General features: G+C 67.3%; 67 protein-coding genes and 4 tRNA genes (2 of these 71 only partly in view). 15 read left to right on the top strand and 56 right to left on the bottom strand.

The window, feature by feature from the left end; genetic code table 11:
• Both ACW174_RS11635 and ACW174_RS11630 read left to right on the top strand, forming a co-directional pair.
• Positions 1-585 carry the 3' portion of an ABC transporter ATP-binding protein gene (locus ACW174_RS11635; RefSeq protein ID WP_492014586.1) on the top strand. It extends 324 nt beyond the left edge of the window, so 585 of the gene's 909 nt are visible here — the last part of the coding sequence; its start codon lies off the left edge, out of view; its stop codon occupies positions 583-585.
• Positions 575-1,435, top strand: coding sequence for an ABC-2 transporter permease (locus ACW174_RS11630; protein WP_492014585.1), 861 nt, complete (start codon positions 575-577; stop codon positions 1,433-1,435). Before ACW174_RS11635 ends, ACW174_RS11630 begins: the two co-directional genes overlap by 11 nt.
• Positions 1,436-1,438: 3 nt before the next feature.
• Here ACW174_RS11630 and ACW174_RS11625 read toward each other — a convergent pair whose 3' ends face one another.
• From ACW174_RS11625 to ACW174_RS11475, 31 genes are all read right to left on the bottom strand, one after another.
• Complete coding sequence (locus ACW174_RS11625) at positions 1,439-1,915, bottom strand: GNAT family N-acetyltransferase (protein WP_492014584.1); 477 nt, start codon at positions 1,913-1,915, stop codon at positions 1,439-1,441.
• A gap of 57 nt (positions 1,916-1,972) precedes the next feature.
• Entirely contained in the window at positions 1,973-2,341 is a 369-nt protein-coding gene (locus ACW174_RS11620) for a DUF4180 domain-containing protein (protein ID WP_492014583.1), read from the bottom strand.
• A 77-nt stretch (positions 2,342-2,418) separates the two neighbouring features.
• Positions 2,419-2,838: a 50S ribosomal protein L17 gene (gene rplQ, locus ACW174_RS11615; protein WP_492014582.1), complete on the bottom strand. Its 420-nt coding sequence runs from the start codon at positions 2,836-2,838 to the stop codon at positions 2,419-2,421.
• Between the two features lie 105 nt (positions 2,839-2,943).
• Complete coding sequence (locus ACW174_RS11610; RefSeq protein WP_492014581.1) at positions 2,944-3,963, bottom strand: DNA-directed RNA polymerase subunit alpha; 1,020 nt, start codon at positions 3,961-3,963, stop codon at positions 2,944-2,946.
• Positions 3,964-4,048: 85 nt separating this feature from the next.
• On the bottom strand, positions 4,049-4,438 hold the full coding sequence (gene rpsK / locus ACW174_RS11605) for a 30S ribosomal protein S11 (protein WP_300292379.1): 390 nt from the start codon (positions 4,436-4,438) through the stop codon (positions 4,049-4,051).
• Between the two features lie 9 nt (positions 4,439-4,447).
• A complete protein-coding gene (gene rpsM / locus ACW174_RS11600) occupies positions 4,448-4,816 on the bottom strand; it encodes a 30S ribosomal protein S13 (protein WP_492014580.1) in 369 nt (122 codons plus the stop codon).
• A gap of 147 nt (positions 4,817-4,963) precedes the next feature.
• Entirely contained in the window at positions 4,964-5,701 is a 738-nt protein-coding gene (locus tag ACW174_RS11595; protein ID WP_492014579.1) for an energy transducer TonB, read from the bottom strand.
• A gap of 84 nt (positions 5,702-5,785) precedes the next feature.
• Positions 5,786-6,346, bottom strand: a complete 561-nt coding sequence (locus ACW174_RS11590) for an adenylate kinase (protein WP_492014578.1) — start codon at positions 6,344-6,346, stop codon at positions 5,786-5,788.
• 22 nt (positions 6,347-6,368) lie between these two features.
• On the bottom strand, positions 6,369-7,757 hold the full coding sequence (secY, locus tag ACW174_RS11585; protein WP_492014577.1) for a preprotein translocase subunit SecY: 1,389 nt from the start codon (positions 7,755-7,757) through the stop codon (positions 6,369-6,371).
• Between the two features lie 105 nt (positions 7,758-7,862).
• Positions 7,863-8,453 carry a 50S ribosomal protein L15 gene (gene rplO / locus ACW174_RS11580; RefSeq protein WP_492014576.1) on the bottom strand — a complete coding sequence of 197 codons (591 nt, stop codon included), beginning with the start codon at positions 8,451-8,453 and terminating at the stop codon, positions 7,863-7,865.
• Positions 8,454-8,705: 252 nt separating this feature from the next.
• Positions 8,706-8,903 (bottom strand): 50S ribosomal protein L30, encoded by a 198-nt coding sequence (gene rpmD, locus ACW174_RS11575; RefSeq protein WP_492014575.1) that lies wholly within the window; start codon positions 8,901-8,903, stop codon positions 8,706-8,708.
• Between the two features lie 3 nt (positions 8,904-8,906).
• Positions 8,907-9,515 (bottom strand): 30S ribosomal protein S5, encoded by a 609-nt coding sequence (rpsE, locus tag ACW174_RS11570; RefSeq protein WP_492014574.1) that lies wholly within the window; start codon positions 9,513-9,515, stop codon positions 8,907-8,909.
• A 12-nt stretch (positions 9,516-9,527) separates the two neighbouring features.
• Complete coding sequence (rplR, locus tag ACW174_RS11565) at positions 9,528-9,884, bottom strand: 50S ribosomal protein L18 (RefSeq protein ID WP_492014573.1); 357 nt, start codon at positions 9,882-9,884, stop codon at positions 9,528-9,530.
• A gap of 3 nt (positions 9,885-9,887) precedes the next feature.
• Positions 9,888-10,421 carry a 50S ribosomal protein L6 gene (gene rplF, locus ACW174_RS11560; RefSeq protein ID WP_492014572.1) on the bottom strand — a complete coding sequence of 178 codons (534 nt, stop codon included), beginning with the start codon at positions 10,419-10,421 and terminating at the stop codon, positions 9,888-9,890.
• Between the two features lies 1 nt (position 10,422).
• A complete protein-coding gene (gene rpsH, locus ACW174_RS11555) occupies positions 10,423-10,821 on the bottom strand; it encodes a 30S ribosomal protein S8 (protein ID WP_492014571.1) in 399 nt (132 codons plus the stop codon).
• Positions 10,822-10,835: 14 nt separating this feature from the next.
• On the bottom strand, positions 10,836-11,141 hold the full coding sequence (gene rpsN, locus ACW174_RS11550; RefSeq protein WP_492014570.1) for a 30S ribosomal protein S14: 306 nt from the start codon (positions 11,139-11,141) through the stop codon (positions 10,836-10,838).
• A 19-nt stretch (positions 11,142-11,160) separates the two neighbouring features.
• Positions 11,161-11,718, bottom strand: coding sequence for a 50S ribosomal protein L5 (rplE, locus tag ACW174_RS11545; RefSeq protein WP_492014569.1), 558 nt, complete (start codon positions 11,716-11,718; stop codon positions 11,161-11,163).
• Positions 11,718-12,026 carry a 50S ribosomal protein L24 gene (rplX, locus tag ACW174_RS11540; protein WP_492014568.1) on the bottom strand — a complete coding sequence of 103 codons (309 nt, stop codon included), beginning with the start codon at positions 12,024-12,026 and terminating at the stop codon, positions 11,718-11,720. The genes rplE and rplX overlap by 1 nt, the downstream gene beginning before the upstream one ends.
• A gap of 1 nt (position 12,027) precedes the next feature.
• Positions 12,028-12,396 carry a 50S ribosomal protein L14 gene (gene rplN, locus ACW174_RS11535; protein ID WP_055832151.1) on the bottom strand — a complete coding sequence of 123 codons (369 nt, stop codon included), beginning with the start codon at positions 12,394-12,396 and terminating at the stop codon, positions 12,028-12,030.
• Positions 12,397-12,414: 18 nt separating this feature from the next.
• Positions 12,415-12,666 (bottom strand): 30S ribosomal protein S17, encoded by a 252-nt coding sequence (rpsQ, locus tag ACW174_RS11530; RefSeq protein WP_141626261.1) that lies wholly within the window; start codon positions 12,664-12,666, stop codon positions 12,415-12,417.
• Between the two features lie 10 nt (positions 12,667-12,676).
• A complete protein-coding gene (gene rpmC, locus ACW174_RS11525; protein WP_056450349.1) occupies positions 12,677-12,874 on the bottom strand; it encodes a 50S ribosomal protein L29 in 198 nt (65 codons plus the stop codon).
• On the bottom strand, positions 12,874-13,314 hold the full coding sequence (gene rplP, locus ACW174_RS11520) for a 50S ribosomal protein L16 (RefSeq protein ID WP_141626259.1): 441 nt from the start codon (positions 13,312-13,314) through the stop codon (positions 12,874-12,876). Before rplP ends, rpmC begins: the two co-directional genes overlap by 1 nt.
• Positions 13,315-13,317: 3 nt before the next feature.
• Entirely contained in the window at positions 13,318-14,070 is a 753-nt protein-coding gene (gene rpsC / locus ACW174_RS11515; protein ID WP_492014567.1) for a 30S ribosomal protein S3, read from the bottom strand.
• Positions 14,070-14,450 (bottom strand): 50S ribosomal protein L22, encoded by a 381-nt coding sequence (gene rplV / locus ACW174_RS11510; protein ID WP_291837498.1) that lies wholly within the window; start codon positions 14,448-14,450, stop codon positions 14,070-14,072. The genes rpsC and rplV overlap by 1 nt, the downstream gene beginning before the upstream one ends.
• 3 nt (positions 14,451-14,453) lie before the next feature.
• On the bottom strand, positions 14,454-14,732 hold the full coding sequence (gene rpsS / locus ACW174_RS11505; RefSeq protein WP_492014566.1) for a 30S ribosomal protein S19: 279 nt from the start codon (positions 14,730-14,732) through the stop codon (positions 14,454-14,456).
• A 2-nt stretch (positions 14,733-14,734) separates the two neighbouring features.
• A complete protein-coding gene (gene rplB, locus ACW174_RS11500; protein WP_492014565.1) occupies positions 14,735-15,568 on the bottom strand; it encodes a 50S ribosomal protein L2 in 834 nt (277 codons plus the stop codon).
• Between the two features lie 4 nt (positions 15,569-15,572).
• Complete coding sequence (locus tag ACW174_RS11495) at positions 15,573-15,878, bottom strand: 50S ribosomal protein L23 (protein ID WP_056615230.1); 306 nt, start codon at positions 15,876-15,878, stop codon at positions 15,573-15,575.
• A complete protein-coding gene (rplD, locus tag ACW174_RS11490) occupies positions 15,878-16,552 on the bottom strand; it encodes a 50S ribosomal protein L4 (RefSeq protein ID WP_492014564.1) in 675 nt (224 codons plus the stop codon). The genes ACW174_RS11495 and rplD overlap by 1 nt, the downstream gene beginning before the upstream one ends.
• Positions 16,552-17,310, bottom strand: a complete 759-nt coding sequence (gene rplC / locus ACW174_RS11485) for a 50S ribosomal protein L3 (protein WP_492014563.1) — start codon at positions 17,308-17,310, stop codon at positions 16,552-16,554. The genes rplD and rplC overlap by 1 nt, the downstream gene beginning before the upstream one ends.
• A 20-nt stretch (positions 17,311-17,330) precedes the next feature.
• Positions 17,331-17,636, bottom strand: a complete 306-nt coding sequence (gene rpsJ, locus ACW174_RS11480; protein ID WP_003164367.1) for a 30S ribosomal protein S10 — start codon at positions 17,634-17,636, stop codon at positions 17,331-17,333.
• A gap of 295 nt (positions 17,637-17,931) precedes the next feature.
• Positions 17,932-18,891, bottom strand: a complete 960-nt coding sequence (locus tag ACW174_RS11475) for a hypothetical protein (RefSeq protein ID WP_492014562.1) — start codon at positions 18,889-18,891, stop codon at positions 17,932-17,934.
• A 275-nt stretch (positions 18,892-19,166) separates the two neighbouring features.
• Between ACW174_RS11475 and ACW174_RS11470 the strand changes: the two genes are divergently transcribed.
• Together ACW174_RS11470 and ACW174_RS11465 are read left to right on the top strand one after the other, a co-directional pair.
• Positions 19,167-19,937, top strand: coding sequence for an outer membrane protein (locus tag ACW174_RS11470; protein ID WP_492014561.1), 771 nt, complete (start codon positions 19,167-19,169; stop codon positions 19,935-19,937).
• 260 nt (positions 19,938-20,197) lie between these two features.
• A complete protein-coding gene (locus ACW174_RS11465) occupies positions 20,198-20,983 on the top strand; it encodes a porin (protein ID WP_492014560.1) in 786 nt (261 codons plus the stop codon).
• A 138-nt stretch (positions 20,984-21,121) separates the two neighbouring features.
• Here the strand turns inward: ACW174_RS11465 and ACW174_RS11460 are convergent, their stop codons facing one another.
• From ACW174_RS11460 to ACW174_RS11450, 3 genes are all read right to left on the bottom strand, one after another.
• Complete coding sequence (locus tag ACW174_RS11460) at positions 21,122-22,006, bottom strand: GIN domain-containing protein (RefSeq protein WP_492014559.1); 885 nt, start codon at positions 22,004-22,006, stop codon at positions 21,122-21,124.
• A 144-nt stretch (positions 22,007-22,150) separates the two neighbouring features.
• Complete coding sequence (locus tag ACW174_RS11455; RefSeq protein WP_492014558.1) at positions 22,151-23,071, bottom strand: transcriptional regulator; 921 nt, start codon at positions 23,069-23,071, stop codon at positions 22,151-22,153.
• 8 nt (positions 23,072-23,079) lie between these two features.
• Positions 23,080-24,231, bottom strand: coding sequence for a GNAT family N-acetyltransferase (locus tag ACW174_RS11450; RefSeq protein WP_492014557.1), 1,152 nt, complete (start codon positions 24,229-24,231; stop codon positions 23,080-23,082).
• A 162-nt stretch (positions 24,232-24,393) separates the two neighbouring features.
• Here ACW174_RS11450 and ACW174_RS11445 point away from each other — a divergent pair, with 162 nt between their 5' ends.
• The 3 genes from ACW174_RS11445 to ACW174_RS11435 all read left to right on the top strand — a co-directional run bounded on the left by ACW174_RS11445 (position 24,394) and on the right by ACW174_RS11435 (position 26,492).
• On the top strand, positions 24,394-24,561 hold the full coding sequence (locus tag ACW174_RS11445; protein ID WP_492014556.1) for a hypothetical protein: 168 nt from the start codon (positions 24,394-24,396) through the stop codon (positions 24,559-24,561).
• Positions 24,558-25,367, top strand: coding sequence for an SGNH/GDSL hydrolase family protein (locus ACW174_RS11440; RefSeq protein WP_492014555.1), 810 nt, complete (start codon positions 24,558-24,560; stop codon positions 25,365-25,367). Before ACW174_RS11445 ends, ACW174_RS11440 begins: the two co-directional genes overlap by 4 nt.
• A gap of 84 nt (positions 25,368-25,451) precedes the next feature.
• Complete coding sequence (locus ACW174_RS11435) at positions 25,452-26,492, top strand: L,D-transpeptidase family protein (RefSeq protein WP_492014554.1); 1,041 nt, start codon at positions 25,452-25,454, stop codon at positions 26,490-26,492.
• Here ACW174_RS11435 and ACW174_RS11430 read toward each other — a convergent pair.
• The 4 genes from ACW174_RS11430 to ACW174_RS11415 form a co-directional block, all read right to left on the bottom strand.
• Positions 26,489-26,818 carry a hypothetical protein gene (locus tag ACW174_RS11430; protein ID WP_492014553.1) on the bottom strand — a complete coding sequence of 110 codons (330 nt, stop codon included), beginning with the start codon at positions 26,816-26,818 and terminating at the stop codon, positions 26,489-26,491. The genes ACW174_RS11435 and ACW174_RS11430 overlap by 4 nt on opposite strands.
• Before the next feature lie 75 nt (positions 26,819-26,893).
• On the bottom strand, positions 26,894-28,084 hold the full coding sequence (tuf, locus tag ACW174_RS11425) for an elongation factor Tu (RefSeq protein WP_492014552.1): 1,191 nt from the start codon (positions 28,082-28,084) through the stop codon (positions 26,894-26,896).
• Between the two features lie 60 nt (positions 28,085-28,144).
• Positions 28,145-28,218: transfer RNA gene (locus ACW174_RS11420), tRNA-Gly, on the bottom strand.
• A gap of 76 nt (positions 28,219-28,294) precedes the next feature.
• Positions 28,295-28,378, bottom strand: a tRNA-Tyr gene (locus ACW174_RS11415).
• 148 nt (positions 28,379-28,526) lie between these two features.
• Between ACW174_RS11415 and rlmB the strand changes: the two genes are divergently transcribed.
• A complete protein-coding gene (gene rlmB / locus ACW174_RS11410) occupies positions 28,527-29,438 on the top strand; it encodes a 23S rRNA (guanosine(2251)-2'-O)-methyltransferase RlmB (protein WP_492014551.1) in 912 nt (303 codons plus the stop codon).
• A 224-nt stretch (positions 29,439-29,662) separates the two neighbouring features.
• Positions 29,663-30,511, top strand: coding sequence for a YjbE family putative metal transport protein (locus ACW174_RS11405; RefSeq protein WP_492014550.1), 849 nt, complete (start codon positions 29,663-29,665; stop codon positions 30,509-30,511).
• Between the two features lie 10 nt (positions 30,512-30,521).
• Here ACW174_RS11405 and ACW174_RS11400 read toward each other — a convergent pair whose 3' ends face one another.
• The 4 genes from ACW174_RS11400 to ACW174_RS11385 form a co-directional block, all read right to left on the bottom strand.
• The gene (locus tag ACW174_RS11400) at positions 30,522-31,175 is read right to left on the bottom strand and encodes a lysozyme inhibitor LprI family protein (protein WP_492014549.1); all 654 of its coding nucleotides are present in this window, start codon (positions 31,173-31,175) and stop codon (positions 30,522-30,524) included.
• A 78-nt stretch (positions 31,176-31,253) separates the two neighbouring features.
• Positions 31,254-32,960, bottom strand: coding sequence for a methionine--tRNA ligase (metG, locus tag ACW174_RS11395; RefSeq protein ID WP_492014548.1), 1,707 nt, complete (start codon positions 32,958-32,960; stop codon positions 31,254-31,256).
• 129 nt (positions 32,961-33,089) lie between these two features.
• Complete coding sequence (locus tag ACW174_RS11390; RefSeq protein WP_492014547.1) at positions 33,090-34,427, bottom strand: MATE family efflux transporter; 1,338 nt, start codon at positions 34,425-34,427, stop codon at positions 33,090-33,092.
• Positions 34,428-34,761: 334 nt separating this feature from the next.
• Positions 34,762-35,310 (bottom strand): NADPH-dependent FMN reductase, encoded by a 549-nt coding sequence (locus tag ACW174_RS11385; RefSeq protein WP_492014546.1) that lies wholly within the window; start codon positions 35,308-35,310, stop codon positions 34,762-34,764.
• Positions 35,311-35,405: 95 nt separating this feature from the next.
• Here ACW174_RS11385 and ACW174_RS11380 point away from each other — a divergent pair, with 95 nt between their 5' ends.
• The 4 genes from ACW174_RS11380 to ACW174_RS11365 all read left to right on the top strand — a co-directional run bounded on the left by ACW174_RS11380 (position 35,406) and on the right by ACW174_RS11365 (position 40,699).
• Complete coding sequence (locus tag ACW174_RS11380) at positions 35,406-36,998, top strand: carboxyl transferase domain-containing protein (RefSeq protein ID WP_492014545.1); 1,593 nt, start codon at positions 35,406-35,408, stop codon at positions 36,996-36,998.
• Positions 36,999-37,063: 65 nt separating this feature from the next.
• On the top strand, positions 37,064-37,378 hold the full coding sequence (locus ACW174_RS11375; protein ID WP_492014544.1) for a hypothetical protein: 315 nt from the start codon (positions 37,064-37,066) through the stop codon (positions 37,376-37,378).
• Between the two features lie 186 nt (positions 37,379-37,564).
• Positions 37,565-38,470, top strand: a complete 906-nt coding sequence (locus tag ACW174_RS11370) for an enoyl-CoA hydratase-related protein (RefSeq protein ID WP_492014543.1) — start codon at positions 37,565-37,567, stop codon at positions 38,468-38,470.
• Between the two features lie 210 nt (positions 38,471-38,680).
• The gene (locus ACW174_RS11365; protein ID WP_492014542.1) at positions 38,681-40,699 is read left to right on the top strand and encodes an acetyl/propionyl/methylcrotonyl-CoA carboxylase subunit alpha; all 2,019 of its coding nucleotides are present in this window, start codon (positions 38,681-38,683) and stop codon (positions 40,697-40,699) included.
• A gap of 68 nt (positions 40,700-40,767) precedes the next feature.
• On the opposite strand, the gene ACW174_RS11360 is transcribed toward ACW174_RS11365, so the two are convergent.
• The gene (locus ACW174_RS11360; protein ID WP_492014541.1) at positions 40,768-41,064 is read right to left on the bottom strand and encodes a putative quinol monooxygenase; all 297 of its coding nucleotides are present in this window, start codon (positions 41,062-41,064) and stop codon (positions 40,768-40,770) included.
• 325 nt (positions 41,065-41,389) lie between these two features.
• Here ACW174_RS11360 and ACW174_RS11355 point away from each other — a divergent pair, with 325 nt between their 5' ends.
• Both ACW174_RS11355 and ACW174_RS11350 read left to right on the top strand, forming a co-directional pair.
• Positions 41,390-41,788 carry a DUF1489 family protein gene (locus tag ACW174_RS11355; protein ID WP_492014540.1) on the top strand — a complete coding sequence of 133 codons (399 nt, stop codon included), beginning with the start codon at positions 41,390-41,392 and terminating at the stop codon, positions 41,786-41,788.
• A gap of 135 nt (positions 41,789-41,923) precedes the next feature.
• On the top strand, positions 41,924-43,768 hold the full coding sequence (locus ACW174_RS11350) for a patatin-like phospholipase family protein (protein WP_492014539.1): 1,845 nt from the start codon (positions 41,924-41,926) through the stop codon (positions 43,766-43,768).
• Positions 43,769-43,959: 191 nt separating this feature from the next.
• On the opposite strand, the gene ACW174_RS11345 is transcribed toward ACW174_RS11350, so the two are convergent.
• The 13 genes from ACW174_RS11345 to murA all read right to left on the bottom strand — a co-directional run.
• Positions 43,960-44,036 (bottom strand) — tRNA-His (locus ACW174_RS11345).
• A gap of 285 nt (positions 44,037-44,321) precedes the next feature.
• Entirely contained in the window at positions 44,322-45,038 is a 717-nt protein-coding gene (locus tag ACW174_RS11340; protein ID WP_492014538.1) for a TonB family protein, read from the bottom strand.
• A gap of 10 nt (positions 45,039-45,048) precedes the next feature.
• Positions 45,049-45,486 (bottom strand): biopolymer transporter ExbD, encoded by a 438-nt coding sequence (locus ACW174_RS11335; protein ID WP_492014537.1) that lies wholly within the window; start codon positions 45,484-45,486, stop codon positions 45,049-45,051.
• Positions 45,487-45,491: 5 nt separating this feature from the next.
• A complete protein-coding gene (gene exbB, locus ACW174_RS11330) occupies positions 45,492-46,388 on the bottom strand; it encodes a tonB-system energizer ExbB (RefSeq protein WP_492014536.1) in 897 nt (298 codons plus the stop codon).
• Positions 46,389-47,056: 668 nt separating this feature from the next.
• Positions 47,057-47,132: transfer RNA gene (locus ACW174_RS11325), tRNA-Phe, on the bottom strand.
• A 64-nt stretch (positions 47,133-47,196) separates the two neighbouring features.
• Positions 47,197-47,373, bottom strand: a complete 177-nt coding sequence (locus ACW174_RS11320; RefSeq protein ID WP_492014535.1) for a DNA gyrase inhibitor YacG — start codon at positions 47,371-47,373, stop codon at positions 47,197-47,199.
• 2 nt (positions 47,374-47,375) lie between these two features.
• A complete protein-coding gene (locus ACW174_RS11315) occupies positions 47,376-48,410 on the bottom strand; it encodes a ribonuclease E/G (protein WP_492014534.1) in 1,035 nt (344 codons plus the stop codon).
• The gene (locus ACW174_RS11310) at positions 48,407-48,985 is read right to left on the bottom strand and encodes a Maf family protein (RefSeq protein WP_492014533.1); all 579 of its coding nucleotides are present in this window, start codon (positions 48,983-48,985) and stop codon (positions 48,407-48,409) included. Before ACW174_RS11310 ends, ACW174_RS11315 begins: the two co-directional genes overlap by 4 nt.
• Before the next feature lie 12 nt (positions 48,986-48,997).
• The gene (gene infA / locus ACW174_RS11305; RefSeq protein ID WP_003164348.1) at positions 48,998-49,216 is read right to left on the bottom strand and encodes a translation initiation factor IF-1; all 219 of its coding nucleotides are present in this window, start codon (positions 49,214-49,216) and stop codon (positions 48,998-49,000) included.
• Positions 49,217-49,585: 369 nt separating this feature from the next.
• Positions 49,586-49,963: an endonuclease domain-containing protein gene (locus ACW174_RS11300; protein WP_492014532.1), complete on the bottom strand. Its 378-nt coding sequence runs from the start codon at positions 49,961-49,963 to the stop codon at positions 49,586-49,588.
• Positions 49,964-50,215: 252 nt separating this feature from the next.
• Positions 50,216-50,677 carry a UPF0262 family protein gene (locus ACW174_RS11295; RefSeq protein ID WP_492014531.1) on the bottom strand — a complete coding sequence of 154 codons (462 nt, stop codon included), beginning with the start codon at positions 50,675-50,677 and terminating at the stop codon, positions 50,216-50,218.
• A complete protein-coding gene (locus ACW174_RS11290; protein WP_492014530.1) occupies positions 50,674-51,174 on the bottom strand; it encodes a DUF2948 family protein in 501 nt (166 codons plus the stop codon). The genes ACW174_RS11295 and ACW174_RS11290 overlap by 4 nt, the downstream gene beginning before the upstream one ends.
• On the bottom strand, positions 51,164-52,348 hold the 3' portion of the coding sequence (murA, locus tag ACW174_RS11285) for a UDP-N-acetylglucosamine 1-carboxyvinyltransferase (RefSeq protein WP_492014529.1). The gene runs 105 nt beyond the window's last position; the window shows 1,185 of its 1,290 coding nt (coding positions 106-1,290); its start codon lies off the right edge, out of view — the gene reads right to left on this strand; it ends in the stop codon at positions 51,164-51,166. The genes ACW174_RS11290 and murA overlap by 11 nt, the downstream gene beginning before the upstream one ends.

The following is a 52,348-nucleotide window of genomic DNA, read 5'->3' as shown; positions in this document are numbered from 1 at the left end:
GCGGAGATTCCGCACTGGCTTGAGCGGGTCAGCCTGACCGCCGCCGCCGATCGCAAGGTGCGCGGCTTCTCGGTCGGCATGATGCAGCGTCTGGGCGTCGCCGCCTCGCTGATGAGCCGCCCGGACCTCGTCATTCTGGATGAGCCCACCAGCGGCATGGATCCCCCCGGCATCCAGGAGATGCGGGCCCTGATCCGCTCGCTGGCCAACGACGACGGCGTCACTGTGATTCTGGCCAGCCACCAACTGAGCGAGGTCCAGCGCATCTGCGACCGCGTGGCCATCATGAACAAGGGCAAGCTGGTGCTGGAGGGCGCGGTCAGCGACCTGACGGCCGCCGGCGGCGAGCGCCTGCGCCTGATCGGCACGCCGATCGAGAAGGTCCTGGGCGCCCTCAGCGTCAAGGCCACCCGCGACGGCGAGGCCGTGCTGGCCGAGATCAAACGCCCCGAGGCCCCGGCCCTGATCCGCGCCCTGGTCGAACAGGGCGTCGACATCCACGAAGCCAAATGGGTCGGCGCCGACCTGGAAAGCATCTTCTTCACCGAGACGGGCGCCGTGCAGGAGATCGACCATGCTGGCTGACGCCATTCGCGCGGAATCCTACCGCTTCTCCCTGAACCGGGTGCTGGTCTTCATCTCGGTGCTGCTGACGCCCATCCTGTTCGCGGTCGGCGGCGTGCTGTTCCACTGGATCACCAAGACCAAGGGGGATGAGGCGGCGAAGGCGGCCAGCCTGCCCCTGCCGGTATCGACCGAGGCGGTCAATCTGGGCGACGCCTTCGGTTTCGCCGCCACCAACTGCGCCAACGGCATTGTCCTGATCTGCGTCCTGATCGCCGCCGCCACCCTGTATGCGGGCGACTATCGCTGGGAGACCTGGCGTCTGATCAGCGCGCGCAACGACCGCATGTCCCTGATCCTCGCCAAGGTCGGCGTCGTGAAGATCGTTGCCATCGTCAGCAGCCTGTTCTTCTTGCTGGCCAGCTTCGTCTTCATGCTGGCGCAGGCCTTGGTCTATGAGCGCGGTCTCAGCTTCTCGGTCGCCGGCGGCGACGTGGGAGGCATCGCCCTGACCTGGCTGCTGTCCTATATCCGCATCGTCCAGTTCACCCTCGTCGGCCTGCTGGCGGCGGTGATGACCCGGTCCCTGCTGGCGGCCCTGATCGTGCCGTGGACGCTCGGCTTCCTGCAGAGCATCTTTGGCCAGATCGCGCCGGCCCTGCTGGGCATGGATACCGCGGGCTGGACCCTGCAACTGCTGCTGCCGGGACTGGCCTATGACACGCTGAAGGATGCGGTGGCGGGAACGCTGGCAGCCCCGATGACCGCCGCGACGGTCTGGAAGGCCGGCCTCGGCCTGGGCCTGTGGACCCTCGTCCCGCTCGCCGGAGCCCTTGCCCTGTTCAACCGGCAGGATCTGTCGAAGGAATAGCGCTCAGAACCGCTTCTCCATCCACACATTACACCGGGCATAGGGCGACGGCCGGGCCGCGAGGTCGGTGAAACCGAAACGGCGGTACAGGGCGATGGCGTGGGTCTGGGCCGCATTGGTTTCCAGATACAGGCGCGGGGCCCCGGCCGCCCGCGCCGCCGCCTCGCACGCCTCCAGCAGCCGATGGCCCAGGTTCAGCCCGCGGGCCTGCGCCAGCACCGCCATCTTGCCGACCTCATAGCCGCCGTCCTCCATCGCCATCAGGGAACAGCAGCCGACCGGGGCGCCGTCCTGCTCGGCGATGAAGATGTGGCCGCCCTTGTCGAGGATCGCGCCCTGCGGATCGCCCAGCACAAGCTGGTCCTTGGCTTCCAGCGCATAGCCGCCCGCGATCAGCCAGTCCTCGTTCAGCGACCGCCAGGCGGCGGCGTGGTCGGGGCGGTAGGGTTCGATGATGATGGCGGTTTCGACGGTCGGCATGTGAAGGCCCCCTGCCCTTTCTCTGGACCGGCGGCGCGGCCCGGGAAAGAGCCCGGCCTAACCTTTCGCCAGCCGCGCCTCCAGCGCCGCCAGATCGTTCACGAACCACACCCGGTCGCCGCTGTTGGACTCGCGCACGAAGTCGGCCAGGGCCGGGCTGGCCGCGACCTCAATCGAGATGTCGCCGAGGATCGCCAACCGCAGGCGATAGGTGACGAATTTCTGGATCACCGCCCCGGCGAGCCCGGTCCGCAGGGTCAGGAACCCGGGCGACAGCCGCGCGATCGGCAGGGCGATCCATTCGGCCTCGATCCCCCACAGCGACCCGATCAGGTCGACCGCGTCCGCTTCCGAGGCCAGCATCGGGCCGTCGGGCGCGCAGACGAAGACCGCATGCCCCGACAGCGTCTTCAGTTCATCCGCCATGACGGTCTCCGGTCAAAGGAAAGGGGCGGCCGGTTCGCACCAGCCGCCCCTTTTGTCGTGGCCCCAACGAGCGAAGCTTACGCTTCGTCGTCGCCCTCGATCTCATAGACCGGACCCGAGTCCAGGCCCTTGGCGTCGGCGTCGCGATCGACAAACTCGATCACGGCCATGGCGGCGTTGTCGCCGTGGCGATAGCCGGCCTTCATGATGCGGATGTAGCCGCCGTTACGTTCGGCGTAGCGCGGGCCGATCGTTTCAAACAGCTTGCCGACTTGCGGCACGTCGCGAACGGCGCTGATGGCCTGACGACGCGCGTGCAGATCGCCCTTCTTGGCGAGGGTGACCAGCTTCTCGACGAAGGGACGCAGTTCCTTCGCCTTGGGAAGGGTCGTGGTGATCTGCTCGTGCTTGATCAGCGACGCAGCCATGTTGGCGAACATGGCGGTCCGGTGTGCGCTCGTACGGCCGAGCTTGCGATAGGCGGCGCCGTGGCGCATCGGGGTCTCTCCTACTCAACCCTGGTATCCACAAACGCGGACCTGGGGCTCTATCATTCTAACCGCTCCGCGATCCCGTAAGGGGCCATGGGCGGAGGGTTGAAACTAGATCTGGTCGTCGAACTTCTTGGCCAGGTCTTCGATGTTTTCGGGCGGCCAGTTCGGCACATCCATGCCGAGGCTGAGGCCCATCGTCGCGAGAACTTCCTTGATCTCGTTCAGCGACTTGCGGCCGAAGTTCGGGGTGCGAAGCATCTCGCCCTCGGTCTTCTGGATCAGGTCGCCGATGTAGACGATGTTGTCGTTCTTCAGGCAGTTGGCCGAACGGACCGACAGCTCCAGCTCGTCCACCTTCTTCAGCAGGGCCGGGTTGAAGGGCAGGTCGGGCTTGCCGTCCGACTGCTCAACAGCCTTCTTCGGCTCGTCGAAGGTGATGAAGATCTGCAGCTGGTCTTGCAGGATGCGCGAGGCGTAGGCCACCGCGTCAACCGGCGAGACGGCGCCGTTGGTTTCGACTTCCAGCACCAGCTTGTCATAGTCCAGCGACTGGCCCTGACGGGTCGGCTCGACGCGATAGGCGACGCGCTTGACCGGCGAGTACAGGGCGTCGACGGCGATCAGGCCGATCGGGGCGTCTTCCGGACGGTTCAGTTCGGAAGCCACATAGCCCTTGCCGTTCTGGACGGTCAGCTCCATGCGAACCGAAGCGCCGTCATCCAGGGTGCAGATGACGTGATCCGGGTTCAGCACCTCGATGTCCGCGGGGACGTCGATCTGGCCGGCCGTGACGACACCGGGGCCCGTGGCGCGCAGGGTCATGCGCTTGGGGCCTTCGGCATGCATGCGCAGCGCCAGTTGCTTGATGTTCAGAACGATGTCGACAACGTCTTCCCGCACGCCTTCCAGCGAGGAGAATTCGTGGACGACGCCGTCGATTTGAATCGCGGTCACCGCGGCGCCTTGCAGCGACGACAGGAGAACGCGGCGCAGGGCGTTGCCGAGCGTCACGCCGAAACCGCGTTCCAGGGGCTCAGCAACCAGGCGCGCCTTGCGCTGGGGGTCGGAGCTCGCCTCGATCTGCGGCTTCTCGGGACGGATCAGCTCTTGCCAGTTTCGTTCGATCATGGATGTCCCTCGAGTCGGATTTCGCCGCCCCCCGCCTCGTCAGGCGTCTCGGGAGCGGCGGAGATATAGTGCGGTGGCGGTTCGCTTAGACGCGGCGGCGCTTCGGCGGACGGCAACCGTTGTGCGGCATCGGGGTGACGTCGCGGATGGTCGTGATGGTCATGCCGGCGGCCTGAAGGGCGCGCAGGGCGGATTCACGGCCGGAACCGGGACCCGAGACGTTCACTTCCAGCGTCTTCACGCCGTGCTCGCTGGCCTTCTTGGCCGCATCTTCAGCCGCCATCTGGGCCGCGTACGGGGTCGACTTACGCGAACCCTTGAAGCCCATGTGACCGGCCGACGACCAGGAAATCGCGTTTCCTTGCGCGTCGGTGATGGTCACCATCGTGTTGTTGAAGCTGGCGTTCACGTGAGCCACGCCCGACGTGATGTTCTTGCGCTCGCGCTTCTTTACGCGACCCGGTTCCTTGGCCATGTGTCTGTCTTACTTCTTCTTGCCGGCGATCGGCTTGGCGGGACCCTTGCGGGTGCGGGCGTTGGTGTGCGTGCGCTGACCGCGGACCGGCAGGCCCTTACGGTGACGCAGGCCGCGGTAGCAGGCCAGGTCCATCAGACGCTTGATGTTCATCGAGGTCTCACGACGCAGGTCACCCTCGACGGTGTGATCGCGGTCGATCGTCTCGCGGATTTGCAGCACTTCCGCGTCCGTCAGTTGATTGACGCGACGGGCGGCTTCGATGCCGACCTTCTCGGTGATGTCCTTGGCGGCCGCCGGGCCGATGCCATGGATGTACTGAAGCGCGATTTCAACGCGCTTGTTGGTCGGGATGTTGACGCCAGCAATACGGGCCACGAAGCTCTCCAGATACGCGTGGGCGGACGCAATAAACGCTCCGGTCAACAGACCAGGAGCGTGACGCGCCCTTCGCGGAAGCGGGCCTTATACAGGGGATTCAGTTTCCGTCAACGGGTGTGAAGAGCGCAAACGCCCCCTCCCCGTCTAATTCCGCCCGAAGCCGATCGATACCGTCACCGTGACCCGCTGGCCCGCCACCACACGGCCCGAGGCGGTGCGCGGCGGGTTGAAGCGGAAGTTGCGCTCGGCGATGGCGATGGCGGCCGGGCCGATGCCTCGTCCCTCCGGGGTCTCCGAAACGACCCGGCAACTGCTGAGTCGCTGATCCCGCCCGATCTCGCAATTAACCTGCGCCCGGGCCGGAACGCCCCGGCGCCGGATGTCAGGCGGCATGCCGTCGATAATCTCTTGCCGGGTCGCGCCGCGCACGATCATCGGGCCGATGCCGGATCCCGGGCCGTCGCCGTCCCCCACGCCCGTGCCGGTCCCCGTCCCCAGCCCGCCCAGGCCGGTCCCGGTCTCCGCCGTGGTCACCGGCGAGGCGCCCAGCACCGTCGTCGGGACGGCGGGCGGCTCCGGCGGGGCGAACACCTCGGGCGGCGTCTCGGGCGGGCGCGGCGAGCGATGGATGTTGGAGGCGGCGGCCGGGGCCCCTCCTCCCTGCGTCGGCGAAGGCTTCACCGGCGGCGGAGGCGGCGGCGGCGGCGGCGGGGTCGGATCGAACAGCAGCACCTCGAGCGGCGGCGGAGGCAGAACCACGGGCGGCGTCGGCTGCGAGCGCCCGACGACCGCGAACACGCCAAGGTGCGCCGCCACGATGGTCGCGGCGACCGCGGCGTTGCGGACCCGGCGGTCCTTCAGGATCGGATGAGCCCATGACACCCGCGCTTCATGCCACATGGGGGATGAACGCGCGCTGTCAGGAAAGGTCGATCCCGCCGGGTCGGGCGGGATCGGATCCGGCGATTACGCCAGGGCGGCGTCGATGGCTTCGGAGACGGCGGCGATGGAGCCCATGCCGTCGACCTCGGTCAACAGCCCCTTGTCCGCATAATAAGGCAGAAGCGGCGCCGTGTTGCGGTTGTAGGCGTCCAGACGGACCTTGAAGCTTTCGGGATTGTCGTCCGGGCGGCCCTGATCGGCGAACCGGGCCGAGACCCGGTCCAGCAGGGCCTCGTCGTTCACCTTCAGGCGCACGACGTGATCGATCTGCTTGCCCAGCTTGGCCAGCATCTGATCCAGCGCCTCGGCCTGGGCCAGGGTGCGCGGGAAGCCGTCGAAGATGGCGCCGCCGGCGTCTTCCGCCGCCTTCAGCTGGGCCTCGATCAGGGCGATGACGACCGCGTCCGGGACCAGATCGCCGCGCGACATGATCGCCTGACATTCCTTGCCCAGCTCCGAGCCCGAGGCGATGGCCTCGCGCAGCATGTCGCCGGTCGACAGCTGGATCATGCCGCGGGCCTCGACCAGACGCTTGGCCTGGGTGCCCTTGCCCGCCGCCGGCGGTCCGAACAGGATCAGGTTCATGGCTTCCCCCCTCGCGGTCAGATCAGCGGCGGGCGGGCGCGGTCACGCCCTTGCCCTTGGCCCCGCCCCGGCCGCGCAGCTTGGCCTTCTTGATCAGGCCTTCGTACTGGTGCGCCAGCAGTTGCGACTGGATCTGGGCCACGGTGTCCATGGTGACCGAGACCACGATCAGGACCGAGGTGCCGCCGAAATACAGGCCGTTGCCGAAATAGGCGACGACGATCTCGGGCAGCAGGCAGACGGCGGTGATGTAGGCGGCGCCGATCACGGTCAGGCGGGTCAGGACATAGTCCAGATACTCCGCCGTGCGCTTGCCCGGACGGATCCCCGGCAGGAAGCCGCCGTACTTGCGCAGGTTCTCGGCCGTGTCCTCGGGGTTGAAGGTGATCGAGGTGTAGAAGAAGCAGAAGAAGACGATCAGGATCGCATACAGCACGCTGAACAGCGGCTGGCCGTGCTGCATCTGGGCGGTGACCAGCGGCAGCCACTGCAGCCAGGCCGGCAGGGTGGCCGACTGGGTCAGCGACACGACCGTGGTCGGCAGCATCAGCAGCGACGAGGCGAAGATCGGCGGGATGACGCCCGCGGTGTTGACCTTCAGCGGCAGGAACGAACGCTCGCCCCCGGCCATCCGGTTGCCTTCCTGGCGCTTGGGATACTGGATCAGAAGCCGGCGCTGCGCCCGCTCCATGAAGACGATGAAGGCCACGACCCCCACGGCCATCGCGGCGATCACCAGCAGGGCGATCGGCGACATCTGGCCTTGCTGGGCCAGGCCGAACAGGCGGGCGATGGTGCCCGGCAGGACGGCGACGATACCGGCGAAGATGATCAGCGAGATGCCGTTGCCGACGCCGCGCGCCGTCACCTGCTCACCCAGCCACATCAGGAACATGGTGCCCGCGACCAGGCAGGTCGTGGTGGTGACGATGAAGAAGAGGCCCGGCTCGTCGATCAGGCCCGCCTGACCGTTCAGCTGGGTGGCGATGCCGAAGCCCTGCGCCAGCGCCAGGACGACCGTCAGATAGCGGGTGTACTGGTTCAGCTGCTTGCGGCCGCTCTCGCCGCCTTCCTTGCGCAGCTTCTCCCAAGGCGGATACACGGCGCCCATCAGCTGCACGATGATCGAGGCCGAGATGTACGGCATCACGTTCAGCGCGAAGACAGCCATGTTCTGCACGGCGCCGCCCGAGAACATGTTGAACATGTCCAGGATGCCGCGATTGCCGTCGGTGTCCTGGAAGAAGGCCAGGAAGGCTTCGTTGTTGATGCCGGGGATCGGCACGTAGCAGCCGATACGGAACACGACCATGGCCAGCACGGTGAAGAGCAGGCGCTTGTGCAGCTCGGTCGCCTTGGCGAACGAGCCCATGTTCATGTTTGCTGCAAGTTGTTCGGCGGCCGAAGCCATAGTGTCACCCCGACTGATCAGAACGCGGCGCATCGGACGACGAGTCCGCGCCTTCGTCCAGATAGGAGAAGGGCGCCCCCATGGCGAGGGCGCCCTGAAGTCTTTTTACTTCGCGGCGGCGCGTTTGGCGCGAGCCGAGATCTTGTTGGCGTCGCCCAGCGGCGCCTTGGCGGCCGGAGCCTTGCCCTTGGCGGCGTTGCGCTTCTCGACGCGGGCAGCGGCCTTGGCTTCGGCAGCGATACGCTCCTGGACCACGGTGCCGCCGGCGTCTTCGATCGCCTTGATCGCGCCGGCCGAGGCCGACCACACGACCAGGTTCAGCTTGGCCTTGATCTCGCCGGTGCCCAGGATGCGGACGCCGTCCTTGACGCGACGGATCACGCCGGCGGCGACCAGGGCGTCGCCCTTGATCTCACCCTTGATGTCCAGCTTGCCGTCGTCGATGGCGTCCTGCAGGCGCCACAGGTTCACTTCGGCCAGCTTCAGCGCGTTCGGATTGTTGAAGCCGCGCTTGGGCATACGCATGTACAGCGGCATCTGGCCGCCTTCGAAGCCGCCGATGGCGACGCCCGAACGCGACTTCTGACCCTTGACGCCGCGACCGGCGGTCTTGCCCTTGCCCGAGCCCGGGCCACGGCCGACGCGCATGCGCTTCTTGTGGGCGCCTTCGTTGTCGCGGATTTCGTTCAGTTTCATGTGCCTGATCCTTTCGGGTTCTAGCGCCCGGATCTGATCCGGACTCGGCGTTTTCAGAATGCCCTCCCCTTCCAGGGAGGATGGCCGCAAGCGGCTGGATGGGGACGGCTGACAGCCTTCCCCGAAACCTCAAGGTCGCGCGCTATAGCGGCTCCCCACACAGCAGTAAAGGCGGCTCTTGCCGAGCCGCCTCCCACAGGACCGCCTCGCGGCGATCCGCCCTCCCCCGAAGGGGAGGGAGATACAGGTGTCTTACTTCTCGACCACTTCAACCATGTGCGCGACCTTGGCGATCATGCCACGGACGGACGGGGTGTCTTCCAGGGTCGACTCGCGGCCCATGCGGTTCAGGCCGAGGCCCGCCAGGGTGGCGCGCTGGTCCGACTTGCGACGGATCGGCGAACCGGTCTGGCGGATGGTGACGGTGGCGTTCGATTCGGTCTTGGCCATGTCTTAGCCCTCGATGGCTTCAGGCGCCGAAGCGCCGTCGTTGCGGCGGCCCATCAGGTCAGCGACCTTCTTGCCACGCTTCGAAGCAACCTGACGCGGCGACGACTGGACCTTGAGGGCCTCGAACGTCGCGCGGATCATGTTGTAGGGGTTCGACGAACCGGTCGACTTGCCGACGACGTCCTGGACGCCGAGGGTTTCGAGCACGGCGCGCATCGGACCACCCGCGATCACGCCGGTCCCGGGAGGGGCGGCGCGCATCATGATCTTGCCGGCGCCCCAACGGCCGTTGCCGTCGTGGTGCAGGGTGCGGTTCTCGCGAAGCGGAACCTTGATCATGGTCTTCTTGGCTTCTTCGGTCGCCTTGCGGATGGCTTCCGGCACTTCACGCGCCTTGCCATGACCGAAGCCAACGCGGCCCTTGCCGTCACCGACGACCATCAGGGCGGCGAAGCTGAAGCGACGGCCGCCTTTCACGGTGGCGGCGACGCGGTTGATGTGCACCAGCTTCTCGACGATGTCCGAATCCGGACCGTCAACAGCGGGAGCGTTGCGGTTGTCACGACGGTTGCGATCATTGCCGCCGCCGCCGCGTTGGGGTTGTTGCGCCATCTGTCGCGTCCCTTAGAAGTTCAGGCCGGCTTCACGCGCGGCTTCCGCCAGCGCCTTCACCCGTCCGTGATAGATGTAGCTGCCCCGGTCGAAGATGACGTCGGTGACGCCCTTCTCGATGGCGCGTTCGGCGATCAGCTTGCCGATCGCAGCAGCGGCGGCGGTATCCGAGCCCTTGTTGCCCTTGCCGCCTTCCAGCGACGAGGCGGCGGCCACCGTGACGCCCTTGGCGTCGTCGATGATCTGGGCCGAGATGTTCTTGTCCGAACGGTTCACCGACAGACGCAGACGGCCATTGGCCACTGCCTTGAGGTGACGGCGGGTGCGCTCCGAGCGGCGCTTGGCTTTTTGTTGAAGAGAGAGAGCCATGACTTACTTCTTCTTGCCTTCCTTGCGCCGGACGGTCTCGCCCTGGTAGCGCACGCCCTTGCCCTTGTAGGGCTCCGGCGGACGAAGCTTGCGGATGACGGCGGCGATCTGGCCCACGGCCTGCTTGTCAGCGCCCGAGATCTTGATCTCGGTTTGCTTCGGAACAGCGAAGGTCACGCCTGCCGGCGGATCGATGTCGACGTCGTGCGAGAAGCCGAGCTGCAGCGACAGCTGGTTGCCCTTCATCGCCGCACGATAGCCGACGCCGACCAGTTCCAGCGTCTTGTCGAAGCCGTCGGTGACGCCGACGACCATGTTGTCGACCAGCGTCCGCGACAGGCCCCACATGGCGCGGCCACGTTGGGTGTCGGTGCGCAGGCCGAGGGTCAGGCCCTCGTCACCCTGGGTGACTTCGATTTCTTCAGCGACGGTCCAGGAGCGTTCGCCCTTGGGACCCTTCACCGACACGGTCTGACCGTCGACGCCGATGGTGACGCCTTTCGGGACCGCGATGATTTTCTTGCCGATACGGGACATCTTAGTAGACCCTGCAGAGGACTTCGCCGCCGACGTTAGCGTCGCGGGCGGCAGCGTCCGACATGACGCCCTTCGACGTCGAAAGGATCGAGATGCCGAGGCCGTTCTTGATCGGCTTCAGATCGGTGATCGCCGAGTAAACGCGGCGGCCGGGCTTCGACACGCGGGCGATCTCGGCGATCACCGGCTGGCCGTCGAAGTATTTCAGCTCGATCTCGAACTGCGGGAACTCACCCGGGTTCTGCACCAGGTTGTAGCCGCGGATGTAGCCTTCGTCCTGCAGCACGTCGAGGACGCGCTGGCGCAGGCGGGAGGCCGGGGTCAGCACCTTCGAACGCTTGCGGGTCGCAGCGTTCTTGATGCGGGCGATCATGTCGCTCAGGGGATCGTTGATCATCATGTCTGTTGCTCCCCTTACCAGCTCGACTTCGTCAGGCCGGGGATCTGACCCAGGTTGCCCAGCTCACGCAGGGCAATCCGGCTCATCTTCAGCTTGCGATAGTAGGCGCGCGGACGACCCGTCACCTCACAGCGGTTGCGGATACGGTTCGGCGCGGAGTTGCGCGGCAGTTCCGCCAGCTTCAGGCGCGCTTCAAAGCGCTCCTCAAGCGGGAGGGACTCGTTGTTTGCGGTCGCCTTGAGGGCGGCACGCTTGTCGGCGTACTTCGCGACGAGGGCCTTGACCATCTCGTTACGGTTTACAGCGGACTTCTTAGCCATTGTCTGTTTCCCTTCCCGCTCAGTTCACGAACGGGAACTTGAACTCGGTGAGGAGAGCCTTGGCTTCCTCATCGGTCCGAGCCGTGGTGCAGACGATAATGTCCATGCCCCACATCTGGTCGATCTGGTCGTAGTTGATCTCCGGGAACACGATGTGTTCCTTCAGACCGGTCGCGTAGTTGCCGCGACCGTCGAACGACGTGCCCTTCAGACCACGGAAATCCTTCACGCGCGGCAGCGCGATCGTGATGAACCGGTCCAGGAACTCGTACATCTGATCGCCACGCAGCGTCACCTTGCCGCCGATGATCATGCCTTCGCGCAGCTTGAAGCCGGCGATGGAGTTACGAGCCTTCGTCGCGACGGCCTTCTGGCCGGCGATGGCGGTCAGGTCCTTGAGGGCGGCAGTCGCCTTCTTGGAGTCCGCAACGGCTTCGCCGATACCCATGTTCAGGACGATCTTGTCCAGCTTGGGGATCTGCATTTCGTTCGTGTAGCCGAACTTGGTCTTCATCTCGGCGCGGATGCGCGAGGTGTAGTCCGACTTCAGCCGCGGGGTGTATTTGGTGTCGGCCATCAGATGACGTCTCCCGTCGTCTTGGCGAAGCGGACCTTCTTGTCCCCCTCGACCTTGAAGCCGACGCGGGTCGCCTTGCCGTTGGCGTCGGCGATCGCGACGTTCGACAGGTGAAGCGAGGCTTCCTTGTTCTTGATGCCGCCCTGCGGGTCACCCTGGGTCGGACGCGTGTGGCGCTGAACCATGTTGATGCCCTGAACCAGGACGCGGTTTTCGGTCGGAAGGACCTTCAGGACCTGGCCGGAACGACCCTTGTCCTTGCCGGTCAGGATGACGACGTTGTCGCCCTTCTTGATCTTGGCGGCCATGTTACAGGACCTCCGGAGCCAGCGAGATGATCTTCATGTGGTTCTTGGCGCGCAGTTCGCGAGGAACCGGGCCAAAGATCCGCGTGCCGACCGGCTCGTTCTGCTTGTTGACGATGACGGCGGCCGACTTGTCAAAACGAATGACCGAGCCGTCCTTGCGCATGATGTCCTTGGCGGTGCGCACGACGATGGCGCGAACGACGTCGCCCTTCTTCACGCGGCCGCGGGGAATCGCTTCCTTCACCGAGGCGACAATGGTGTCGCCCACCGAGGCGTAGCGGCGCTTGGAGCCGCCCAACACCTTGATGCACATGACCCGGCGAGCGCCCGAATTGTCGGCCACCTCCAGGTTAGTTTGCATCTGGATCATAGGATCCGATCCTTTTCTTTACGAAGCCGAGGCGGCAGAGGCGTCCGACAGGACTTCCCAGCGCTTCAGCTTGGACTTCGGGGCGCACTCGACGATGCGGGCCAGGTCACCGACCTTGAGGGCGTTCGCTTCGTCGTGAGCGTGATACTTCTTGGACAGACGGACGGTCTTTTTCAGGACCGGGTGCAGCAGGGTGCGCTCGACCTTGACGATGACAGTCTTGTCGCCCTTGTCGGAGACGACCACGCCTTCGAGAATTCGCTTCGGCATATTCGTTTCCTTAAACCGCCGCGCGCTTCTCACGCAGAAGCGTGGAGATGCGGGCGATGTCCTTGCGCACTTCCGAGACCCGGTGGGTCTTTTCCATTTGGCCGGTGGCGGCCTGGAAGCGCAGGTTGAACTGTTCCTTCTTGAGCTTGAGCAGCTCGTCGGACAGCTGGTCCGGGGTCTGGGACCGGAGATCGGCGATCTTGGTCATCAGGCAGCAGCCTCCACATGGGCGATGCCGGCGTCGAGGCGGGTGACCACCTTGGTGCGGACCGGCAGCTTGGCGGCGCCGAGGCGCAGCGCTTCACGCGCCACATCGTCCGGCACGCCGTCGATTTCAAACAGGATACGGCCGGGGTGGCAGCGCGCGGCCCAGTGGTCCACGGCGCCCTTGCCCTTGCCCATCCGGACTTCGGCCGGCTTGCCCGTGACGGGCAGGTCGGGGAAGACGCGGATCCAGACGCGGCCTTGACGCTTCATCTGGCGGGTGATCGCGCGGCGAGCCGCTTCGATCTGACGCGCGGTGATGCGTTCCGGCTCAACCGTCTTCAGGCCGTACGAACCGAAGTTCAGCGAGAAGCCGCCCTTGGCCGAACCGTGGATCCGGCCCTTGAAGGCCTTGCGGTATTTGGTCTTTTTGGGTTGCAGCATGACTTAGTTCTCACGTCCCCGGTCACGACGCGGACCGCGATCACCGCGGGGGCCACGTTCACGGCCTTCGTTCGAGGAGGGGCCCGAAGCTTCCTGAGCCCAGCGCTTGTCCTGGGCCATCGGATCGTGCTCGAGCACTTCACCCTTAAAGACCCACACCTTCACGCCGATGATGCCGTACGTCGTCTTGGCTTGAATGAAGCCGTAGTCGATGTCGGCGCGCAGGGTGTGAAGCGGCACGCGGCCTTCACGGTACCATTCCATCCGCGCGATTTCCGCGCCGCCGAGGCGGCCCGACACGTTGATGCGGACGCCCTTGGCGCCGAGGCGCATGGCGGACTGCATCGAACGCTTCATGGCGCGGCGGAACGCGATACGGCGTTCCAGCTGCTGGGCGATGTTTTCAGCGATCAGCTGCGCGTCGGTTTCCGGCTTGCGGACTTCGACGATGTTCAGGTGAACTTCGCCTTCAGTGCGGGCCGAGATGTCCTTGCGGAGCTTCTCGATGTCGGCGCCCTTCTTGCCGATCACGACACCCGGACGGGCGGCGTAGATCGTCACGCGGCACTTCTTGTGCGGACGCTCGATGATGATGCGCGAGACGCCGGCGGCTTGCAGGCGCTCCTTCAGCCACGTGCGCAGCGCCAGATCCTGGTGCAGCAGACGGGCGTAGGAGGCGCCGTCGGCGAACCAACGGCTGTCCCAGGTGCGGTTCACGCCGAGGCGGAAACCGATCGGATTGATTTTCTGACCCATCAGGCGGCCTCGCCGGCTTCACGGACCACGATGGTGATCTCGCTGAACGGTTTCAGGATGCGCGACGAACGGCCACGAGCGCGGCTCGCGAAACGCTTCATCACCAGGTTCTTGCCCACGAAGGCCTCGGCGACAACCAGGTTGTCGATGTCGAGGTTGTGGTTGTTCTCGGCGTTCGAGATCGCCGAGTACAGGACCTTGCGGACGTCGGTGGCGATGCGCTTACGGCTGAATTCCAGCTCGTTGAGCGCCTTCTGCACCGGCAGACCGCGGATCGACTGGGCGACCAGGTTCAGCTTCTGAGGGCTGATCCGGACGTTCACCAGCTTGGCGCGGGCTTCCGTGAGGGCGACCCGGCGGGGGTTCTTGGTCTGGGCCATCAGTTACTTCCTTTTGGCCTTCTTGTCCGCCGCGTGGCCCGGGAAGTTCCGGGTCGGGGCGAACTCGCCGAACTTCATGCCGACCATCTCTTCAGAGACGATCACCGGCACGTGCTTCAGGCCGTTGTGGACGCCGAACGTCAGACCGACGAACTGCGGCAGGATGGTGGAGCGGCGCGACCAGGTCTTGATCACGTCCTTGCGGCCCGACGTTTGAACGGCGTCGGCCTTCTTGAGCAGATACCCGTCGACAAACGGGCCTTTCCAGGAGGAGCGGGCCATTCTTAGCGAGCCTTCTTAACGTGGCGGGTACGGATGATGTACTTGTCCGTAGCCTTGTTCTTGCGGGTACGGGTGCCCTTGGTGTCCTTGCCCCACGGGGTAACCGGGGTACGACCACCAGAGGTCCGGCCTTCACCACCACCGTGCGGGTGGTCGATCGGGTTCATGGCGACGCCGCGGACGTGCGGGCGGAAGCCCATGTGACGCTTGCGACCGGCCTTGCCGAGGTTCTGGTTCATGTGGTCGGGGTTCGAAACCGCGCCCACCGTGGCCATGCAGCCGTCCAGGACCATACGAAGCTCGCCCGAGCCGAGACGGATCTGGGCGTAGCCCTGATCGCGACCGACCAGCTGGGCGTAGGCGCCGGCCGAACGGGCCAGCTGGGCGCCCTTGCCCGGCTTCATTTCGACGTTGTGGATGATCGTACCGACCGGGATCGAGCGCAGCGGCATCGCATTGCCCGGCTTCACGTCGACCTTTTCACCAGCCACCACCGAGTCGCCCGCCTTCAGGCGTTGCGGCGCGATGATGTAGGCCTTTTCGCCGTCCTCATAGACGATGAGGGCGATGAAGGCGGTGCGGTTCGGATCGTATTCCAGGCGTTCGACGGTCGCCGTGGCGAACTTCCGACGCTTGAAGTCGATCTTGCGGTACAGGGTCTTGGCGCCGCCGCCGCGGAAGCGGACAGCGATGCGACCGCCCTGACCACGTCCGCCCGACTTGGTCAGGCCTTCGGTCAGCGACTTCTCGGGGCGGCCTTTATGCAGTTCCGAGCGGTCGATCAGCACCAGGGCGCGACGGCCCGGCGATGTCGGATTGTAGGTCTTCAAAGCCATTTGCTCAGAGCCCCGTGGTGACGTCGATCGACTGGCCTTCAGCCAGCGTCACGATCGCTTTTTTGATGTCGACCCGACGGCCCATGATGCCGCGGAAGCGCTTGGTCTTGCCCTTTTGAACCAGGGTGTTGACCTTCAGCACGTTGACTTTGAACAGGCTTTCGACCGCAGCGGCGATCTCGTCCTTGGTCGAGGTCCCCGAAACGCGGAAGACGACCTTGTTCTGTTCCGACAGGATCGTCGCCTTTTCGGTGATGATCGGCGACAGGATGGTGTCGTAGTGCTTGGCGGTGGGTTGAGCGCCGGCCATTACGCGGCTCCCTTCACAGCTTGAGCCTGCTCGCTACGCGAGGGCTTGTAGTCAGCGTAGTTGGCCTCGATGGCCTCGACGGCCGCCTTGGTCAGAACCAGCTTGTTGGCGCGGAGGATGTCATAGACGTTCAGACCGGCGTTCGGCAGCACTTCCACCATGGGAATGTTGCGAGCGGCGAGACCGAAGTTCACGTCAACTTCCGGACCGGCGATGATCAGCGTCTTGGTCCAGCCCAGCTTGCCGAGGGTTTCGCGCAGACCGGCGGTCTTGGCGTCCTTCAGGGTCAGGGAGTCCACAACGACCAGGTCGCCGGCCTTGGCCTTCGACGAGAGCGCGTGACGCAGGGCCAGGGCGCGGACCTTCTTCGGCAGCGAATAGCCGTGGTCGCGAACGACCGGACCGAAGGCGCGCGAACCGCCGACGAACTGCGGGGCACGGCGCGAACCGTGACGAGCGCCGCCGGTGCCCTTTTGCTTGTACATTTTCTTGCCCGTACGAGAGTTCTCGTTGCGGGTTTGAACCTTGTGCGTACCGGCGCGGCGCTTGGCCAGTTGCCAGTTGACGTAGCGGGCCAGCAGGTCGCCGCGGATGTCGGTGATGCCGAAGACGACATCCGACAGTTCCACGTCGCCGGCAGCCTTACCGTCGAGTTTGATGACCGAGAGTTTCATTACGCTTCACCGCCTTCGGTGGACTCGGCGGCCGGGGCTTCCTCAGCCGGCGTTTCAGCCGGTTGAGCCGCAGCGGCGGCCTTGTTCGACTTCACGCCGCCAGGGAACGGGGCGTCGGCCGGGCGGGCCTTCTTGATCGAGTCGCGAATCTTGACCCACGTGCCTTCGTGACCGGGGACAGCGCCCTTGATCAGGATCAGGCCGCGCTCCACGTCGACGCGGAAGACGGTCAGGTTCTGGGTCGTGACGACTTCTTCACCGAGGTGACCAGCCATCTTCTTGCCCGGGAACGTGCGACCCGGATCCTGACGGTTACCCGTGGAGCCGTGCGAACGGTGAGAGACCGAGACGCCGTGGGTCGCCCGCAGGCCGCCGAAGTTCCAGCGCTTCATGGCGCCGGCGAAGCCCTTACCAATCGTCTTGGCTTGGACGTCGACCTTCTGGCCCGCGATGAAGTGATCGGCCGAGAACTCGGCGCCCACATCCATCATGGCGTCCGCATCAATGCGGAACTCGGTGACATAGGCCTTCGGTTCCACTTCCAGCTTGGCGAAAGATTCGCGCTGAGCCTTGTTGGTGTTCTTGGCCTTCTTGGTGCCAGCGCCCAGCTGGAGAGCGACGTAGCCGTCACGCTCCTGGGTACGTTGGCCGACGACTTGGCAGCCGTCGAGCTGAAGCACAGTGACCGGTACGTGCGCGCCGTCTTCGGCGAACACGCGGGTCATGCCCAGCTTCTTGGCGATCACGCCCGTGCGCATCGGATCCCGCCTCTTTCTTTTTAAATCTTGATCTCGACGTCCACACCGGCGGACAGGTCGAGCTTCATGAGCGCGTCCACGGTCTGCGGGGTGGGGTCGACGATGTCGAGCACGCGCTTGTGCGTGCGGATTTCAAACTGCTCACGCGACTTCTTATCGACGTGCGGCGAGCGGTTCACGGTGAACTTTTCGATCAGGGTCGGCAGCGGGATCGGACCACGAACAGTGGCGCCCGTGCGCTTGGCCGTGTTGACGATTTCGCGCGTCGAAAAGTCGAGGACGCGGTGATCGAAGGCCTTGAGCCTGATGCGGATGCTTTGATCCATATCGGTCGTATTTCCCAAGCAGGCGAACCTGCGTCCCTGTGAACCATTTCAAAGACCGGAGGTCTTCAGGCGAAAGCCTTCAGAGTACGCACGTCCGCAAAAACGATCGGCCCACGCAGTCCCCCGCGAAGGCCGTTGAAGTCCCAAGAAGCTGCAAAGAACAGGCACTCAGGTCGTTCCTGCGAACCGCGTCTGCACCCGGGGGTGCACAGCCGGTCCAACAAGAGTGGGCGCTTATGCCGATTGAGTCCCGATCCGTCAAGCGGCGAAACTGTGTCAGGGCGGGGTTTTCACCCTATTCGACCAGACGCCCTGTCCGGGGCTCCCGGCGCAGCGGGATTCCGGCGCAATCCGTCCCGTCCTGGCACGGCGCGACCACCCTCAGCGTCGCGGGCTGCGTGCTGACATCATACTCCGCCCAACGGTCCAGGGGCGCGGTATAGGCCAAAGAGACCGCCCCGCCCTCCCCGTGCGGCCCCGGCCCGGGCGCCGTGCTGACCCAGATCTGGAAGCCGGTCTCCGGCGGACGGTCACAGTCCGCCTCGGGCGTGAACACCCAGTCACGCAGGCCGTCGCCGTTCACATCGGGACTATCATGGACCAGAGGCTGTCTCAGGGCGTGCCCGTCCGGCGCGGTCACCGCCGGACACCAGCGGCGGCCTGCCGCGCGCATCTGCACCAGCGAGGGCGGGGTCCAGTCCGGCAGGCGCGGCGTGCCGTCCGGCTCCTCGCCCAGGTCGACGGCGGCCGTAAGGCTCATCCGGCTGATTCCATCGCTGGACGGCCGCTCCCGCAGTCGCCCCGCCGCCGGGTCCCAAGCCCAGGCGCGCAGGCAGTCCGCCTGCCCTTGAGCGCAGTTCAGATGATGCAGTCCGGCCTCGATCCGGCGCTCGCCGTCGACGGTCCTGATCTCGAAGCTCAGGGTCTGCCGGTCAAGGGCGCGAACGAAGCCCTCGCCGTCGCTTATATATAAAGAGGTCTCGCAGCCGCCCGTGCCGCAGAACTGGCCCGATTCCGGCCAACGGATCAGCCAGTCCGCCTTCCCGTCCCCGTTGATCTCCACCGCCGTCAGCACGCCGTCCGGGACCTCTGTCACCAAAGGTGGGCGGTTCGTCGGATCCTCGACGTCCAGATAGAAGGCGTTCAGCTGGTTCAGCACATACCAGACGAAGCCGGGCGGCGGCGCCGGGTCCGGGTCAGGCGCCGCCCGCCCCGCTCCCGCCAGCAAGACGCCTGCGGCCAAGGCCGTCGTCATCCGTAATGCCCAACCCCGCGTCATTTCATCCTCCTGCGGTCGGACCCTCTCGCGGACGGATAAAGGCGAAAACCACCCATATCTGACAGAATTTCAACGCCCGCCGCGTTCCGCACCTGAAAGCGACACATCGGCGCCACATTGCGTTGCCGACGCGCCACAGGCCCCGCCAGCCGGCGGTTTGTGACACGTTTGTAATAGCGACGCTCAAAGCCCGCCTGATACCCCGCCGTCCTCGCAGCGCGACTCCCCGCGGCTGCCAACGGACAAGAACAATGAAGACCCTCTTCCTCGCCACCGCCGCTGTCGCCGCCCTCGTCGCCGCCCCGGCCTTCGCCCAGGACTCGATCGGCTCGGTCGGCCTGGCCTACAACAACGTCAAGTACGACGCCGGCGGCGCGGACTTCACCGCCGAGAGCGGCAAGATCGACGCCAACTTCGCCCTGCCGGTCACCGATGCCTGGACCGTCACCGTCGATGGCGGCTTCGCCTACAGCTACAACGGCCCGGAAGGCGCGGATAACAGCAACATCGACGGCACCGTCCACGGTTCGACCCTGTTCAACGGCGTCCGCGTCGGCGGCTTCGTCGGCGGCCAGTCGATCGACAGCGAAACCGTCTGGGCCTTCGGCGCCGAAGCCCAGGCCTACCTCGACAAGATGACCCTGACGGGTTCGGTCGCCTACGAAACCCTCGACGGCCAGGACGTCGACGCCTGGTCGGTCGCCGCTGACGCCGCCTACTTCGTCACCCCCGCCCTGCGCGTGAACGGCGGCCTGGGCTGGAGCACCATCGACCTGGGCGGCAGCGACAACCTGGACACCTGGTCGGCCAACGTCGGCGGCGAATACCAGATCGCCAGCACCCCGTTCAGCGTCGTCGCCAACTACGGCTACAGCGAACTGGAAGACGTCGACCTGTCGGTCAACACCCTGACCGTGGGCTTCCGCTACTCGTTCGGCGGCGACCTGCAAGCGCGCTCGCGCGCCGGCGCCGACCTGGGCCGCACCGTCGCGACCTCGAGCACGCTCTTCGGCCTCAACTAGGCCCAAGGGCAGCTTCACGGCTGACAAGACAGGGCCCCGGCGGAGCGATCCGCCGGGGCCTTTTTTTGGATTCCCGGAGGGGGACTGCCTGGCCCCCAAAGCGCAGTCGCCACCCCGCGGCCACAATGCGTTGCAGAACAGCCACACACCCTAGTGTCCTGTTTTGCTTGTGACTTGTAACAGCCCAGCTGGGCTCCCAATTCATCTCTGCAACACACGACGCCACGCTTCTCGCGCCGCGTTCAATGGAAAATCAAAAAATGAACAAGACTCTCCTGCTCGCTTCGGCTGTCGCCGTCGCCGTCTTCGCCGCTGCCCCCGCCATGGCCCAATCGGTCGGCTCGGTCGGCGCCTCCTACGTCAACAGCCAGGCCGACTTCGGACCGTTCGAAGCTGAAGGCGACGGCGCCCTCCTCGACTTCGCCGGCGCCATGCCCGCCTTCGGCGAATGGACCGTTTCGACCGGCGCCCAGCTCGCCTATTCGGACAACGACTTCGGCGACGACACCGCGCTGTCGGGCTCGGTTCACCTGACCCGTGATTTCGCCGGTCTGCGCGCCGGTGGCTTCGTCGCCGCCGCCGACGCCGGCAGCGAGACCCTGTGGACCGTCGGCGCCCAGGTCCAGAAGGACCTCGCCAACGCCAGCCTGACCGGCGTGGCCTCGTACGGTTCGGTTGACGATCTGGACATCTGGACGGTCGGTGGCGACGCCGCCTACTTCGTGATGCCGAACCTGCGCCTCGACGCCAACCTCGCCTACAACTCGCTGGACATCGACGGTTCCGACTCCGACGTCCTGACCTACGGCGTCGGCGCCGAGTACCAGATCATGGAGTCGCCGGTCAGCGTCTTCGGCGGCTGGGATCGCGCCTCGATCGACGATGCGGACCTGGACATCGACACCTTCTCGATCGGCCTGCGCTTCAGCTTCGGCGGCGACCTGCAGACCCGTGACCGCTCGGGCGCCGACCTGAGCCGCAAGATCGGTGGCGTCGCCGGCGCTGTCGCCTTCATCGACAGCGTCTCGATCCCCTCGCCGCTCTAAGGCGTCCGCGCCTGTGACGACAGTGAGCCCCGGCGGAGCGATCCGCCGGGGCTTTCTGCTGTCGCCGGCTCCGGACATGAAAAAGGCCCGGGGGGTTCCACATCCCCGGGCCTCTCCCGTTTCGACGACTGCAGGAACTCAGTTGCCGATATGCACCTCGCCGCCGCCCATGATGGCGCGGCTGACCGAGCCGGTGGCGCGGGCGATGCGGACATCCCCGCCGCCGGCGATGGAGACGTCCACGTCGCGGGCGACCCCACGGAAGTTCACGTCCCCCGAGCCGGCGATATTGACCTCGACGTTCGGAGAATTCCCGCCGCGCACGTCCACGTCGCCGGAACCGCCGATGTTCACCTCGATGGGGCCGTCGACCCGAGACACGATCACGTCGCCCGAGCCGCCGATATTGACCTCAGCGTTGCGCGTGGCGCCCGCCATCACCGAGCCCGATCCGCCGATGGAAATTTCCAGCGCGCCGGACGTCCCGGTGCGGATGTCGCCCGAGCCGCCGATCTCCAGCGACACCTTGCCGTCGACATTGGCCACGTCCCAGCGACCGCAACCGGCGTGGCCCAGGTCGAGCGAGCGCGCGCCGCGTCCGACAGACCCGAAGATGGCGCCGGCGGCGGAGACGTTCACGTCGCGCGGGGCGCGGATGACGATCAGCGGGGCGTCCGACAGGTTCACGCGACCGAGATCGCGCACCTCGACCCAGGCGCCCTGTCCGGGCAGGCCGCTGTCGTTGCCGGTGTGGCAGTTGCGGACGCCGTCATTGCCGAACGTCCGATTGCGGCGCAGGCCGCCGTCGACGCGGATGTCATCGCCGTTGCGGGTCACACGGATCGGTGGCAGGCGGGACGCGCCCTGCTCCACCTCCACCGCCACATCGCTGCGGTCCTCGATGATGACGGCCACGCGCGCCACGGCCGAGCGGATCTCGACCTCGGGCTCACGGGCCAGGGCCGGGCTCGCCGCGGCGGCGAGAGCGATGGCGGATACGGCGGTTGCGATAGCGAGCTTCATGACGGGCCTCCCTGTCCGGATGTGAGGAGAGGGTGCGTCCGCCGCGGGTCGAAGTCACTTTAATACGCGGTCATGACCCCGTTGTAAGAAACGGCCCGGAAGGCCCGCCCGGCCTGACCGGTACGGGCCTTCCTGTCCGGAAATTCAGGTCCGCAGCGCGCCCGCGCCGTCGGCGACCCCGACCTCCGGTTCGAAGTCCCGCTCGAACTGCGCCAGCCGGCTCTTCAGCGCGCCGGTCTTCTTCAACGCCAGCGAGGCGGCCCAGCGCGCCGCCAGTTCGGGCGTCGCCATCCGGTCCGTCATCCGCGGCCGCTGTCCCCGACTGCGCAGCACGGCGTTGGTGTACAGCGCCCCGTTCCTGAACCGCGACGGCCAGGTCTGGAAGTCCATCGACAGGCTGACGCAGAAGCGGTCCAGGTTCTCCACCCGGTGCGGCGCATAGATGGGCCAGGTCAGGGCCTGGCCGGCCTCCAGATCCATCACCTGCGCATCCTGTTCGAACGCCAGGGTATAGGGCAGCTCTTCGGTCGTCTGGCGCGCGACCACCTGTTCCATGTTCTTTTCGGGCAGATGGCCCTCGTCGCCCGGATAGACATAGATCCGCTTGCGGCCACGCATGTGGAACAGCACCACCCCGGCCGGGTCGAAATGATAGGGCACCCGCGCCTTGGGCGACGACAGGATCAACTGGCCGGCGTTGCGCACGGCCCGCATCCCCGGATAGGTCGCCTGCACCTTGCCGAACTCGACCATGGCCGCGGCCCACAGCTCGGGCCAGCCGGTCTCGACCTCGCGCATATTGACCCACAGCCGCCCCTGCTGGATCGCGGCCAGAAGCTCGGCCCCGTCCAGCCGCCCGCGCGCGCCGGTGCGCAGCGAGACCTGCCCCTCGTCGTCGTAGTCGTACAGGTTGATGTCAAACAGCTCGGCCGGATAGCGGTCGAGGATGGCCGCCAGCGATTCATCGGTGGCGAAGCCCTGCTCCACCAGCGTGTGCGGATGGACCTCGGCGCGCTTGATCGGGCCGGAGTAGCGGGTGCGGGCCGCGGACAGATCCTGGGTCATGGACATCCTCAGGCCGCCGCGCCGGTCGTCGAGGCGCGGGCCTTGTTCAGGGCGGCGCCCGCCGCCTGCAGGGCGCCCCTGAACCGGTTGGCGGGCGTGACTTCACAGGCCTCGATGGCGGCCCAGCGACGGCGGACACTGGCGCGCAGCTTCTCGCCGCGCCCTTCGCCCGCCAGATCCAGCGCCTTCACCGCCGCCTGGCTGACCGCCGCGCCAAGGCCGGGTTTCAGCACCATGGCCTCGCGGACGACGTGGTGGCCGTTGCAGAAATATTTCTTGTAGTGCTCGCCCTCGAACCCGAAGTCGAAGGTGCGATAGCCCCGCTCCGCCGCCAGCCGCATGGTGTCCATGCTCAGCAGGATGCCCGGCGAACAGCGCGCCAGCGACGGCTCATAGCCCGGAAACCAGAAATGGTACTGGTCGCCCGCGTGCAGCGAGAACTCGATCGCCGTCAGCCGGTCGCCCGCCCACAGCCCGGCCATCGAGGCGCCGAACCCGTTCTCGCCCTCGGTCTGCAGCAGCTCGTGCAGCAGGTCGGCGGTCCAGCCGCAGGCGAAGATGTCGTGGCGGCGGGTGCGTTTGTACTGGTCGCGCTTCAGATCGATCAGCCAGTCCAGCAGCTTGGGATCCTGCAGGTCGCGCTCAACCCGCAACGGGCCCAGCTCGGCCTCCATGCTGCGCCGGGCGCGTTCCTTGTCCTTGAAGAACTTGCCGAAGGTCGCGCGGCGCTCGGCGTACCAGCCGTCATAGCCGCCGTCGCCCAGCTCGACCTGCACGGTCCGCCGGTCCTCGCCCAGCGGCGTCTCGCCGACCCAGGCGGTGACGTTCAGGCGCGCGCCGCCCAGCAGTTCGGCCACCTCCGACAGGGTCGGCCCTTCGCCGGGACGGGCGATGACGCCGTGATAGTCATTCATGGGCGCCCCCAGCGGCTGGATCGCCGCCCCGCGCCGCTGGTGCGGGAAGAAGCCGACGATCTCGCCGCCCTTGCTGAACACGGCCACCGCCGCATCCGGGCTGATCCGCCCGGCCACCCGCGTGAAGCTGGGCCGGAAATAGGGGCTGGTCAGCGCCGGGTTGGCGGCCAGAAAGGCGCGCCAGGCCGCCCACTCCGCCTCGCCCAGCTGCTCCGCCTTCAGGATGTCGACCTTGAACCCGGTCATCGCTGTCCTTCCTGCCGCCAAAACCAGACTGGCGGACAATCGCAACGCCCCTCATGTCACACAGGCCGTTTCAGCCGGGTGAGCGTTCATCCTTAATGACTGGTGTTCGGGGAGCCGCCTCGCGTCCGCCACGTTCCGCCTGTCCCATCCCCGGAGATCGCCATGACCGACCCCAACCGCCCCGACAATCCCGAAACCGAGAACGAGAACCAGCGCCCGGGCAAGGATGGCCAGCCGCCGCGCCCCGCCACCGAACCGGCCGGTTCGGAAGGCTCCTCCAATCCCGGCGACACCGCCACCGATCCCGCCACCGGAAAGCCCAATCCTTGAAGACAGCCGTCCTGATGCTCGCCGCCGTCGCCCTGACCGCCGGAGCGGCCCTGCCCCTCTCGGCCCGCGCCCAGACCGTCGCGCGAACGGGCGACCGGACACCGCCCGCGCCCGCCGTCACGGCGGGCGCCCCGATCGCGGTCTGCCCCCTCGATTCGGGCTTCGTCATCGACAACGGCGGCCTGACCCGCAGTCGGGCGGCGGTGCGGGCCGGCCAGCTGCGCATCCTCGCCGTCGGCTCCTCCTCCATCGAGGGCATCGGGGCCAGCCGGCGTGAGCTGGGTTTCGCCCCTCTGCTGGAGAGCGGCCTCGAGCAGCGCCTGCCCGGCGTGGACGTCTCCGTCCTCAACCGCGGCATCGGCGGCGAGACGGCGAAGGAGACCGCCGACCGGCTGGAGCGCGAACTGGCCGCCGGGCGGGTCGATCTGGTCATCTGGCAGCTGGGCACCAATGACGTGCTGCGCGACCGGGCCTTCGACGACGTGTTCGCCGACTTCCATCGCGGCGAGGCCGCGCTTAAGGCCGCCGACGTGGACGTGCTGCTGATCGACCCGCAGCGGCTCCCCGAGGAGACGGCCAATGCGGGCTTCCGCGGCCGCAACCCGACACTCGAGACCATGGCCCGCCGCATCGCCGACGAGGGCCGGCGCGGCGGCTATGCGGTGCTGCGCCGCTTCGACGCCATGGCCGGCTGGTCGGGCCTCGACCGGGGCGGCGTCGGTCCGGACGACCTGCACCTCAACGACGCCGGCTATGCCTGCTGGGCCGAGGTCACCGCCGAGGGTCTGGCGCCCCGCCTGCGCTAGGAGTCCGCCTCCCCGGCGACCGACGTTCCGGAACAAGCGTGACCGCGGCGGGTTGGCTCTGCAACCGCAACGCCACGGAATCGCATGTCCTTTCGCCTGATCCTCGCCTCGACCAGCCTGCTCGCCCTCGCCGCCTGCGGTCAGCCCGACCGTCCCGCCGAACCCGCGCCTTCGGCCCAGGCGCCGGCGCCCTCGCTGACGACGGACCAGATCAACGACGCCCGGATCACCGCCCCCGTCACCCCGCCCGCCGCCGACGCGCCCGCGCCCGCGCCCGGCGCGGTCACGCCGCCGGACGCCGCCCTCGTCCGGCTGCAGATCCTGCTCGACCGCTCCACCTTCTCGCCCGGGGCCATTGATGGTCTGGCCGGATCAAACCTGCGTCAGGCTGTGGCGGCCTGGCGTCAGGCCAACGGGATGCAGGGCGACGCCATCGACGCCGAACTGATGGCGAAGCTGACCGCCGCCGACGACCGCCCGGCCATGACCAGCCACACCCTGACGCCCGCCGACATCGCCGGCCCCTTCAGCCCCCCGCCCGGGGAGATGGCGCAACAGGCCGAGAACGGCGTCCGCTACACCAGCCCGCGTGAGCGGCTGGCCGAGCATTTCCACATCACCGAAGACCTGCTGCAGGGCCTCAACCCCGGCGTCGACTTCCGCCGCGCGGGCCAGCGCATCGTGGTGCCCGCCATCGGCCAATCGCCCCTGCCCGGCGACGTCGATCATATCGTGGTCAACAAGGCCGAGGGCTCGGTCCGGGCCTTCGCCGAGGACGGTCGCCTGCTGGCCTATTATCCGGCGACCATCGGCAGCGGCGACAACCCGACCCCCAGCGGCACGGTCCGGGTCAACGGCGTGGCCCGCAACCCGGACTACACCTACGACCCCGCCAAGCTCAGCTTCGGCGACGGCGACCGCAAGATCGTCATTCCTCCCGGCCCCAACGGTCCGGTCGGCGTCGTCTGGATCGACCTGAACAAGCCCAGCTACGGCATTCACGGCACGCCCGACCCGGAGAAGATCGGCAAGACCGCGTCGCACGGCTGCGTCCGCCTGACCAACTGGGACGCCTGGCAACTGGCCGCGGCGGTCAAGCCGGGGGTCGAGGTCCGGTTCGTCTAGGATCCGGCCGGCAAGCTGGAAAACCAGTCGGCATAGGGCGTGGTGCGCGCCATGTGGCGATTGAGGTCGGGCGCGCCGTCTGTCCACCAGACGGGGCCCCGCTCGCCCAGTCCGATCTTGGCCGCATCCACGGCCTGTCCCGCCGCCGCCAGCGCCGGCCGGTCACCGGCCCGGCGCGCTTGCCCGACCTCGCGCCGGGCCTGCATCAGAGCCTTGACCAGTTCCTCCCGCCGGGCCGCGTCCAGGCCCGGATCCGTCGCGCGCCACAGGCGGCCGCGAACCACGAAATAGCGACCGTCGGGCGTGTGAGGATAGGCCTTGTCCATACGACCCCAACGAAAACGGCCCCCGGATCGCTCCGGGGGCCGCTTCATTTCAGATCGTCAGATCCTCGAGTTCTACTACTCGATGATCTTGGCGACGACGCCGGCGCCGACGGTGCGGCCGCCTTCACGGATGGCGAAGCGCAGGCCCTGATCCATGGCGATCGGGGTGATGAGCTCGACGTTCAGCTCGGCGTTGTCGCCGGGCATGATCATCTCGACGCCTTCCTTCAGGTGCACGATGCCGGTCACGTCGGTCGTACGGAAGTAGAACTGCGGACGGTAGTTGGTGAAGAACGGCGTGTGACGGCCGCCCTCTTCCTTGGTCAGGATGTAGGCCTCGGCCAGGAACTTCGTGTGCGGGGTGATCGAACCCGGCTTGCACAGAACCTGACCGCGCTCGACGTCTTCACGCTTGGTGCCGCGCAGCAGAACGCCGACGTTGTCGCCCGCTTGACCCTGGTCCAGCAGCTTGCGGAACATTTCGACGCCCGTGCAGGTCGTCTTCTGGACCGGACGGATGCCGACGATTTCGACTTCTTCACCGACCTTGACGATACCCTTTTCGACGCGGCCCGTGACCACGGTGCCGCGGCCCGAGATCGAGAACACGTCTTCGACCGGCATCAGGAAGGGCAGGTCGACCGGACGTTCCGGCTGCGGGATGTAGCTGTCGACGGTTTCCATCAGGGCCAGCACGCGCTGCTCGCCGATTTCCGGGTTCACGCCGTCGGTCGCGGCCTTGGCCGAGCCCTTGGTGATCGGAATGTCGTCGCCCGGGAACTGGTAGGACGAAAGCAGCTCGCGCACTTCCATCTCGACGAGTTCCAGCAGCTCTTCGTCGTCGACCAGGTCGACCTTGTTCATGAAGACCACCAAGGCCGGCACGCCGACCTGACGGGCCAGCAGGATGTGCTCGCGGGTCTGCGGCATCGGGCCGTCAGCGGCCGAAACCACCAGGATCGCGCCGTCCATTTGAGCGGCGCCGGTGATCATGTTCTTCACATAGTCGGCGTGGCCCGGGCAATCGACGTGGGCGTAGTGACGGTTGGCCGTCTCATATTCCACGTGCGCCGTGTTGATCGTGATGCCGCGCGCTTTTTCTTCCGGAGCCGCGTCGATGTCGGCATAGGCCATGGCCTTGGCGCCACCGGCCTTGGCCAGCGTCATCGTGATCGCCGCCGTCAGCGTCGTCTTGCCGTGGTCAACGTGACCGATCGTGCCGATGTTGCAGTGCGGCTTGTTACGTTCGAACTTTTCCTTGGCCATGGCCAAAACTCCTGTGGCCCGGGTCCGTCAGCGGAGGGGCGCGGTGCTGATCTAAAAACCTGGAGCGGGTAGACGGAATCGAACCGACATATTCAGCTTGGAAGGCTGCTGTACTACCATTGTACTATACCCGCGCGGAGACGGCCTTGGGCCCGAAAGCCGTCGACCGCCGACCCGATATGGGGTCCTGTCCGTCGTTTTGAAAGCGCGTGGTGGGGGAAGCAGGACTCGAACCTGCGAAGCTTACGCAGGGGATTTACAGTCCCCCCCCTTTGCCGCTCGGGACATTCCCCCAACGCGCCTGTCAAAACCGTCGGACCCTTGATTCAGCGACCTTTCGGCCTCTGAAGCAACAAAGCCTCTCGTGATCCCGCGACGCCTGCTTTAGGAGGTGCGCCAGACCCGAAAGCCCTCAGGGCTCCAAATCGGAGGGCGTCTTATAGTGTCGAGAATTTCAGAACGCAATGACCGGAAATCGGGCAAGAAAACGGCCCCTTCCGGCAAGCCCGGCGGGCGTTTCGACGGTCCGAAGGCCGCGAACAAGGGTGGAAACGAGCGCGGCGGGTGGAACCCGAATCCCCCCGCGAAGACCTTCAGTGATTCTGCGCCGCGAGTTTCGCGGGCCAAGGTCGACGCCGACAACTTCGTCTGGGGCCGCCATCCGGTCCTCGCCGCGCTGGCCAACCCGGCCCGCAAGGGCATGGGCCGCCTGCTGGCCACGCCGGACCGCGCCGCCGAGATCGAGCGCGACCGTCTGGCCCCGCACGGCCACAAGCCCGAGGTGATCGAGCCGCAGGCGCTGGACCGCATGCTGCCCCCCGGGGCGGTGCACCAGGGCCTGGCCTTCAAGGTCGCCCCGCTGGAAGGCGTGGCGCTGCACGACATCGCGGAAGACGCCTCGGGCGTCATCGTCATGCTGGATCAGCTGACCGACCCCCAGAACGTCGGCGCCATCTTCCGTTCGGCCCTCGCCTTCGGGGCCAGGGGAATCGTCGTGCAGGACCGCCACTCCCCCGCCCTCGCCGGCGCCCTGGCCAAGGCGTCCGCCGGCGCCACCGAACGCCTGCCCTGCGCCCGCGTGACGAATCTGTCCCGCGCGCTGGAGACGCTGGCCGACCTGGGCTGGCGCGCCGTCGGTCTGGACGGATCGGCCGAGCTGACGCTGGAGCAGGCGCTGGACGCCCAGCCGACCGTGCTGGTCATGGGGTCCGAAGGCGACGGCGTACGTCGTCTGGTGGCCGAGCATTGCGACGCCATGGCCCGCATCCCCATGCCCGGTGGTTTCGAGAGCCTGAACGTCTCCAACGCGGCGGCCATCGCCCTGTACGAAACGGCGCGAAAACAGGCGGGATGACGGCTCTTCCTCCCCGTTCGCGTCGCGAATGGGGAGGTGTCGCGCTTCGAGTACGAAGCGTGACGGAAGGGGCGGCTCATGCGTCTGAACGCCGACCGCCAATCCCTTCCCGCCCCCGCCGTCTCGTCGCCTATCCGTGCCGAGCCGCCTCCCCATCGCGGACCGCGACGGGGAGGAGACAGCTCCCCCTTGGCGACCGACTGTCGCACGGCTAGAGGACCGGCATGGAATTCCTCAGCTCCCCCGAACTCGGCTCCCAGCTGACCGCGCTTGGTCAGGTGGTCATGATGGACCTCGTGCTGGCCGGCGATAACGCCGTCGCCGTGGGTCTGGCCGCCGCCGCCCTGCCGCAGGCGCAGCGCAAGAAGGCCATCCTGATCGGCCTGATCGCCGCCGTGGTCATGCGCATCGGTTTCGCCCTGGTCACCGGCTGGTTGATGGGGCTGATCGGCCTGCTTCTGGCCGGCGGCCTGCTGCTGCTGTGGGTGTGCTGGAAGATGTGGCGCGAGCTGCGCGAGGCCGCGACCCACGATCAGGCCGAGGCCGAGGCCGAGCTGGAACTGGCGCTCAGCATCGAGCACGGCAACGGGCCGTCGCCGGAAGAACTGGGCCTGAAGCGCAAGACCTTCGCCGCCGCCCTGATCCAGATCATGATCGCCGACATCACCATGTCGCTGGACAATGTGCTGGCCGTCGCCGGCGCCGCGCACGAGCATCCGTGGATCATGGTCTTCGGCCTGGTGCTGTCGATCGGCCTGATGGGCGTCGCCGCCACCTACATCGCCAAGCTGCTGCACCGCTTCCGCTGGATCGGCTACGTCGGTCTGGTCATCGTGCTGTATGTCGCCCTGCACATGATCTGGGACGGCTACCGCGCCACCGTGGTCCGCACCCTGAACCTGGCCCAGCACAACGCCGCGGTCCCCGCCGTCCTGCAGATCAAGCCGGACGAGGTGGCCAAATACTGCAAGGCTGAAGCCGACGAGACCAAGCGCGGCCCCTGCCTGACCCAGCCGGGGGCCACGCCCGCCGACCTGCCGCCGCCGCTGACGGTTCCGCCGACGGCCTCCTGACCCCGGCCTCCTATCGCGTCAGGAAGTAGGTCCCGTCCACGTGGCCGTTGGCGCCGCAGTAGGGCCGGATCGTCCGGCTGGCGGGGGTCAGCTCCTCGACCTTCAGGACGCCGCGATCCAGCGACACCCGGACCCGCCAGCCGTCGCCCCCGTCCAGGGTGATGGCGCGGTCTCCGACCCGCCCGCGCCCGGACACGTCGCAGGTCCAGCGCGCATTCACCGGATGGGCGGCGTTGATCTGCACCGAGACCTGCCCCTTCTCCAGCGTGCGGATATCCACCGTGCCCGCCGCGTTGCGCCAGACGCCCTGCAGATGGGTGGCGGGTTGTGTGCGGAGTTGGTCAAGGAAGGCGATCCGCTCGGTCATCCGCGCGGACAGGTCATCGAAATCCCGGAAGCCGCCCCGCGTATGGTTCTCCTGCCACTCGTCCCGGGCGCCGAGGAACCACCGCTGATCGCGCGTCAGCGCCTCGCGCTGGGCCGGCGTCATCGCCCGACGCACGGCGACGTAGCGATCCGCCAACTGCCGGTCCAGCCGCCCCAGCCGCGGCTCGGCGCAGATGGCGTGCTCCGACGGGGTCGAGGCCCGGCTGCAGCTGAAGGAGGGGTTGCTGGCCTGCGGGGCGGCGGCCAGCGACAGGGCGAACGCGAGGGAGGTGAACATTCGTTGCCTTTTTCAGGGTTCACCCGATGCAACGCTGCAAGCGCCGCAGCGCTCCCTCCGCGCGATCGCTTCGAGGTTTTACGCCTCCGCGCCGCCGAAGCGGGCGCTCCATTCCGCGACCTGTTCGTCCTCGATCTTGGCGAACAGAACCGCCGCGGCGGCTACGGCTTGGCCCACCGGCACGGCGGCCAGCAGGTCCTCGTCCGCCGACGGCCACGACAGGTTCGTCGCGCCCACTGTCGCCGCGATCTTTTCCGCCGAGCCCGGGATGACCGGCGCGGCCAGACGGGCGAACAGGGCGACCAGGTTCAGGGCGAAGCGGGTGGCGGTGGCCGCGCGCTCGGGATCCGTCTTGAGCGCGGTCCACGGGGCGGCGACCTGAAGGTATTCGTTGCCCAGCACCCACAGGGCGCGGATCGACTGGGCCGCCTTGCGGAACTCCATGTCCTCCAGATTGGCCGTCGCCTCGGCGATGCCGCCCTTGATCTGGGTCAGGAAGGACTGCTCGACCTCCGTGAGGGCCCCGCCCTCCGGCACGACGCCGCCGAATTTCGACTCGGTGAATTTGACGATCCGGTTGACGAAATTGCCGAGCACATCGGCCAGGTCCTTGTTGGTCGTCGACTGGAACTGCTCCCAGGTGAAGGCCGCGTCCGAATGCTCGGGGCCATAGGCGGTCAGGTGCCAGCGCCAGTAGTCGGCGGGCAGCAGTTCCAGCGCCTGGTCCATGAAGACGCCGCGCTTCTGGCTGGTCGAGAACTTCCCGCCGTACCAGTTCAGCCAGTTAAAGGCCTTCAGCGTGTCGACCATCTTCCACGGCTCGCCCGAGCCGATCAGGGTCGCCGGGAAGCCGACGGTGTGGAAGGCGACGTTGTCCTTGCCCATGAACTGGACGTAGCGGACGTCGTCGGCGCCCTCGTCGGTGCGCCACCAGTCGCGCCAGGTCCGGCCGGTCGCCTCGGCCCACTCTTCGGTGGCGCCGATATATTCGATCGGGGCGTCAAACCAGACATAGAAGACCTTGCCCTCCATGCCCGGGCGCGGCCCACCGTCGGGCCCGACCACCGGCACGCCCCATTTCAGGTCGCGCGTGATGCCCCGGTCGATCAGGCCCTCGTCCAGATGTTTGTAGGCGATGGATTTGGCCAGGGTCTGCCAGTCGGTCCTGGTCCCGATCCAGTCGCGGATCGGCTGCTCGACCTTGGTCTGCAGCAGGTACAGGTGCCGCGTGTCGCGCACTTCCAGGTTCCGGGACCCGGACACCGACGAATACGGATCGATCAGGTCGGTCGGGTCCAGCAGGCGACCGCAGTTGTCGCACTGGTCGCCGCGCGCGCCGACATGGCCGCAGTGCGGGCAGGTGCCCTCGACGTAGCGGTCCGGCAGGAAGCGGGCGTCGTCCACGGAATAGATCATCCGATCCACCCGCTCCTCGATCAGCCCCTTCTCCTCCAGCACCCTGGCGAAATGCTGGGTCAGGCGGCGGTTGGGCTCATTTGAGGAGCGGCCGAACCAGTCGTAGCTGAGGCCGAAGGCCTGCCCCGCGGCCTTCTGGATCTCGTGCTGCTCGTCGCAATAGGTGCGCACGTCCTGCCCGGCCTTGGCGGCGGCCAGCTCGGCCGGGGTGCCGTGCTCGTCGGTGGCGCAGATGTAGAGGACCTCATGCCCCTGCCCGCGCTTGAACCGCGCATAGACGTCCGCCGGCAGCATCGAGCCCGCTAGATTCCCCAGATGCTTGATGCCGTTGATGTAGGGCAGCGCCGAGGTGATGAGGATGCGGGACATGGAGGCCAAGGTTCAGGGATGAGGGATTAGGGATGAGGGATTGGGGATTAGTCTCGGTTAGTGGCGAGTGCGGACCGATACCGCAACCCTGCCGCCAGCCTAATCCCTAATCCCTCATCCCTAATCCCTTCAGGCCAGCCGCCGCGCCACCCGCACGAACCGCCCGGTCAGCAGCGTGCCCGACACCAGACTGGCGATAATGACGGCCCAGACCAGACCGTCCACGCCGATGCGATGCGCCAGCACCCAGCCCAGCGGCATCATGATCGCGCCATAGGCGAAGAAATGCATGATCGTCGGCCACCAGACGTCGCCCGCCGCGCGGTTGGCCTGCGCCGCCACCACCTGGATACCGTCGGCCACGAAGAACAGGGTCGCCAGCACCAGCGCGGGTCCGGCGATGGCGATCAGCGCGGGATCGATGGTGTAGGCCCTGACCAGCAGACCCGCCGTCGGCCAGATGATCAGCGCCACCAGCAGGGCCAGCACCGTCACCACCCCGATCCCGGCGAAGCCCGCGCGCAGCACGCCGTCGCGATCCTGGGCGCCATAGGCCCGGCCGACCAGCACCGCCGTCGCCGACGACAGTCCCATCGGCAGCATGAAGACGATGGCCGACATATTGATCACGATGGCCCAGCTGGCGGTCTCGTTCGTGCCCAGCAGGCCCGCGATCACGGTCATGGCCGCAAAGGCCCCGACCTCGATGAAGTTCGACGCGCCCGCGCCGATCCCGACCTTGACCTGCTCCCGCTCGGTCTCGCGGTCCCGCGCGGGCCGGGTCCACAGGTTCCAGCTCTTCGCCTCGGGCAGACGCAGGATGTAGACGACCAGAAAGACGGCCAGCGCCGTCCGCGCGCCGAACGTGGCCCAGGCCGAAGCCACGGCCCCGTCCACGCCCAGTCCCAGCAGGTCGGGCACCAGCAGCAGGTTCAGCGCGATGTTCACGCCATTGGCCACCCACATGGCCCACATGCCGGGCTTGGGCTTGGACAGGCCCTCCAGGAAGAACTGCGCCGCCACCGAGATCAGATAGGCGGGCATCGACAGGGCGAAGACCACCAGCGGCGCCGACGCGCCCTCCCCCAGCCCTTCGCCGAACTGCACCTTCTGCATGACCCAGGGACCCAGCACGGCCAAGGCCAGCATCGAGGCGATGCCGATCTGCAGCGCATAGACCATGCCCCGGCGAAGCACCGCGCCGATCTCGGCGTGCCGCCCCTCGCCGCGCAGGCGGGCGGTGATGATCTGCACCCCCATCATCAGGCCCACGGCGGTCGTCAGCACCACCGACGACGGCGCCCAGGCCAGCGAGTGATAGGCCAGCTCGCGCGAGGCATAGTGGCCGACCACGATGGCGTCGGTCAGCCCCATGGTCATGATGCCGATCCGCGCCAGCACCACCGGCCAGGCGAGGTTCAGCAACTCCTTGAGAGTGGCGCGGGTCTTGTCATTGAGGGCGATCATGGGACGCGGCACAGGCCACGGGCCGACGGCGGGGTCAACCGGGTTTCAGGACAGCAGCCATAAGGGGAACTGATCATTCTCCCTTCCACCCAGCTCAACTGCCCGGCAGTCAAGGTTCACACCATGAGCACCAAGGGGGACACCAAGGGACACGAAGGAGCCGGTGGGGCGGCTGACCGTTGAGCGACATCAGCGAGGCTGAAGGATCGCTTCGCGATCAATTCCTCCAGATCCACGGACAAGAGGGGCATCATTCGACGCCCCCCTTTCTCTTGGCGTTCTTCGTGTCTCCCTTGGTGTCCTTGGTGTGAACCCGCTCTGCCGGTCTCGCCCCTTACGCCCCGTGCTTCGCCACCAGCTTGCCGAAAGCCGCCATGATCGAGGTCAGGAAGGTCTTCGTCCCCTCGACCTTGACCTCGCCCTGATCGTCGAACAGGTCGCCCGCATTGCCGATATAGGCCTCGGGCTGCTGCAGGGTCGGCATGTCGAGGAAGACCAGCGACTGGCGCAGGTGGTGGTTGGCGCCGAAGCCGCCGATGGCCCCGGGCGAAACGCTGACCACGGCGGCCGGCTTGCCCGACCAGATGCTGTGGCCATAGGGGCGCGAGCCCACGTCGATGGCGTTCTTCAGCACGCTGGGCACCGAGCGATTGTACTCCGGCGTCACGAAGACCACCCCGTCCACGTCCCGCAGGGCGTCACGGAACCGGGTCCAGGCCGCGGGCGCCGACTCTTCCAGATCCGGATTGTACAGGGGCAGGTCGCCGATCTCGACGATCACGCCCTCCAGCCCATCCGGCGCCTGACGGATCAGCGCCTCGGCGGTCAGCCGGTTCAGGGAGCCCTTGCGAAGGCTGCCGACGATAAAGGCGATTTTGCTCATGGAGATGATCCTTCGGGACGACCGTCGCCCTGCCCCTGATCTGGCGCCGCGCGGTCCGGTGGACAAGGGCGCGATGCAACGCCTAAACCAGCCCCATGCCGAAGCTGACCTCCGCCATCGACACAAACTCCGCCGCCTTCAAGGCGCTGGACGCCCACAACCGCGCCCTGCGCGATGAGCTCTACGCCAAGGTCGAGAAGGCCGGACGCGGCGGCTCCGACGCCAGCCGCGACCGTCACGTCTCGCGCGGCAAGCTGCTGCCGCGGGACCGGGTCGAGCGCCTGCTGGACCCCGGCTCCCCCTTCCTCGAGGTCGGCCAGCTGGCCGCCGGCGGAATGTACAATGACGAGGCGCCGGGCGCGGGCATGATCTGCGGCGTCGGCCGCGTCTCGGGCCGCGAGGTCATGATCGTCGCCAACGACCCGACCGTGAAGGGCGGCGCCTACTTCCCCCTGACCGTGAAGAAGCACCTGCGGGCGCAGGAGATCGCCGAGCAGAACAACCTGCCCTGCGTCTATCTGGTCGATTCCGGCGGGGCCAACCTGCCGCACCAGGCCGAGGTCTTCCCCGACCGCGACCATTTCGGCCGCATCTTCTTCAACCAGGCCCGTATGTCGGCGAAGTCGATCCCCCAGATCGCCTGCGTCATGGGCTCCTGCACCGCCGGCGGCGCCTATGTCCCGGCCATGTCGGACGAGACGGTCATCGTCCGCAACCAGGGCACCATCTTCCTGGCCGGCCCGCCGCTGGTGAAGGCCGCCACCGGCGAGGTCATCTCCGCGGAAGAGCTGGGCGGCGCCGAGACCCATGGCCGCAAGTCCGGCGTCGTCGACCATGTCGCCGAGAATGACGAACACGCGCTGGAGATCGTCCGCTCCATCGTCGCCAATCTGAACACGGTGAAGCGCGTCGACCTGGACGTGCGCGAGCCGCGCGCCCCGGCCCTGCCCGCCGAGGAACTGTACGGCATCATCCCCGACGACGTCCGCGCCCCCTATGATGTGCGCGAGGTCATCGCCCGCACCGTCGACGGCTCCGAGTTCGACGAGTTCAAGGCCCTGTACGGCACGACCCTGGTCTGCGGCTTCGCCCGCATCTGGGGCTATCCGGTCGCCATCCTGGCCAACAACGGCGTCCTGTTCAGCGAAAGCGCCCAGAAGGGCGCCCACTTCATCGAACTGGCCTGCAAGCGGAAGATCCCCCTGCTGTTCCTGCAGAATATCTCGGGCTTCATGGTCGGCGGCAAATACGAGGCCGAGGGCATCGCCAAGCACGGCGCCAAGCTGGTCACCGCCGTCGCCTCGGCCGAGGTGCCGAAATTCACCGTCCTGATCGGCGGCAGCTTCGGGGCCGGCAACTACGGCATGTGCGGCCGCGCCTACAGCCCGCGCTTCCTCTTCACCTGGCCCAACAGCCGCATCAGCGTCATGGGCGGCGAACAGGCCGCCAGCGTGCTCGCCACCGTCCACCGCGACGCCGACAGCTGGACGCCCGAACAGGCCGAAGCCTTCAAGGCCCCGGTCCGCCAGAAATACGAGGACGAGGGCAACCCCTACTACGCCACCGCCCGCCTGTGGGACGACGGCGTCATCGACCCCGCCCAGACGCGCGACGTCCTCGGGCTGGCCATCAGCGCCAGCCTGAACGCCCCGATTCCGGAGACCACCTTCGGCGTGTTCCGGATGTGATGCGGCTCGTCCGGCTCACTTCCAGTCTGGTCGTCACGCTCGCCCTTGCCGGGTGCGCGACCGGAATGGACACGCCGGACCCCGCCATCCCCGACCGCTTCCACGGCGACTGGAGCGCCGACCTGTCGAAATGCGGAGACCGTGAAAGCGGCCTGAACCTCAGCATCGACGCGGGCTTCATCACCTATTTCGAGGCCGCCGACACCGTCCTCGCCGTCCGCCCGGCCGAGCTGGACGGCGTCAACATCCATGTCCGCCACGAGGACTATGACGGCATGGAAGAGACCTACCGCACCCTGATCCTCTCCGACGACCGCCAGACCCTCAGCTTCACCTACGGCGACGGCCCGGAGCAGGTCGTCCACCGCTGCCCGGTCTGATCCGTCCCCGTCTCCCCCGGCTGCAGAAGCCGGGATGCGACGCATGACGGATCAGGGGTCGCGCAGGTCCCTCCGGTCGGCTATCCCGAACAGACACGCCAAAGCTGGCGCGACCCATCCTCCGACCCGCGGCGCGGGCCACCTTCTCAAATGGAGAAGGATCACGTCTGAAGCGTTAGGCACCCCATGACCGACAAACCCATCGACACCCAACCCGAAGACGCCCTCGACATCACCGACGCCGAGGCCGCCGAGATCAACGCCATCTCGCACCCGCTGCTGGCCGATCCGGCGCCGGACGCCAACGATGATCTGGTGCAGATCGACGCCACCGCCGACGGGACGGTCTTCGTCACCATCAATCGCCCCGAGAAGCGCAACGCCTTCGACGCCGCGACCATCGCCGCCCTGCGTGAAGCCTTCGAGACCTTGCACGGCGCCGACCGCGTGCGCGTGGTCTTCATCCGCGGCGCGGGCGGCACCTTCAGCGCGGGCGCCGACCTGGGCTGGATGAAGGATGCGGCGGGCTGGAGCGAGAGCGACAACCGCGACGACGCCATGGGTCTGGCGAAGATGCTCAAGGCCCTGCACGACGTCCCGGCCCTGACCTGCGCCATCGTCGAGGGCGCGGCCATGGGCGGCGGCGCCGGCATCGTGGCCGCCTGCGACATGGCCGTCGCCGTCGAGGGCGCCCGCTTCGCCTTCTCCGAGGTCAAGCTGGGCCTCGTCCCGGCGACCATCGCCCCCTATGTCGTCGAGGCCATCGGCGCCCGCCGCGCGCGTCAGCTGTTCCTGACCGCCAACATCTTCGACGCCGACTACGCCGCCCACGCGGGCCTGATCGACATGGTCCTGCCGGAGGGCTCGGTGGACGAGTTCATCTCCATGCTGACCGACAGCCTGTCGGCCAATGCGCCCGGCGCCATGGGCGACGCCAAACGGCTGGTCCACTACGTCGCCGGTCACGGCAAGATCGACGGCGGCCTGATGGACGAAACCGCCAAACGCATCGCCCGCGCCCGCACCAGCGAAGAAGGTCAGGAAGGCGTCGCCGCCTTCCTCGCCAAACGCGCCCCGAAGTGGGCGGAATAGGCTGGATGGTCGACGCTCGGTCCGGTGAGGTCTGAGCCCGGAAAGTGATTAGTGGTTAGTGGCCAGTGGATGGCGGCGTCAGCACCGGCGCCCGCTCCGGTCCCGCGACCGCCCACGGCATCGAACCACTAATCACTAACCACCAATCACTTGCCATCCGCGCTCCATCCGGATGTGGCGCCTTTGCCCGCGCCACTCTAAACATCCCCCATGTTCAAGTCCGTCCTTGTCGCCAACCGTGGCGAGATCGCCTGTCGCGTCTTCCGCACCGCCCGTGCGATGGGGATTCGCACCATCGCCGTCTATTCCGAGGCCGACGCCGACGCCCTGCACGTCCGCGAGGCCGATGAGGCGGTGCTGATCGGCCCGGCCGCCGCCCGCGAGAGCTATCTGGTCGCCGACAAGGTGCTGGCCGCAGCCAAAGCCACCGGCGCCGAAGCCATCCACCCCGGCTACGGCTTCCTGTCCGAGAACGCCGACTTCGCCGAGGCGGTCGCCGCCGCCGGTATCGTCTGGATCGGGCCGAAGCCGGAGTCGATCCGCGCCATGGGCCTGAAGGACGCGGCGAAAAAGCTGATGATCGAGGCCGGCGTGCCCGTCACCCCCGGCTATCAGGGCGACGACCAGTCCGACGAAACCCTGACCGCCGAAGCCGCGAAAATCGGCTTCCCCGTCCTGATCAAGGCCGTCGCCGGCGGCGGCGGCAAGGGCATGAAGAAGGTTGATCGCGCGGAAGACTTCGCCGACGGCCTGGCCTCCGCCCGGCGCGAGGGCCAGTCCTCCTTCGGCGACCCGCGCGTCCTGATCGAAAGCTACATCACCCGCCCGCGCCACATCGAGGTTCAGGTCTTCGGCGACAGCCATGGCGAGGTCGTCCACCTGTATGAGCGCGACTGCTCCCTGCAGCGCCGGCACCAGAAGGTGATCGAGGAGGCCCCGGCCCCCGGCATGGATGCCGCCACCCGCGACGCCGTCACCGCCGCCGCCGTCCGCGCCGCCAGGGCCGTGAACTACCAGGGCGCCGGCACCATCGAGTTCATCGCCGACGCGTCGGACGGCCTCAAGGCCGACCGCATCTGGTTCATGGAGATGAACACCCGGCTGCAGGTCGAACACCCCGTCACCGAGGCCATCACGGGCGTCGATCTGGTGGAATGGCAGTTCCGCGTCGCCGCCGGCGAACCCATCCCGCTGAAGCAGGCCGACATCCCCATGAACGGCTGGGCCATGGAAGCGCGCCTCTATGCCGAGGATCCCGCCAACGGCTTCCTGCCCAGCATCGGGCGGCTGGATCATTTCGTCATGCCCGAGGACGCCCGCGTCGACACCGGCGTGATGCAGGGCGGCGAGGTCAGCCAGTTCTACGACCCGATGATCGCCAAGCTGATCGTCCACGAGGACACCCGCGAAGAGGCCGCCGAGGCCCTCGCCGACGCTGCCGCCCAGGTCGAGGTCTGGCCGGTCAAGACCAACGCCGGCTTCCTCGTCCGCTGCCTGGAACACCCGCGTTTCGTCTCGGGGGACGTGGACACGGGCTTCATCGGGGCGGAGGAGGCTGATCTGCTGACCGCGACCTCCGATGCACCTGCTGTCGCGGCGCTCATCAACGCCGCCGAGTTGGTGCATGGCGACTACACCGTCGCCAGCAATGACTACCACACTCCTTGGTCCTCATACCCCAGCCGCGCCCTTGGCCTTCGCCTGAACGCCCCGTCTCACGCCCTTATCCCCGTGCGGCTGAACGGCGAGCGGGTTGAAGCCAAGGTTCAGTCCGCACGGCTGGGCGACAGAACCTGGAAGATTAACTACCGGGATCAGGAACTGCGGGGGCGCTTCGAAGGCATCGTGGTGGAGGTCGGCGATGAGCGAATCTCAGTCGCCCCTTGGGCCTTGGGAGAGGACGACGAGTTGTCGATCTTCTTCTATAAAGGCGATGTCTATGAATCGCGGCCCTACCGCTACGAGGCAAATTCCGCCCTTGGCGGCCCCGCCTCCGACGGCTCCCTCCGCGCCCCCATGCCCGGCAAGATCGTCGCCGCCCCGGCCGCCTCGGGCGACACCGTGACCAAGGGCCAGCCCATCGTGGTGCTGGAAGCCATGAAGATGGAGCACGCCCTGATCGCCCCCTTCGACGGCGTGGTCGAAAGCGTCTCGGTCACCGTCGGCGATCAGGTCGGCGACGGTGTCGTGCTGGCGGTGGTGAAGGCCGCGGAGTTGCGGGCTGAGTGAAGAGTGAGTGGTGAGTCGAAGTCTGTCCGCGACGCGTCGCTCTACTCACGGCTGACTCTTCACCCCGCTCACCCCAGCCCGAACCCGCCCACCGGCGTCGTCACCGTCGCGTCCTCGAAGGTCGCGATCAGGGGCAGGCCCTGACGCAGCACGGCCTTCACGCTTTCGTCGGCCAGGGCGTCGCGGTGCGCGGCCTCGCTGATCCAGACCTCGGTGACCCGGATGGCGTCGGCGTCGGCGGCATCGTGGGCGATGACATAGCTGAGACAGCCGGGCATCCCCAGCGCCACCCGCGCCGTCAGAACGGCCGTCAACGCATCGCGCCGCCCCGCCACCGCCGTCATCCTGCCGATCAGTCCGTACATGGGGGCCGCCTTCTCTTGGCCTCCCCCATACGCCCGCGCGAAGCCCCTGTCCCCACAGGGAAACGCCGTGTGTGCACCTTAACGTCGGTCACCAGAACGGTGGCGAAAGTTCGCGGAAAAGTGGCGGGCGGGCGGCGCTCGGAAAGTGATTAGTGGCGAGTGGCTAGTGGCTAGTGGCTTCGGATCACAAAGCCACGGCCAGCGGAAGGGCGGCGCGGACGGTCCGGTCGCAGGCTGGTGGCCAGCCACTAGCCACTAACCACTAACCACTCACCCACCCACATCCCCGCTGGCGCCCGCCCGCGCACTCCTCCATATCCCGCCCATGCCCATCCACATGATCAAGCTCTGCGTCGGCGTGTCCGAGGTCGAATGGCTGGAAGCGCGCGCGGCCAAGGGCCAGCCGCTGATCGTCCACACCCGCATGACGCCCAAGCGCGCGCCCGAGATGGAGGACGGCGGCTCCCTCTACTGGGTCATCAAGGGCGCGGTCCTGTGCCGCCAGCCGATCCTCGACGTCTCCACCCTCGGCGAGGGCAAGCAAAGCCGCTGCGAGATCACGCTGGAGCCCCGCGTCATCCGCACGGCCCCCCTCGCCCGCCGCCCCTTCCAGGGCTGGCGCTATCTCGAGCCCAAGGACGCCCCCGTCGACCTCACCGCCATGGGCGCCACCGACCTGCCCGACGACCTGGCCCGGGAGCTGAGGGAGTTGGGGGCGTGGTGAAGGCAGTAGGCAGGTAGGGAGTAGGCAGTAGGGCAATGAGCGCCCTCTTCCCCGTGCACGGCCAAGCTGATCTAACCTACTGCCTATCTGCCTACTGCCTTCGTCTGCCTGCCCTCGCACCGAGCTGTCCGCCCCATGCCTCCCGCCCGCTCCGACCGCCTCGAAGACGCCCTGCACCGCATCTTCGAGGGCGGGCGCAACACCCAGGCCAGCTGGTTCGCCCTGACCGGCGGCGAGACCCTGTTCGCCGAGGGCGACCCGGCCGACACCCTGTACCTGCTGCGCGCCGGGCGTCTGGGCGTCTTCCGCAGCGAGCAGAACGACCAGCCGCCCCAGTTCGTCGGGGTCATCCGGCCGGGTGAGCCCGCGGGCGAAATGGCCATGCTGGCCGGCAGCGCCCACACCGCCGATGTCGTGGCGCTGCGCGATTCGGAAGTCCTGGCCCTGCCCCGCGACGCGTTCTTCGAGGCCGCCCGCACCGAGCCCGACCTGATGGTCGAGCTGTCGCGCCTGATGATCCAGCGCGCCCGCGACCGCCGCTCCGGCGGCGGCGAGCCCAGCGTCTTCGGTTTCATCTCGGCCCGCCCGCGCCCCATCCGCGCCTTCGTCGAGCGCGTCGCCGCCGCCATCGAGGCCGTGGGCTTCACCTGTCAGGTCATCGACCACTCCGCCCTGTCCTCGGCCAGCGAGTGGTTCAGCCGGGTCGAGGACGCGCGCGACTTCGTCCTCTATGTCGCCGAGGCGGACGAGCCCGCCTGGGCCGCCCTCTGCGCCCGTCAGGTCGATCGCGTCTTCGTCGTCGGCCAGTGCCTGCTGGCGCCGCCGAACCGGCCCCTGCCCCATGCCGGCGTGCTGGACGCCCAGCGCCGCACCGACCTGATTCTGCTGCGTGACGCCCGCATGGCCCGCCCGGCCAACACCGCCGTCTGGATCGACGCGGTCCAGCCCGGCCGCTGGTTCCAGGCCCAGGAAGGCAGTCAGGCCGACGCCGACCGCATCGCCCGCGTCATCACCGGCGAGGCCGTGGGCGTGGTCATGTCCGGCGGCGGCGCGCGCGCCTATGCCCACATCGGCGCCCTGCGCGCCCTCCGCGACGCGCACGTGCCCATCGACTTCGTCGGCGGCAGCTCCATGGGGGCCGTCATCGCCGCCGGTCCGGCCATGGGCTGGTCGCTGGAGGAGCTGGAGGACCGCATCAAACGCTCGTTCGTCGACAGCGACCCGCTCAGCGACATCACCTTCCCCATGCTGGCCATGACCCGCGCCCACAAGGTCGATCGCCTGCTGCAGGCCGCCTATGGCGAGATCGACATGGCCGACCTGGCCCTGCCCTTCTTCGCCGTCTCGACCAACCTGACCTCGGGCCGGGTCGAGGTCCATCGCCGCGGCCTGATGCGCCGCGCCATGCGCGCCTCCATCGCCATCCCCGGCCTGCTGCCGCCTGTCGTCATGGATGGTCAGGTGCTGGTCGACGGGGCGGTGCTGAACAACCTGCCGGCCGAGGTCATGCGCCAGATGAACTCCGGCCCGGTCATCGGCATCGACATGTCGCAGGCGCGCGGCGTCGATGCCGCCCTGATCGAGCATCCGCCCTCCATCTGGCGGCTGCTGGCCACCGGCGCCTGGCGGCGCGGCCCGCCCATCGTCTCGATCATGATGCGTTCGGCGACCCTGACCACGGACGCCGAGATCGAGCGGTCGCGCGGCATTGTCGACATTCTGGTCCAGCCCACGCCCGACGGCGTCGACATCCGCGACTGGAAGGCCTTCGTCCCCGCCGTCGACGCCGGCTATCGCGCCATGCAGGCCGAGCTGGAAACGCTGGACGGCCCGGTCACCGGCCTGCGCCGTCGCCGCTCCGTATCCGCGCGATCCGGACCAGACGCGGAAACGGCGGACGCGTCATCCCCTCCGGACGACGAAACACCTGTGAAAGCGCGTCGCCTGAAGCGCAAAGCCAAGGCCGGCGGCGGAACCTGACCGGGCGCGTGCCGCCGGGCCCAGTGATGGGGGCGAACGGCTGGGGAACGCGCATTGGCGGGTTGCGGAAGGGCGGCGCGGACCGTGCCGTGGCAGACCGGCGGCCAGCCACGGACCACTCGCGACTCATCACTTCCCGCGCCCGAAACGCAGGACAGCCGACGGACTGTCAGGGGAAGCGTGGAAAGCGATGGTACAGCCTCTCAGGTTTGAACTGAGGACCTCCGGCTCCACAAACCGGCGCTCTAACCAACTGAGCTAAGGCTGCACATATCCGCGCGAGCGGCGTCTTTAGCTGCGTCGGTTCGGGGGATCAAGAACCAATTGCGCCGGGCCTGGGTGAAGATTGAGTGGTGACGAGCGAGCGGTGGTCAGTCGCTGGGCATAGCGCCCGTCCACGACCGCTCCCGATCGGCTCAACGGACGACATCTCCCCCTGCTCACCACGCACGCTTCGCTTTTCACCTCGCTCCGCCATCCCCAACCCGCCCAAACGAAAACACCCCGGAGCGGCTGCTCCGGGGTGTTGCCGTGGTCTGACTGTCGTCCGGCCCTATTCGGGCATGACGTAGCGTTGCGTCCAGCGAACGGTGGCCCCTTCGGCCGCGCCGTCGACGGTACGGGGCGAAACCCGCGACCGTCGCGCCGCTGCCAGAGCCGCCTGGCCGAAGCCGGCGCCCGCAGGGTCTTCGTTCACGACCGAGCAGTTCGCCAGCGAGCCATCCGGACGGACGGTGCACTGAAGGGTCACTCGACCGCTGGTGATGCCCCGGGCGATCGCGCGCTCGGGATAGTCACCGGTCACCTGACGCGCCCAGGTGGGCTGCGTGATGACCGACGGACGCGGCGGAGCCGGTTCCGGTGCGCGGACCGGGGGATCAGGCGTGATCACCGGAGGCGCGTTGTTCTCGATCCGGTCTTCGTTCTTGGTCGGCGGCGTCACCACCGGCGGCACGGGAACGTTGGTCGGGATCGTTGCCGGCGGACGCAGCTGCAGCTTGGGCGGCGGCGGCGTGTTCGGCGGAGGCGGAGGGGGCGGCGGAGGCGGAGGCTCGGGCAGAGGCTCGATGATCTCAACTTCCACCGCTTCGTCGGTGTACCTCACCTCACGCAGTTTGAACTGCATGTTGACGAAGTAGATGGCGAGCAGCGTGAAGAGGAAGCAGACCACCAGCAGGCTGGTGATGAGCACTGCCGGGGGAACCCCCAGGAAGCCCTTCTTGCGCGGCGCGTCGTACCGACTGCGGTGATATTCAACTGTATCAGTCATTCACCGTCTCCTAATTCAGCGACTGGTCTTCACCGACCAGAGCCACGGAATAGAAACCGTGATCCTGGAGGGAGTTCATGACCTGCATGAAGTCGCCGTACCGGGTCTGCTGATCCCCACGAATGAAGATCCGCTCGTCGGACGGAGGCCGGTTGCCGATCAGGCCCGCCAGTTCAGCGCCGACCGAGGTGATGTCCACCAGGTCATCGCCGACATAGGCCGTGCCGTCGTTCTTGATCGAGACGTAGAACGGCTTGGGCGGGTTGGGCGCGGGTTTCGCGACCGCGGCAGGAAGTTTCACCTCCACCGACACGGTGGCGAGCGGAGCCGCCACCATGAAGATGATGAGCAGAACCAGCATGATATCAACGAAAGGCGTGACGTTGATGTCCGAGTTCTGCTCAATGGCCCACTTGCCACCGCCGCCGCCTCCAAGTTTGGCGGCCATTCGGGTTACGCCCCCTTGTCGAGGTTACGCGAGATCGCGTTGACCAGCTCGGCGTTGAAACCGTCCGAACGGGTGCCGTAGGCGGCGATGCGCGTGTTGAAGTAGTTGTAGAAGATAACGGCCGGGATAGCGGCGAACAGGCCGATACCGGTGGCGAGCAGGGCTTCGGCGATACCCGGAGCAACGACGGCCAGGTTGGTCGTGTTGGTGTTCGCGATACCGATGAACGAGTTCATGATGCCGTAAACGGTGCCGAACAGACCGATGAACGGACCGGTCGAACCGACCGAGGCCAGGAACTGCTGGCCGCCCGACAGGCGCTTGGCCAGACCCGACTGAACCGCCGAGACGGCCTGTTGGGCGCGCAGCAGGGCCGAGTCAGAGTGTTCACCCGTGACCGACAGACCGGCTTGACGCGACAGTTCGATTTCGTCGGTGGCCGCGGCGGCCATGTCGGCCAGCGGGTTGCCGTCGAACTCGTCCGAGGTCGCGACCTTGCGCATGTCAGCGATCGTGCGGGCGCTGCGGAAGGTTTCCAGGAAACGGTCGGTGGTGCGGTTCAGCGAGCCGAACTCGAAGAGCTTGATGAGCAGCAGCGTCCAGGAGAACACCGAAGCCAGAACCAGGCCGATCATGACGACCTTAACGACGATGTCCGCTTCCAGGAACATGCCGGCGACGGTCAGCTTGTGACCGCCTTCAGCAGCCGGAGTGGCTTCTTCGGCCGTAGCCGGGGTAGCGGTGGCCGGAGCCGTAGTAGCGGCGGCGGCGTCAGCCGGAGCCGCGGTCGCGGCCGCCGGAGCAGCCGGAGCCGTTTCCTGCGCGAGGACCGGCGAACCAGCCATCAGGACGGCAGCGCCGGCCATGGCCAGAAGAATGTTGGTCTTTTTGAAATCGAGCATAGTTCGCCAGGTCCTGCTTTGGTGTCTGACTCGTGGAACCCAGGGAGCAAGCCAATCAGACAGCCGGCCCCCGATGAAATTTTCGCCCGCAAGTTCAGGGATTCTCTGAACCCCGACCTGCGGAACGCCTCCTGAACGCTTCCGGTTGCCTGAAGGCTTCCGGGGCGGTGTCGACAGGCCTTGGAAAGCGTTTTTCCAATCCCTCCCGGCCGCTGAAAAGGAAAGCGGTCAAGCTCCTTTGGCGAACGCATACCAGAGCGTCAAGTGCGCAACGCCGCTTTTCCCCTCGGGGGAGAGCCGCCGCGTTCACTCCGGAAGTTTCAGGTTGAAAGCGACAATTTCATGATGGTTCTGGAGAATGTCCGACCCTTTGCGGGGGCTTACGGACGATAGTTTTGGAATATTGCACCGCACAATGGAATTTCGTTCCAAGGTTGTCGCAGGGTCGGGACGACCCGACCCGTTAACCTGTCTGAACGGGGTCATTCACACCAATCACTGATACATTTCAGGGTGCGTCAATGGCGCACGAAACCGCGGCCTCCGGCGGCCATCACGCGCTTGCGGGATGCGGTTTGACGGGTGTGGAGGATCGCGACGCCCTTCCCCGAGAAAAGTGGGGACGCAGGGGGGCCGAAGCGGGTTCGACACAATCTCGATGAAGGAGATGGTGCCCGGGGGCGGATTCGAACCACCGACACGCGGATTTTCAATCCGCTGCTCTACCAACTGAGCTACCCGGGCCAACGCTTTTGCAGCGAGGAGCGGGGTCTATAGTCGAGCCGCTTTCGGGTGGCAAGCGCCTCGATCAGTCTTCTTTGAAACCGTCATTCGTCTCACCGTCCGTCGGCTCGTCGTCCCGCACCGGTATGGCGTAGCCCCCGGTGAACCAGCGCTGCAGGTCCACATCCGCGCAGCGTTTGGAGCAGAAGGGCTTGTACTCCGGGGTCACCGGGTTGCGGCGGCAGATGGGGCAGGTCGCCATGGTCACTCGGCCTCGATTACAAACGCGCCGCTTCCCGCGGCGGTGTCCGGCTTCAGATGGGCCCTCGGCCCCAGTTGCGCCACCAGCGGCGCGGCCAGGGCGGCGACGGCCGGGGCGCAGCGCAGCGTCACCCGCGCCCGCGTCGTGTCGTCCAGCAGGGCGAACCGCAACCGCCGCACCGCCTCCTGAGCCGCCTGCTCGGGGCGAAGGATTCGGCGTCGCCCGTCCGCATACAGAATCTCTTCCAGCGGCGTCCGGCCCCACGGCAGCGACAGCATCAGCACCCCGAACCGGTTCACCGGCCCAAAGACGATCGACGGATCATCAGCGAACGCCGCCTGAAACGCGACCTGGGCCGCCTTGAGGATCGCCTTGCCGTCGTGCTGGGCCCCGATCAGGTCGATCGCCACCAGCCCGCCCCAGCGATTCAGCCGGATCAGTCGCGCCGCCTCGCGCAGCGCCAGCCGATTCGTCTCGTCCTTCGGCCGCGCCCGGCTCATGTCATGGGCGTTCAGGTCCACGTCGACGGCGATCATCGCCCGCGTCCGCTCCACCTGCACCAGCCCGCCCGGCAGCGCCCCGGGCGACAAAGCCTCGTCCACGGCGCGCCACCCGGCCTCGATGGCCTCGCGTCCCGTCAACGGCTCAACGCCCGGCGCCAGCGTCTGCAGGGTCTGCATCAGCGTCGGCCCTTCGGCCAGCAGGCGGACATCCCCCTGCCCCGCCCCCAGCCAGCGCGCCACCGGCGCCTTGGCCTCGCGCCGTTCCGCGCTGATCTCGACCTCGACCTTGGCTCCCACCGGCGCGGAGAGGCCGCCCCGCATGGGCATGAAGGCCTCCAGCCCCCCGCCCAGATCGACGAAGGCGCCTTTCAGCCCGGGCGCCGACTGCCGCACCCGGCCGATCGAACGCGCGCCCAGACGGATCTGCGCGGGCGTGTCGGCCCTCTCTATAAGGATGTGTTCCGCCCGGCCGTCCCGTTCGACCACGGCCCTCAGCTCGCCGGGCGTGTCGTCGAGGAAGACCTCGAGCGTCACGGCCTGAGGCCCGCGCCCTGCAACAGGTTCACGGTCTCGAACAGCGGCAGGCCCATGACCGCCGGATAGCTGCCGACCAGACGGGTCACGAAGGCCCCGGCCCGGCCCTGGATGCCATAGCCCCCGGCCTTGCCCTTCCACTCGCCCGAGGCGACGTAAGCGGCGATCTCGGCGTCGGACAGGACCTTGAAGGTCACGCGCGTCTCGACCACCCGGTGACGCACCTCTCCGCCCGCCGCCACGGCCACGCCCGTATAGACGCGGTGTCCACGGCCCGAGAGCAGCTTCAGGAAGCGCACGCATTCCGCCTCGTCGGCGGGCTTTTCGAGGAAGCGCCGGCCCACGGACACCACGGTGTCGGCGGCCAGCACCACGGCGTCGGGCGCCCGCTCGGCGACCACCGACGCCTTGCCGATGGCCAGACGTGCGGCCAGACGCGCCGGAGGCTCGCCTTTCAGCGGGGTCTCGTCGATGTCGGCGGGTTCGATTCGGTCAGGCGTGATCCCGACCAGCGCCAGCAGGTCAACACGGCGCGGGCTGGCCGAAGCCAGCACAAGTTCGGGGCGAAGGCTCACCTGAGCCCGCCCTTACTTGAAGCGATAGGTGATACGGCCCTTGGTCAGGTCGTAGGGCGTCATCTCGACCAGGACCTTGTCTCCGGCCAGCACGCGAATACGGTTCTTGCGCATCTTGCCCGCGGTGTGGGCGATGATTTCGTGGTCGTTCTCAAGCGTCACGCGGAACGTGGCGTTCGGCAGCAGTTCGCTGACGACGCCGGGAAACTCGAGCAGTTCTTCCTTAGCCATGCGGCCTCTCACGCCCGGTGGATACGAGTAAACGACGCGCGCCGGGCGGCAGCGCACGCCGAAGGAGCGGCCATATGCCTGAAAACGGCGGGATAGTCGAGTTCTCCTCCCCGTTCGCGTCGCGAATGGGGAGGTGGCACGCTGCGGATACGCAGCGTGACGGAAGGGGCGGCGCGACGCCCCGAAGTTTCAACACCGTCTTTCCTCCCCGTTCGCGTCGCGAATGGGGAGGTGGCACGCTGCGGATACGCAGCGTGACGGAGGGGGCGGCGCGACGCCCCGAAGTTTCAACACCGTCTTTCCTCCCCGTTCGCGTCGCGAATGGGGAGGTGGCGCGCTGCGGATACGCAGCGTGACGGAGGGGGCGGCTCAGACGACGCGTAACAGGCGTGTCAGCCGGGCCTCCGCCTCCCGCCGGATGAAGCCCAGAACACCGTCAAGTTCATCCCGAACTGCAAGCGCGCTGATACGGATCACGCGAATGCCCTTGGTCCGCCCCAGCCAGCCGGTTCTGCGCGCGTCATGGGCCATCTGCTCTGCGCTGTTATGAGACGCACCATCGACTTCCACCGCCAACTTCGCGGCCGCGCAGTAGAAGTCGAGGATGTAAGGTCCGATCGGATGCTGCTTGCGAAAACCGAGCCCTCCCAGCTTGTCGCCTTTCAGGCAGCGCCATAGCCGCGCCTCCGGAGGGGTCAGACGTCGCCGCAGACGGCGTGCCCGTTCAAAGCTGATGCCGTCAGCCACAACCGCAACCCCAAAGTTATGCAACTTAAGGATATCACATCCCCTCCCCGTCACAAGGCGAGGGGGAGGTGGATCGTCGGCGCTCAGCCGATGAGACGGAAGGGCGGCGCAGGGGATCAGGGATTGGCGACGGTCGAAGCCGGAGGTGAGCACAAGGGATCCACCGACCACCGGCGCCGCCCCCTCCGTCACGCCGCATATCTGCGGCGCGCCACCTCCCCGTTCGCGTCGCGAATGGGGAGGACACTCCCTTCACCGCCGGTAAAGCGCCGTCACCAGGGTGAACAGCCGTCGCGCGGTCTCGTGGTCAACGGCGATCTTGCCGTCCAGGCGGGACTTCAGCAGTTCGGCGCCTTCGTTGTGCAGCCCCCGGCGACCCATGTCGATCGCCTCGATCTTGCCCACGTCGGTCCCGCGCAGCACTTCATAATAGCTGTCGCAGATGTCGATATAGTCCTTGATCGTCTTGTTCAGCGGCGACATCGACAGGCCGTGCGCCTTGGCGAACTGCGGCCCGGTGATGTCGAACACCAGCCGCCCGTCCTGCGACGACAGCTTCAGCGCATAGGGACCGCCGGCCGCGCCCACGGGCTCGAAACTGTTCTTCTCGACGATGTCGAACACCGCCACGCGCCGCTCATGCTCGATCTCGGCCGAGGCCGCCGGCAGGGAGGCCGCGTCCAGGTCGATGGAGGTCAGCCGGTGATCGCTCACTGCGGGCCCGCCTCCGCCAGTTCGGCCTCCAGCGACCCCGACAGATGGGTCGGCGCCATCTTGGCGGGCCAACGCTCCGACAGGTCGGTCAGCACGGCGTCGAGGCATTCCACGTCGATCCTCAGATCGCCGCCGCCCGCGAACATCATGATGATCCGTCCGCCCGGCGCCTCGCCCGGCTCGAAATGCATGGCCAGCAGCTCCAGCGCCGTCTCCGGCCCGCGCGGCAGGCGGCGGCTCTTGACCGACACCACGTCCCCGAACTGCATCGCCGCCATCACCCGCGTTCCGCCGCACTCCCAGCAGAACCGGCTCAGCGCCACCGTCAGCAGGCGCGAGTTGCGCTCCCAGACGATGTCCATCGGCCGCATGATCGCGTCCTGCAGCGCCACCGAGATGATGCTCAGGTCATGGTCGTCCTCGGCCAGCAGGCGCAGGGGCTCCATCGGCGACCGTTTCGCCCGTTCGTCCGCCCCGCCTTCGGCCTCAGTGCTCATGGGTTTCGCCCGTGATCCGTCGAATATCGGCGCCGCAGGCGCCCAGCTTCTCTTCCAAACGCTCGAAACCGCGATCCAGATGATAGACGCGGCCGACCGTCGTCTCACCCTGCGCGACAAGACCGGCGATGACCAGACTGACCGAGGCCCGCAGGTCGGTCGCCATGACCGGCGCGCCGTGCAGGACCTCGACGCCCTTCACGATCGCCTCGCCCGCCCCGACGTGGATGTCGGCCCCCAGCCGCGCCAGCTCCGGCGCGTGCATGAAGCGGTTCTCGAAGATGGTCTCGCGAATGGTGCTCTCGCCCTCCGCCGTCGTCATCAGCGTCATGAACTGCGCCTGCAGGTCGGTTGCGAAGCCCGGATAGACCTCGGTCTCCAGATCGACCGCGCGCAGACGCTGCGTCGGATCCCGCTTCACGATCACGCCGTCCTCGGTCGGGGTGATCTCGACGCCCGCGGCGACCATCTTCTCGGTCAGGGCGGTCATCAGCTCGGGCCGCGCCTTCGTCAGCCGCACCTCGCCCCCGGCCATGGCCGCGGCGACGGCATAGGAGCCCATCTCGATCCGGTCCGGAATCACCGACCATTCCGCGCCGTTCAGCGAGGTCACGCCGGTGATGGTCAGGACGTCCGTGTCGATGCCCTCGATCTTCGCGCCCATGGCGGTCAGGCAGCGGGCCAGGTCGCCGATCTCCGGCTCCCGCGCCGCCTTGCGCAGCACCGTCGTTCCGTTGGCCATCACGGCGGCCAGCAGGGCGTGTTCGGTCGCGCCCACGGACACGAACGGGAACTCGATCTCGGCCCCCTGCAGACCGCGCGGCGCCCGGGCGGTGACATAGCCCTCGTCCAGCTCGATCTCGGCGCCCAGCGCCGTCAGGGCCTGCAGGTGCAGGTCCACCGGACGCGCCCCGATGGTGCAGCCGCCCGGCAGCGACACCTTGGCCTCGCCCGTGCGCGCCAGCAGCGGCCCCAGCACATTGAACGACGCCCGCATCTGGCGGACCAGATCATAGGGGGCGAAGGTCGAGCTGATGGTCCGTCCGTCGAACAGGGTCTCCTGCCCGTCGGCGCCGTCCCGCTCCGTCACCTCGACGCCCAGCGCCTGCAACAGCTTGCCGAGGAATTTCGTATCCGCGAGGCGCGGCATATTGGTCAGCAACAGCGGCTGATC

The sequence above is a fragment of the Brevundimonas sp. AVps31 genome, assembly GCF_058681355.1.
Note: the sequence above shows the minus strand (reverse complement) of the source record. Positions and strands in the feature narration are given on the sequence as shown.

What these genes read in the sequence shown, in the direction of transcription:
- exbB (WP_492014536.1), bottom strand. Translation starts at nt 46,388, where the DNA reads ATGCTCGATTTCAAAAAGACCAACATTCTTCTGGCCATGGCCGGCGCT.
- rplX (WP_492014568.1), bottom strand. Translation starts at nt 12,026, where the DNA reads ATGGCCGCCAAGATCAAGAAGGGCGACAACGTCGTCATCCTGACCGGC.
- ACW174_RS11400 (WP_492014549.1), bottom strand. Translation starts at nt 31,175, where the DNA reads ATGTTCACCTCCCTCGCGTTCGCCCTGTCGCTGGCCGCCGCCCCGCAG.
- rpsJ (WP_003164367.1), bottom strand. Translation starts at nt 17,636, where the DNA reads ATGGATCAAAGCATCCGCATCAGGCTCAAGGCCTTCGATCACCGCGTC.
- rpsC (WP_492014567.1), bottom strand. Translation starts at nt 14,070, where the DNA reads ATGGGTCAGAAAATCAATCCGATCGGTTTCCGCCTCGGCGTGAACCGC.
- rplB (WP_492014565.1), bottom strand. Translation starts at nt 15,568, where the DNA reads ATGGCTTTGAAGACCTACAATCCGACATCGCCGGGCCGTCGCGCCCTG.
- rplE (WP_492014569.1), bottom strand. Translation starts at nt 11,718, where the DNA reads ATGGCCGACACCAAATACACCCCGCGGCTGAAGTCGGACTACACCTCG.
- rpsE (WP_492014574.1), bottom strand. Translation starts at nt 9,515, where the DNA reads ATGGCGCAACAACCCCAACGCGGCGGCGGCGGCAATGATCGCAACCGT.
- tuf (WP_492014552.1), bottom strand. Translation starts at nt 28,084, where the DNA reads ATGGCCAAGGAAAAGTTCGAACGTAACAAGCCGCACTGCAACATCGGC.
- rplQ (WP_492014582.1), bottom strand. Translation starts at nt 2,838, where the DNA reads ATGCGCCACGGCGCCGCCTATCGCAAGCTCGGCCGTACGAGCGCACAC.
- ACW174_RS11435 (WP_492014554.1), top strand. Translation starts at nt 25,452, where the DNA reads ATGTCCTTTCGCCTGATCCTCGCCTCGACCAGCCTGCTCGCCCTCGCC.
- ACW174_RS11465 (WP_492014560.1), top strand. Translation starts at nt 20,198, where the DNA reads ATGAACAAGACTCTCCTGCTCGCTTCGGCTGTCGCCGTCGCCGTCTTC.
- rpsN (WP_492014570.1), bottom strand. Translation starts at nt 11,141, where the DNA reads ATGGCTAAGAAGTCCGCTGTAAACCGTAACGAGATGGTCAAGGCCCTC.
- rplC (WP_492014563.1), bottom strand. Translation starts at nt 17,310, where the DNA reads ATGCGCACGGGCGTGATCGCCAAGAAGCTGGGCATGACCCGCGTGTTC.
- rplR (WP_492014573.1), bottom strand. Translation starts at nt 9,884, where the DNA reads ATGGCTCTCTCTCTTCAACAAAAAGCCAAGCGCCGCTCGGAGCGCACC.
- ACW174_RS11365 (WP_492014542.1), top strand. Translation starts at nt 38,681, where the DNA reads ATGTTCAAGTCCGTCCTTGTCGCCAACCGTGGCGAGATCGCCTGTCGC.
- rplP (WP_141626259.1), bottom strand. Translation starts at nt 13,314, where the DNA reads ATGCTGCAACCCAAAAAGACCAAATACCGCAAGGCCTTCAAGGGCCGG.
- rplD (WP_492014564.1), bottom strand. Translation starts at nt 16,552, where the DNA reads ATGAAACTCTCGGTCATCAAACTCGACGGTAAGGCTGCCGGCGACGTG.
- rplN (WP_055832151.1), bottom strand. Translation starts at nt 12,396, where the DNA reads ATGATCCAGATGCAAACTAACCTGGAGGTGGCCGACAATTCGGGCGCT.
- ACW174_RS11320 (WP_492014535.1), bottom strand. Translation starts at nt 47,373, where the DNA reads ATGGCGACCTGCCCCATCTGCCGCCGCAACCCGGTGACCCCGGAGTAC.
- rplF (WP_492014572.1), bottom strand. Translation starts at nt 10,421, where the DNA reads ATGTCCCGTATCGGCAAGAAAATCATCGCGGTCCCGAAAGGCGTCACC.
- rplO (WP_492014576.1), bottom strand. Translation starts at nt 8,453, where the DNA reads ATGAAACTGAACGAAATCCGCGACAACGAAGGCGCCCACAAGAAGCGC.
- ACW174_RS11460 (WP_492014559.1), bottom strand. Translation starts at nt 22,006, where the DNA reads ATGAAGCTCGCTATCGCAACCGCCGTATCCGCCATCGCTCTCGCCGCC.
- rpsK (WP_300292379.1), bottom strand. Translation starts at nt 4,438, where the DNA reads ATGGCCAAGGAACCGGGTCGCGTAAAGAAGCGCGAGCGCAAGAACATC.
- ACW174_RS11450 (WP_492014557.1), bottom strand. Translation starts at nt 24,231, where the DNA reads ATGACCGGGTTCAAGGTCGACATCCTGAAGGCGGAGCAGCTGGGCGAG.
- ACW174_RS11385 (WP_492014546.1), bottom strand. Translation starts at nt 35,310, where the DNA reads ATGAGCAAAATCGCCTTTATCGTCGGCAGCCTTCGCAAGGGCTCCCTG.
- ACW174_RS11590 (WP_492014578.1), bottom strand. Translation starts at nt 6,346, where the DNA reads ATGAACCTGATCCTGTTCGGACCGCCGGCGGCGGGCAAGGGCACCCAG.
- ACW174_RS11350 (WP_492014539.1), top strand. Translation starts at nt 41,924, where the DNA reads ATGCCTCCCGCCCGCTCCGACCGCCTCGAAGACGCCCTGCACCGCATC.
- ACW174_RS11475 (WP_492014562.1), bottom strand. Translation starts at nt 18,891, where the DNA reads ATGACGACGGCCTTGGCCGCAGGCGTCTTGCTGGCGGGAGCGGGGCGG.
- ACW174_RS11430 (WP_492014553.1), bottom strand. Translation starts at nt 26,818, where the DNA reads ATGGACAAGGCCTATCCTCACACGCCCGACGGTCGCTATTTCGTGGTT.
- ACW174_RS11445 (WP_492014556.1), top strand. Translation starts at nt 24,394, where the DNA reads ATGACCGACCCCAACCGCCCCGACAATCCCGAAACCGAGAACGAGAAC.
- metG (WP_492014548.1), bottom strand. Translation starts at nt 32,960, where the DNA reads ATGTCCCGCATCCTCATCACCTCGGCGCTGCCCTACATCAACGGCATC.
- ACW174_RS11290 (WP_492014530.1), bottom strand. Translation starts at nt 51,174, where the DNA reads ATGAGCACTGAGGCCGAAGGCGGGGCGGACGAACGGGCGAAACGGTCG.
- rpsQ (WP_141626261.1), bottom strand. Translation starts at nt 12,666, where the DNA reads ATGCCGAAGCGAATTCTCGAAGGCGTGGTCGTCTCCGACAAGGGCGAC.
- ACW174_RS11610 (WP_492014581.1), bottom strand. Translation starts at nt 3,963, where the DNA reads ATGATCGAACGAAACTGGCAAGAGCTGATCCGTCCCGAGAAGCCGCAG.
- secY (WP_492014577.1), bottom strand. Translation starts at nt 7,757, where the DNA reads ATGGCTTCGGCCGCCGAACAACTTGCAGCAAACATGAACATGGGCTCG.
- ACW174_RS11380 (WP_492014545.1), top strand. Translation starts at nt 35,406, where the DNA reads ATGCCGAAGCTGACCTCCGCCATCGACACAAACTCCGCCGCCTTCAAG.
- ACW174_RS11370 (WP_492014543.1), top strand. Translation starts at nt 37,565, where the DNA reads ATGACCGACAAACCCATCGACACCCAACCCGAAGACGCCCTCGACATC.
- rpsS (WP_492014566.1), bottom strand. Translation starts at nt 14,732, where the DNA reads ATGGCCCGCTCCTCCTGGAAAGGCCCGTTTGTCGACGGGTATCTGCTC.
- ACW174_RS11375 (WP_492014544.1), top strand. Translation starts at nt 37,064, where the DNA reads ATGGACACGCCGGACCCCGCCATCCCCGACCGCTTCCACGGCGACTGG.
- infA (WP_003164348.1), bottom strand. Translation starts at nt 49,216, where the DNA reads ATGGCTAAGGAAGAACTGCTCGAGTTTCCCGGCGTCGTCAGCGAACTG.
- ACW174_RS11455 (WP_492014558.1), bottom strand. Translation starts at nt 23,071, where the DNA reads ATGACCCAGGATCTGTCCGCGGCCCGCACCCGCTACTCCGGCCCGATC.
- ACW174_RS11495 (WP_056615230.1), bottom strand. Translation starts at nt 15,878, where the DNA reads ATGGCCGGCGCTCAACCCACCGCCAAGCACTACGACACCATCCTGTCG.
- ACW174_RS11630 (WP_492014585.1), top strand. Translation starts at nt 575, where the DNA reads ATGCTGGCTGACGCCATTCGCGCGGAATCCTACCGCTTCTCCCTGAAC.
- rpsH (WP_492014571.1), bottom strand. Translation starts at nt 10,821, where the DNA reads ATGATGATCAACGATCCCCTGAGCGACATGATCGCCCGCATCAAGAAC.
- ACW174_RS11390 (WP_492014547.1), bottom strand. Translation starts at nt 34,427, where the DNA reads ATGATCGCCCTCAATGACAAGACCCGCGCCACTCTCAAGGAGTTGCTG.
- ACW174_RS11355 (WP_492014540.1), top strand. Translation starts at nt 41,390, where the DNA reads ATGCCCATCCACATGATCAAGCTCTGCGTCGGCGTGTCCGAGGTCGAA.
- ACW174_RS11405 (WP_492014550.1), top strand. Translation starts at nt 29,663, where the DNA reads ATGGAATTCCTCAGCTCCCCCGAACTCGGCTCCCAGCTGACCGCGCTT.
- rpmD (WP_492014575.1), bottom strand. Translation starts at nt 8,903, where the DNA reads ATGGCCAAGACCGAATCGAACGCCACCGTCACCATCCGCCAGACCGGT.
- ACW174_RS11620 (WP_492014583.1), bottom strand. Translation starts at nt 2,341, where the DNA reads ATGGCGGATGAACTGAAGACGCTGTCGGGGCATGCGGTCTTCGTCTGC.
- ACW174_RS11340 (WP_492014538.1), bottom strand. Translation starts at nt 45,038, where the DNA reads ATGACTGATACAGTTGAATATCACCGCAGTCGGTACGACGCGCCGCGC.
- ACW174_RS11335 (WP_492014537.1), bottom strand. Translation starts at nt 45,486, where the DNA reads ATGGCCGCCAAACTTGGAGGCGGCGGCGGTGGCAAGTGGGCCATTGAG.
- ACW174_RS11360 (WP_492014541.1), bottom strand. Translation starts at nt 41,064, where the DNA reads ATGTACGGACTGATCGGCAGGATGACGGCGGTGGCGGGGCGGCGCGAT.
- ACW174_RS11470 (WP_492014561.1), top strand. Translation starts at nt 19,167, where the DNA reads ATGAAGACCCTCTTCCTCGCCACCGCCGCTGTCGCCGCCCTCGTCGCC.
- ACW174_RS11625 (WP_492014584.1), bottom strand. Translation starts at nt 1,915, where the DNA reads ATGCCGACCGTCGAAACCGCCATCATCATCGAACCCTACCGCCCCGAC.
- rpmC (WP_056450349.1), bottom strand. Translation starts at nt 12,874, where the DNA reads ATGACCAAGATCGCCGATCTCCGGTCCCAGACCCCGGACCAGCTGTCC.
- rplV (WP_291837498.1), bottom strand. Translation starts at nt 14,450, where the DNA reads ATGGCCCAGACCAAGAACCCCCGCCGGGTCGCCCTCACGGAAGCCCGC.